Below are 57,671 nucleotides of genomic sequence, written 5' to 3' on the forward strand. Positions count from 1 at the left end.
CTGAACCTTGCCTATCGGAAGTTGATTCTGTAATAATCGCATATCATTTACCGCAGCATCATCTACAGAATGAAGCGTCGCCTTTTGTAAAAAATCTCGGATTTGATAACGTGCCAAGCCATCCAAAATCAAAGGTTCATTCAATGCTGGCATATCATCTGCGCTTAGATTTTCAACCCCCAAGGTTTTTAAATATAATCGTGCAGGGAAGGTCATATCTTGAATCCACTGCCCTGCATCCAATACTATAATATCGTCTTGAGCTGATGGATAAGCGGTATTCACCCAAGCATCACGTTGAGCCAATGCCTCTGTTTGACGAATCTGTTGTGCGACTTGGAACCATTGGTCCTGATAACGGATGGACTGTTGGGATTCAAAACCAGAAGGCTCAAAGGGCTGTAAAGTGTGGACATGATATAAAGTTTGAATCTGTTCTGGTACTTCAATTCCATCTAAGGACACGGTTTGTGCTACAGCAGTCAAGTTCTCAGGGCTTGTATTTGATGTGGATGTTGATTGCAAATGATCGGCTTGACTAATAAAGGCAATATGATTGATCAACTCTTGTAATACACTTGATGGGTCTCGAACCTCACCATCACTGACATCAAAGCCATTGTAAAATAACCATAGATTTTCTTGTGCCAACAGTAAAGCATCTAAAAATGCACCTTGATCATCATCCAAACGTGAACGATCACCCAACTGTGGTTTAAGGATTTGCATTAAGTCGAAAGGGACATGAACATCACGATCTGGGAATTTACCACCATCCAAATTTAACAGTACGATCAGCTTATAAGGCAGCGGGCGAATTTGTCCGATCTGACTAAACGTAATCTGCCCTGTCGGTAAAGCCTGATCAATTTGCCCCTCTAATAAGTTTTGAATTTCATTGAGTAAATATACCAAAGGCAAATCAATATCTTGGAGAATAGACTGTTCTTGCTCGTCATAGAAACTCGCCAAAGTCAGCATACGTTCTTGTTTTTTTACGATCTCACGTACCGTTTTTAAAGATTCGACACCTGCTTGTTCAAATTCAACAATATCCTGCATCAGCAATTTTAACCACGCTTCCACATTACATTTTAATGTGGTTTGTTTGCCGAGCTCATGTGCAATCATCCAATCTCTACGATGATCAAAATCTTGGTAAATCTGTACCAAGGTCGTGATCAGCTCAAAATCAGCTGTAAAGACTTGTGCATAACTCAATACATTTTCAAATAATCGGTGTTCTGGAATTGCAATGCCCAATACCAAACGATCCAATGCAAATTTAAAACTAAAACGAAAATCATCGTCATCATGACTCAACGAACGCTTTAAGTGTTGCGCATCTAAACCACGTTTAAATCCAGCATTGATCAGCAATTCAATCATGCGTTCTGTATTGGCAATATCTAAATCATAACGTAATTGAGTCGCAGTTAAACTTAACCAATCTGCAAAATCCTCAATGCTAAAACGACTTTCAATCAATTGAATACGTCCTAACACAGCGCGCCAAGCATTATGAGCATCCAATGCCGTCACTCCTGCAATTTTCACAGGCAAATAAACACTGTCCTGATTCGGTGTATGTGGGAATACACTGCGAATCAGTGGCTCAATCTGTTTTAAGTCTGGCACTAAAACTAAAATATCATTTGGACGACGAGGCTGATCTAACGAACTTTTGGCTAACCAAGCAATCAATTGATCTCTCAGTACTTCAAGTTGTCTTAATGCAGAATGACATACATGAATCTGAATCGAATCATCCTCTTTTGCGATTGGATAAGCATGTGCCTCTGGCTCAACTAAATAAAGAATATCGGACTGGAGTTTAGTCAATAAATTAATCGGTTGTTCATCGACAAAAGCATCTACCCACTGTCCTTCTTCTCCAGAAGATAGATTGGAAAGAATCGAAAAATGATCACGCGCTTGTTTGCCAAAACGTGTCAATAAAGGATGACGAGATTCTCGAATTTCAGCATTAAAATTTAAGGTAAATTCATCGAAAAATTTTTGAATATCCGCATCTGTTGCATTGGGATTTTTGCCAATAAAGCGTTCTTTAACCCTTAAATCGTATTGTTTTTTCCAATTGGGATCGACACTGTCTGCCCAGTACTCTTGTGATGGATTGTAATGTAAAATCACCACATCCAGATATTGTCCAAGTCGTCTCAAAAACTGTAATTGACTGGGTGGCAAATCCAACAAGGTAAAGACAATCAGTTGACTTGGTAATTTTTTTAGAGCCTGTGGTCGTTGTTGAACATCCTCCATCACATGCCAAAAATCAGCATCAATACTCTGCATTTCAATAAAATCATCATGAAATGTATGTTGCCATAACCAACGTTGCCAGTTTTCCAGTTCTTGTGCCTGATTCAGCGTAAATGCTGAAATCTGCTGATTGGTCTTAAAAAATTGCTGTTCTAAATTCAGTGCTTCTCCACGCCCCCATTGCGCCAACCAATTACTTGGGCACTGACAAGCTTGATTCTGCGGACAGCCACGTACACAATCAGCACGGTACAACATATAGTGACTAAACAGTTTTGAAACCTGCTCAGACACCCAATACAACATACTTTGCTTTTTCAGTTGTTTATCTAAACCTTGTTGTAACTGTGAAGCGGCGTCATAGATCCGTTGAATAATAGAATGCAACGGATGGTCTTCAGCCAGACTATTTTCCTCATGTTCAATAAAGCTTTTTAAAGTCTGATAAATCCGCCACTTCATAATCAGACGTGGAATATTGGCTTTACGTACTTTGTCTTTATCATCAAGTACTTGTTGATAAGCAAACCATTGAAATCCACGGATACGCTGATGAAATTGGCTATTGGCGCTAATGCCCTGTTGTTCTGCGATACGTTGACTTAACCACTCCTGCACCGCAGGACTGGGTACAATAAAATGTTGCGTTTGCAAAACTGCAAAAGGATTTTTGGATGGCCGAATGGTATTTTGCAAAAGCCCTTGCACCAAGACATCAATGCGTTGGCTTTGAATCACATGTATTGCCATAATTCCTCGACTTTCAATATTCTATTGTCTATGTTCATGCACAAAACATAAACATTCGCCACTATACAACAACAATATACTATGGCATTTTTAAAACATTATTTGGAAATAACTTCACAATTTCAAGCTCAAACATGAGTTTCCAGAAATATGACAAAAAGCTTGAAACATAGGTATTTGATTTATGAAAATTGATAAAATTCCAGACTCGATTGATCCCACCTTGAATCTAGAACAGATTCGTGAAGAATGCTTAGAACTTGTCAAAAAGCGTTCCTATGTCTCCGCAGGTGCAGCTGTTGTACCAGTGCCATTTTTTGATGTGGTCATTGATGTCGGTATGTTGTCTTTCCTGATTCCTGAAATCAATGCTCGCTTTGGTTTGGCACCAGATCAAATCAGTGTTTATGATCCTGCCACCAAGAAAATCCACTGGAATGAACTGCGCAAACGTGGTTTCGAATTTTCAGGTTTAGTGGTGGCACGTACTGCTGTTAAAGCATCCTTTAACAATATGGCTGCAAAAATCATCACCAAACAAGTGACCAAATTCATTCCGCTTGGTGGTTCAATTATTGCTGCAAGTTTAGGCTATATTGTCATGAAAAAAGTGGCTGAAACGCATGTAGATGAATGTTATAAGCTTGCCAAAGGCATTCAGCAAAAACAACAAGCCAGCGTTGTTAAATATTCATAATCTCTATTTATACACTCATAAAGCGCGACTTAGTCCGCTTTATGAGACAAAATCAACATAAAAAAATGAACATAGAAAAAGAAAATTTGTCATTCAAGCACAAACCGATTTTTGATCCACGCCTCAACTTTTTTACGTTGAATTATATAGGTAAACCGCCTGATTATTCATACAAGTGATTTAGATGATTCATTTATTTCGCCCTTTTGAATCTATAGATGGTCTTGCTATCGTGAAGCGACATGGATGTCGCCATGTTGAGCGGGGGTATATAGGATGTACCCCTCGCTCAACGAAAGATTTTTGTCACTTTTCATCTCTGAAAAGTGAGGCATCGCCTACGCAAAACAATTTAAACTTTAGCACTAAAGCGTGGCAGTGCAAGCTTTAGATCATCAAATTATTGAATGACCTCAGGATTTTTCGAGAAACTTAATACAACCTAGACCGCTCTTAAACTGCCGATATCATGATTGCTTAAATCATAGAGCTCATTGCACAGTTGATATTTAGCAAAACAATTGAGCAAAAAATTATCGACCTCATTCGTAGAAAGCAGGTGCAATTTCTGTGCATTTTTACGATCAGGTAAGTATGAATCATTATCTAGTTTTCGAAGCAACTGCTGAATTAATTTTTCACTCGGCAGAGTTAAATGCTGTTTATGATCAAGCAAAATCTTTTGTAATGTTCTCATACCTACCAACGCCTAAGAATTTTCAATCTGCTTTTAGCTGTTTGAGAATGGCTTTCAACACTTGAATACGCGCTGAATATTTGTCGTTGGTTGCCACTATATGCCAAGGCGCGTATTCAGTATTGGTTCGTTCAAACATATCCGCCGCTGCATTTAAATACTCATCCCAATGTCCACGATTACGCCAATCTTCAGGTGTAATCTTAAAGCGTTTATGCGGTGTTTGTTCACGGGCTTTAAAACGGGCTTCTTGCTCTTCTTTACTGATCGCTAGCCAGAATTTAACCAATACCGTTTGGTTGTCTACCAAGTCCTTTTCAAAACGATTGATTTCATCATAAGCACGTTGCCACTCAGCAGGTTTGGCAAAGCCTTCTATACGTTCAACCAAGACCCGTCCATACCAAGTTCGATCAAAAATACTGATTTTTTCCTCTGGTTGAATCTTGGTCCAAAAACGCCATAAATAAGGTCGACGCAACTCATACTGTTCAGGTGCTGCGATGGTATAAATTTCGTATTCGCGAGGATCAAGATTTTTGACAATACGTTTGATTGCTCCACCTTTGCCTGCCGCATCCATACCTTCAAATGTCACCACAACATTTCGAGAATCGTTTCGCAACGCTTCTGAAACTTTTTTAGTGAGTTTTTTTAATTCATCCTTATACTGATCTTTATCTAATTCATCCGTCGCTGGTTGTAATAATGCTTCTGGAACAGCCGTTTGTTTCCATTTAGTTCTGACCGTGGTTTTATGCTTGGGTAACTTTTTCAATGCTTGTAAAATATACTGGGCAAATTGCTGATCTCTTGAAATACAATCATCACAGTCAATCACATACCAATCATCAGTAAAACGTTGTCGCAACTTTTGTACGGTGTCGTATTGTTTCTTATTGCGCCAATCCAGCCCCATGAGCTTATGCCAACGTTGTTCAGATGAATCCATTGAATCTAAACGTTTTTGCAAACTTTTCCATGGTAAGTCAAACCACACTTTAATTACATCGACATGGTTATTTTTAAGGTCTTGTTCAAAAGCACGCATGTTTTCGATATAAGCATCGAACATGGTTTCATCTAAGGGCTTAGAAACATGCATGGCGGTTGACAACAAATCACTGTACCAATTCCCAAAAAAAATCTGAATTTGACCTTCAGATGGAATATGCCGTGCATAAGGCTGCCAAAAACTTTGTTTGTTGCTAAATAAGCTCGGTGGATCTGCTTTGACACGTAAATAACGTGGATCAACCCATTCACGTAACTGTTTAACGGCTTCCCCTTTACCTGCCAGCTCAATTCCACTGACTAAAATGACTAAACTTTTGGCATTGTTTTTGTCTTTGGAATTCTTTAACGCATATTGCGCCTCAATCAAATCAACGGATAATTCTTCTTCATCACGCAACGCAAACGGTAATTGTTCTTCAATCATCTGCTTCTCTACTTATCTGAAGGTTTTATCGAGTATACCCATTCGCAAAAAACAGAGTTATATATTTTCTGTACAAAACATTGCATTTTTGCCGATTTAAAAATCCACTGACCATATTTCTCTATTGTTTTTTCACTTTTGTCATAGTGCTATCCCTAAACTAGCTTTATCCTGTAAATAAACGAAATTTAGAGTTTTTGTATGTCAAAACTTGCTGCGCTTGATCAGCTTTTAGAACAATACCAACAATTCAGCTATCACACTGACCCGGTTTTAAAACAACGTCTGCATGAAGCACAGGATTGGTTAAAAGCCCGTATCCAAAACACTCATCATGATTTGTTTAATCAAAAAGAGAATCAATTGATGGCGAAGTATTTCATCAATCGTTTATACGGTGGACCTGAATTTGATGATTTGGCGATACAGATTGAACGTTTGCTGAAATATGCTCATAAGGCTGAAAAAATCATTCCGGAAAATGCCATCAAAACCGGACTAAAATCTGTTGGTTTGGCTGTACTTGCCATGCAGCTGGATGAGCAAGTCGCAGCTCAATTACTCAAAGACTATCCTGCACATCAAATCATTGATGATGAAATGATGCGACTGACTTTGTTAAAACTCGATCAAGCTGAGGCTCGCCAACAACAGTTGAGCTTACTGGATGATTTAGGGAGTGCACTCGATAAGTATATGCGTTCATTTATTATGCATACCGCTTTTAAAATGTGTAAAGGTGCGGCAACAAAATATAAATTTGAATTGATGTATGACTTTATTGGTGAAGGCTTTGTTGCCATGAAGCCCATGAAATCTGCTGCTCAATTTATCCATGAATTTACGCTCAAAGAACGAGAGATTGTTGAAAAAGTCCATCGTGGCGATCCCAATCCTTTCCAAATCTAATCGGATTTGCGCCATTATCAAACCGATCTATTAGATCGGTTTTTGTATATTATTCATAACAATTGCATCATGAGGACTGCAAAATTTTGCAGAATCTGTCATTATGCAGTGCAATATAAAATTTCCTATTTTTGTGTTCAGGAGTGACTCAAATGTCGAATGAAAACCAAAAGCCAACAGCATCAGCTGAAACGGCAACAAATACAGACAAAGTGAGTCCATTTCTAAGTGAACCATTACCGCAAGGTGCGCCTCAGGGGCAACAGCAATCATTACAACAGCAGATGACGGATACACCTGTGTCAGGTCAAGTGCCTAAATATAATCTGCCACGTGGTGCAAATACGGGCAATGTCGGTGCAACAACCCACTTCGGTTATTCCACTGTAAACAGTGAAGAAAAGGCACAAAAAGTTGCCGAAGTATTTCATTCTGTGGCAAGCAAATATGACATCATGAACGACCTGATGTCATTTGGTATTCATCGTTTATGGAAACGCTTTGCGATTAACATGTCTGGCGTGCGCCGTGGGCAACATGTACTTGATATTGCAGGTGGAACGGGTGACTTAGCCAAAGTTTTCAGTCGTGAGGTCGGTCCTACTGGTCATGTAGTCTTATCAGATATTAATGAGTCAATGTTGAATGTTGGTCGTGATCGTTTGATCGATGCTGGCTGTACCAATGTTGACTTTGTTTTGGCAAATGCTGAAACATTGGAACCTTTTGCTGACAACAGTTTTGACTTGCTTACCATCAGCTTTGGCTTACGTAATGTCACCGATAAAGATGCTGCATTACAAGCTATGTATCGTGTTTTAAAACCAGGTGGTCGCTTACTGATCCTTGAGTTTTCTAAACCTGTGTTTGAACCATTTTCAAAACTATACGACCTCTATTCATTTACCGCATTGCCGATCATGGGTAAAATTGTGGCGAATGATTCTGAAAGCTATAAATATTTAGCAGAATCTATCCGTATGCATCCAGATCAACGTACATTAAAAGGTATGATGGAAAATGCAGGCTTCCAAAACTGTGATTATCACAATTTAACGGGTGGTATCGTTGCGGTACACCGTGGTTTCAAACTGTAATTTTCCAAGATAGCACAAGCAAGGTTGGGTTATGTGGTCAATTCTGGCACTCGGTGCAGTTGAACGGTTCATCAATCATGGGATTAATTTGGATGCGATTACTCGCATTCAATTCAATCAGTTACAAGGCAAACTGTTACGTGTCGTGATGGATGCGCCTCAGCTTTCTGTCGATGTTTTTTTTGATGAACATAAAGTTCGTCTTGAACCGACCGTAACGGGCAAAAGTGAAACGCCTTCTGTTTTTGAACAGCGTCCTTTTGATCAAAGCCGTACTATTTCAGAAGCGACGGCGACATTACATGTTAAAAATGTGGTTGAACTGGTCAAGTTATTTATTGCCGATGAGATTGGCAATATTCCTCTACAGGGCGATTATCATCTTTTGCAGGATATTCAAAAGATTATCCAACAGGCTGAACCTGATTTAGCATCACAATTAAGCCCATGGATTGGTCCTGCACTTGCCCATGAAATTGCAAAGATTCAATTTGCGCCTCAACATCTAAAGCGCTCTTTACAAAGCCATTTATTTTTTGCTGAAGATTTTTTAAAAGAAGACAGTGGCATTTTTGCTCCACGTTGGCAAATGGATGATCTGCAACACGATACGCGTCTGCTTAATCAAAATATTGATCGCATTGAAGCAAAAATCCAACAACTCCAAGCTTTACTTAATTCCCACCAAGATCAGGTAATTTAATTTATGATTCCGCACATTGCCCGTTTATTCGAACTTTGGCGTATCGCAGCGCACTATAGACTCGACACACTGGTTCCTGCGGAAGAGTTACCTGAAAAAGCCCGTCATGCATTGTCTTTAATTCGCTTACACCCTGCTGCATGGTCAAGTAAAGAACGTAAAAATCCGCTTAAACTCAAAGAAGCTTTAGAGGAAATGGGACCACTTGCAATTAAATTGGGGCAGTTGTTGTCAACTCGACGGGATTTAATTCCACCTGAAATATTGCAGCAATTGGTTTTACTACAAGATCGGGTAAAACCTTTTGGCTCGGATGTGGCTAAGACACGAATTGAGCAATCGCTGAAAGCCAATATTTCAAGCATTTTTGCACGTTTTGATGAACAGCCTTTAGCTGCGGCTTCAATTGCACAAGTCCATACGGCTGCTTTACATGATGGTCGTGAAGTCGTGGTGAAAGTGACTCGTCCAGATATTCGCAGTCAGATTTTACAAGACTTTGAGATTTTACAATGGCTCGGTGCAAGCTTGGAAAAACGCCTTGAAGCGGCACGGGCAGTACATTTATCTGAAATTATTCAAAATTATCGTCAAGTCATCTTAAACGAGCTCGATCTGACACTCGAAGCAGACAACACTCGCCGTATGCGCCATTACTTCACAGGCTCAAGCATGATGTACGTGCCTGAAGTCTATATGGACAGCAAAGATGTTATGGTGGCTGAACGCATCACTGGTGTTCCGATTTCAGATATAGAAACATTTGAACGCTTGGGTATGGATCGTAAGGATCTTGCCGAAAAAGGTTTAACCATCTTCTTTACTCAGGTGTTCCGAGATAATTTTTTCCATGCAGATATGCACCCTGGAAATGTCTTTGTTGAGACTTTAAACCCAAGTCATCCTCGCTATATCGCGCTGGATTGTGCAATTATGGGCGAGTTGTCCAAGCAAGACCAAATGACTGTTGCCCGCATGCTATTGGCGGTCATGAACAGCGACTTTATGCAATTAATTCAAATTGTGCATCAAGCGGGTTGGATTCCACCAGGCACGGACCAAGATGCGCTGGCTCGTGAAATGCGTCGTACTGTTGGACCGATGGTGTCTAAACCGATGCATGAATTAGACTTTGCTGGGATTTTAATTCAAGTCATGGATATTGCTCGCCGTTTCCATTTAGAAATCCCACCACAATTAATGTTATTGCTAAAGACATTGGTACATGTAGAAGGCTTAGGAACGGACTTATACCCTGAGCTAGATATTTGGAAGTTGGCAAAGCCTATTCTGACTGAATGGGTCAAAGCACAAATGAATCCGCAGAAAAACTTAAAGGAGTTGGGACAAAAAATTCCTGATTTACTTTTAGGTGCTCAGGATTTTCCAACATTAATGGTTGATAGTTTAAATGGTTTAAAAAATCAATCTGCTTGGCACGCCAAACAACTACATGAATTGCAAATGATGCGCTTAGAAGTCGAGCATCAACAAAAACGAAGTTGGATTTTTGGCAGTCTCATGGCGATTTTGCTATCAATAGCCATCATTGCGCCTTGGTATATTTCGATTATTTTAATTATTTTGACCAGTATCTTAGCCATTTGGCGGATTGCCAAATAATATGAGTAAGCCTATTCAATGAATAGGCTTTTTACCGCAAGTTAGGTGTTTAACTTGGAGAACTATATATAAACGCCTAAAGACTTCGCATAATTGAAACCTTAAATATTCTGCTTTTTCCATTGTGAATCATCTAATTGGAATACTGCCTTGTCCCGACCTTCATTTGGATTTTGATTTAAAAAAATTTCATTCCAAGTTTGAACTGTTGTTTTTAATATGGGCGGTGTTTTAAATGATTCAAATAATTGCTTTTCAATAGCTGAAAGTTTACTGCTGATTTTCAGTCGAAATGGTGCCTTATAATTTTTTTTCGTAATCGTGTCTATTTCTTGAAAATCCCAAAAAAATACACCTGTTGTGCTAAAAGGATCATAGAGTGATCTTGTTGTTTTTGCTCGTCTTTCAACCAACTGTAATCCATAAAGATCTCTTAACATTTTAGGGCCTCCTAAACCCTGTGCAAAGACCCATAATGTATTTCCAAAAGTTCCATCTTCTTTTAACCCAATACGAATCGCATTTGCCCACATGAGACGTTTATTATCTCCAAATAAATGTGTTGCAGGTGTACCAATACGAATATGAGCGCCAAGAAAAACTTTATTGCCTAGGGCATCCTCAATAAATCCTTCACTATTAGGGAATCCATCACCATATACCAGTGAAGTAATATCCATATATTTATTAATTCGCTCCACTCGAATCATCAACTCATGACGAACATCTAAATCAGGAACAAAACTTTTACCTGTTGCATCATAAACATCACGAGAAAGGGCAAAAGCATGGTTTTTACCATGATAATGAGAAATAAAGTTAAAACTACGAGGGCTTTCAAATTTTATTTCAGGGACTATCATATTTAATTCACCTGATGGTCTATATTTAATATCGGCATAGTCCTCATCATGACCGAGTATAGGGACTCCCAAAATTCTTAATGGTCCAGATGTATTAGATTGAACTTCTATAGAATTTAATTTTTGCGATTGATTTGTTTTAGATAAATCAATATTTGATTTTGACCAAACACGAGAGCTTACACTTCGAGGAGGAGGAGCTTTAGCCTTCGGTTCAAAAAAACTTCTCTCTAAAGAAAATCCTCGATTATCGCCATGGAAAAAGAAACCTTTGGCTTCAAACTGCGCATTGGGGTGAAAAGAACGTAGATTGATCTGATAATTTGCCAATTTAACTAATTTGATTATTACATCATGGCGTTTTTTATTTGGATCAGCAGGTGTTGTCATTACGGATGCTAAAGTTTTTCCCATTTTTAATCCTTTTTATTGTGTTCTAAATATTCTGCTAAATATTGAAGTCTGAAAGTTTGTACTCCATTTAGTTTTTTTTCTAATTCAGGAAGTGAATAATCCCCCAAAAAATTTTCATAACTTAATTTGTCATCATTAAGTTTGGGGTAAGAAATATTAAATTGCATACAATCCCAATATTCTCCTTTTTCTTTACCTAAACTTTCAAAATCCCCCATATACGATTCATATTCATCTATATTTTTCCAAATATAAGCATCACAAATATTCCAAGCATAGGCTGTTTTTAATTTTACTTGCTCTCGTGTTAAATGATAAACATCTAAGTCATTTGTTTTAGGGTAAAGTTTAGGATCAAATATCATCTGTTTAGCTTGATTATTGCTATCAATATACCAGGACCAATTAACTCTTTGATCGTAATCATACCCCCCTCCACCTTGATAAGGCATATTGATTCGTTGTCCATCTTTGGTCAGTGTAATCCAATAAACATTTCGATAAGTGTAGTTCATACTTTTAGTCAGAACTTCTCTTCGTGAAGCTTTAACTTTGATTAAACCATTTTCAGGAACAGTTAAAGACATGCCTAGCGGGTCCATTTTTAAGTCTTGTCCATCTGCTTGGTCAAATACCACAAACACAGGACCTATGAAGTTTTCAGGAATTAAAAAGACAACAGCTGGTTTCATGGCATCCTTCCCCCAACTTACCAACTTGATGACAACAATCGTCGCAACCAAGAGGCTGATGATGAATATAATGAATTTTGTTTTCGTCAAATTCAGTTTTTTAATCACTCTTCTTTCCATTGGTGATTGATATCATCATCGCCTAAATATTTAAGTTCCAATTTTTCAGCCTCCGTTCCAGTTTGAACAAATTGAGTTTGTTGTTGATCATCTAAATTTGCATTGAACTGATAACTACGTTTTGAATTAAAGAGTTTAAAAGGTAAATTTTTAATATCTTCATCACTGATTAAATTAAAACCGTGATTAAAGCCTTCTAAATTTGAGCTTGGCAAAAAAGGCAATGTTGTAACGACTTTTTGCCCTCCCTCAAACTTATGTTGTCCTGCCTGAAACACAACTTTACCGCCTGTCGAGATAGTAATCCCTTGACCATCAATTTGAATACGAGAACCACCTGCCATTTTTATTACTCAAATATGCATTGTTTAACAAAATAGTATAATATATAGTCAAAATAGTCAAAATTTAAGCAAAACAAATCATGATTTATAAGAATTTCTTAAATCTTAAAATCATCAAGAACCATAGCTACAAAAAGGAAGCATACGCCTAAACAATGGAGAAAAATTTCTGATGACAATGATTATCACTGCCCATTTAGGAGATTGTATCCTGATCGCCGCAGATAAAAGAGCAATGTCATGTAATTTAGAAACTGGACAAATCAAATTGGCAAACGATAATGAGCAAAAAATAAAATTATGGAATCGAGGCGCAATTGCTGGCACAGGCGAAACCATATTTTTAGATCGAGTTGCAGATTATTTTATTCAATTTAAAAAAGATGAGTACCATTTAAAACAATTAGATAGAATTTATGACGAGATAGAAAAACGAATGCTTGAAGGTATTCCACCAAAAGTTTTATACAATAACTGCATTATGTTTTCCATGTTTAATGGCGTTGAGACTTTATTACACTCTATCCCCATTGAGCCTTTTTTTCACGTCATTGAAAAAAATGATCGTAAAATCATTCAGCCTAAAGTACTTACAATTAAAGCTTATGATGTAGATGTCACCTGCTTTAATCTTCCACCAGATATGAGCAACCTACAGGAATTCCAACGAAATTTAAAAGCGCTGTCCGATTTTACAGACGAAAAAGAATTCGTTTTCTATTACATCAGACATTTAAAAAAAATTTTTGCGACACATGCTCAAGTAGACCCAAGTATTACCACATCATTTGATCTCTATTTACAATCTTGTGTGACAGGAAGAAATATAGCAATTCATGTTCCAAGTTTAATTTTACCTTCAGTCATCTCCGATGACTTAAACTATTGGAATAGAATGAACAATATATAGATTAAGATAATATTTAAATCATAAGGTGGACGATTTGCAGGATACACATCCACACTCTAACATTAGACCTCTTGCGAAAGTAGATTTTTTTGTCATTTGGGTTTTATATAATGCCTTATAAATCAAAGGTTACATCTGCTCAAATTTCAACCAAAGCAAGAGACCTATTAACTAAATAAATCATTATATAAAGAGATAAAAAAACATCTATTGTTTGGTTTTCATTTGATTTTAATAAGCTTTATATCAAACTGAAATTATCTTTTATTTGCTAGCCTGTTTACTGCAGCTTGAATAATATCTGGTAATAGTTCTTTTCGAGGCCCTGATGAGTCTCCAATCATTTTTGCGATACTTTCGCTATCCATGATCCAGCAATTACTTGGAATGAATTGGATCTGTGGTTTTCCATCAAAATGACTAATTGTTAAAAACATTCTTTTGAATTGCACCATTCTTGTAATTATTGCTCTTACAATTTCTTCTTCTTTAAACTCAGGATATTCTGGAATCTTACCACCCAGTCGATCAATTTCACTATGCAACCCCCAGTAGTAATCCATAATTTTATTACAAGTTTCTGATTGCAAGAGATCGAATGATATCGGGGGAGTTTCAATATCTTGATTGTGAACATCAGAAAATTTATCAGTCGAATATGCTGTGGGTGCAGCACATTTTGGACATGAAATAGCGAGGTCACTGAATCTTTTACCACATTCTTTGCAATTAATTAGAGCCATTTTGATTTCCTTAACGTGATATGAGGGAGTAATAAATTTATCGCTCAATAGTTACAGGTTTATTTTCTTGGTTGCTTATACTCACAATAACCTACAGTTACGTTATAGTTTAAACACAAGTATGGTCTGGAAAACTTAGACATGAGTCAAAATGTAAGCCAAGAAATTATTGATTTACTTTCTAAAAGTGGAATTATCTTTACCCTAACTGTACCTATCCCTTACGGAACTACACAGATCAATTTAGACAAAAATCTTGTATCGGAATATGTATTGGATAAATATTTAGCATTAGCAAAATATTATGGTGTTTCAAAATCAGAATATGTGTTGTGGTTACAACAAAACATGAGTGTCATATGTTGTGGGACTACAAAGCAGGGGAAAAGATGTAAAAAGACTGTTAAAGACGGAAACCATGTTGATATTCAACAATGGATAAAAATGCAAGGTTTAGTTTGTGAATTACATGAATCAGAACTTAAATAATATTGATAACACTACATTTTGTGTTAGCGATCCTCAAAAACAGGGTTCCAACAAACATGATTGCTTTAACTCATTAAAAACTTAGCAAACCTTTGTTGATCATTGATTTAAGCAATTCAATTTCCATGACTGTAAAGTCATCTACTGACACCTCTCGCCATTGCTGAAAATGCCACTCAACTTAAAATGAAAAATCCGTTTGAGTGAGTGTCGCAATGATTCAGATTTTACAGAAACGCCCTTCTGCTTTAACCCTTCGTGCAGGCTCACTCGCCAAACAACTCATCGCAAAAGAAGGATTGCAGTCACAACACGTGGATATGATCCCCGGTGCAGCAGGAGGTCCAAAAGGCATTGGGCTGATGGGGCTTGATCAAGCGATTTTTGGTGATTTTCTACAACGTGTCAAGCAACGCCGCTTTCTTATCGGCTCATCCGTTGGCGCATGGCGTTTTGCTGGGATTTTAGCACAGGGAGAACTACTCGGACCTGAGCGATTGGCTGAGTTATATATCCATTTACCTTTTCATAAAAAGATGAAGATCGCAGAGATTGAAAAAATATCTCGGGAGATGTTGTACAGTATTTTAGACCACCAAACCCAAAAACTGGTCGAACATCCTGATTATCACCTCACCATTATTTCAGCCAAAGCAGAACATTTATTTCAAAGTGATCAGAAGCTTGCACTTTATGGTTCTTTATTGGGCATTATCGGCAGTAATGCTGTTTCTAGACAACATCTCAGTAAGTTTATGCAACGCGTAATTTGTCAGCCAGCACAATTTCCACAATTTAAAATTCAAGATGACGCTTTTAAAACACATTATTTAAATTTTGACCAAGACAATGTTGCCGATTGGCTCATGGCTTCAGGTTCAATTCCGGCAGTTACGCCAGCAGTCAAAAATATCACCAATGCACCTCATGGTGCATATCGTGATGGTGGTTTGATTGACTATCACATCGACTTGCCTTTTGAAAGTAACGGCATTGTTTTATACCCACATTTTACCGACCGAATTATTCCAGGTTGGTTCGATAAAATGTTTAAATCTCGAACTGCAAATCCTCAAAACCAAGCGAGAACATTACTAATCTCGCCCTCTCAAGCCTATTTAGAATCATTAGCTCTAGGGCGTTTACCTGACCGTAAAGACTTTGTGATGAAAGGTTTAGATGATCAAAAACGGATCACACTATGGAAACAATCCGTCGCAGAAAGCCAACGACTGGGAGATGAGTTTCTAGAATTGATCGAAAAGCAGAACTGGGCTGAACATATACAAGACTTATAGCCTCTGATTTTTATTTAATGCTATTCAAGGGAACTCGCATAGTATAGCCAATTTGTTAAAAACGCATACAGTAAATAAAATCAAGGCGATAGATATATTGTTTGATGATATAAAGCTTGCAATGCCACACTTTTCCTCTAAAGTTTAAATAGATTTGCGTAAGCGACACCTTACTTTTCAGAGATGAAAAAATAACAAAAATCTTGCGTTTAACAGGGATCTTGCGCTGCAAAAAAAAGCAGTGCTTTGTTTTTGCTCATATCGCCCTTGACCGACGGCGGCATCCATGCCGTCAACTTTGATAGCGACATTAGGTAAAATTCGCTGATGAAAAAAGCAAAGACTATTTCATTTTTATTCAGTTAATAATATTGATTGATATAAAGTCAAAACAACAAGGATGTTGCACAAAATAAAGTGTGTTGATCACTGATTTTTTTTGCTAAATTTAAACCATTCAAAATACTTATGCCAATAATGAATCAAAATAACACCCCAAAATTTGCCATCGTTGGGGCAGGAACAGCTGGGCTTGCCGCTGCAATTTTACTTGCACAACAACATATTCATGTCACCATTTTTGAAAAAGCGCATGCACTTGAACCTGTTGGTGCGGGTTTATTACTACAACCCTCTGGTTTGGCTGTTTTTGAGCATCTAGGAGTTTTAGAAGATGCCTTGAAACTGGGTGCATTGGTGACAGGTTTAGAAGGTCAACTCGCCAATGGATTTAAGTTGGTCGACAGTCATTACGTACAAGCCCACCCAGATTTTTATGGTTTAGGAATCCATCGAGCGACCTTATGCCATGTATTAGAAAAAAAATGTCATGAATATGCTGAATTGATCACATGGCACATGAATACTGATATTGAAAGACTTAATGAATCCTCACATGAAATCCGAGTCATCGGTACACAACATCAAGAATATTTTGAAGACGTATTTGATCATGTGATTATTGCCAATGGTGCACGAAGCCGGCTGAGACCTCGTCAATGGGTTAAAGTTGATCAAGCTTACCCATGGGGAGCCAAATGGACCATAGTGCCTGAATGTTTAACACTGGATACGCAGATCCTGCATCAATTTTATGACCGCGCTAAAATAATGATGGGCATTCTACCTACAGGTGCTATTCCAAACCAACCACAACAACGACTTTCTAGTATTTTTTGGAGCCTTCCCACCAACCAACTAGAAAGTTTTTTGCCCGATCAGCACGCACGTTCCGAATGGCTCAAAGAAATTTCCCAACGCTGGAAGCCAGCAGCAGATTGGTTAGAGCAGGTCATCACCAATCCAGAGGAAAAACAACAATGGCTTTCAGCCAATTATCGTGATGTGGTGCTCTCCAAATTTGGTGAAGGGCGTATTGGAATTATAGGTGATGCTGCACATGCAATGAGCCCGCAACTTGGTCAAGGCGCAAATATGGCGTTGTTAGATGCATGGGCTTTAGGTCAAGCTGTTCGGCATGCAAGAGATAATCAAACTATTGATCGTGTAAAGCTTTGGCAACATTACCATCAGCACCGAAAAAGCTCGACTGATTTTTATCAATTTTTAAGTCGCTTGCTTACCCCTCTTTATCAATCTGATCTATGGTGGGCAGGTACTTTGCGAGATTTTAGCTTTTCTTGGATGTATCGAATACCCTATTTTAGAAAGGAGATGGCAATCACCGTGACAGGTTTAAAATCAGGTATGTTCAGCCAAATGAAGTATCAGGACATTGCACACTCGTCACTGAACCGAAAAAAATGATGCTCACTGTAATACAAAACAGTGCGATAGTGCTGTAACTCATCTTGTTTGATAAAATTGTGCTCGATGAAATTATGCTCATTAAAACCACGCTCGTTAAAACTATGCCCTTTAAAATCGTGCATTATGGTCTGATAACTTTCTTCGACGCCCAATCGTTCTTCTGCTCGCCAAAAGCTAAAATTGAGAGTCTTTGTTTTTGCTTCGCTTAATGGCAATCGTTGATTCATCTGCACAAAATAAATGAGCCCCAATAAACCCACACCCTGCTGTTTTAATTTAAATACTTGCTGAATCAATGCCTTCATCTTCGGCTTTAAATGTGCGAGCAAGATTTTTGATCTCAACGAAATCCATGATCAATATTTTCCTAAAATGTTGGAAATAACGTACACTATACAAGCGCTACGCTATCTATCACATGCGTTTAAAGTAATTATCTTATATTGATTAACCTGGTGAAATCCTATGAACAATCTGCAATGGCTCGATGAAGTAAAATTTAACGAACAAGGACTTATTCCTGCTATTGCACAACATCATCAAACTGGGCGTATTTTGATGGTGGCATGGATGAACCGTGAAGCACTGCAACTGACCGCTGAAAAAATGCGTGGTGTTTACTTCTCACGCTCACGTAATAAATTGTGGTTCAAAGGCGAGGAATCAGGGCATTTCCAAACTGTTTATGAAATTCGTTTAGACTGTGATGCTGACGTCATTGTTTTACAAATCGAACAGCATGGTGGTATTGCCTGCCATACAGGTCGTGAGTCTTGTTTCTATCGTAAATTGACAGCACATGGCTGGGAAATTGTTGACGCTCAACTCAAAGATCCACAAGCAATTTATGGTGATAATACTTCAGCGAATGCACATACAATTGCGATGAATGCATCGAATGCTCAAGCTGAACAAGTTGAAGTCTTAGGTTATCTAGGCAAAATGATGGCTGAGCGTAAAGCGACTGATCCTGAATCGTCTTATGTTGCCAAGCTTTATCATAAAGGTTTGAATAAAATCTTAGAAAAAATCGGTGAAGAAAGCATTGAAACCATCATTGCGGCAAAAGACTTTAAAGCCGAAGCCAATGAAAATCATAAAAATGATTTAATCTATGAAGTTGCAGACCTATGGTTCCATACCATTGTGATGCTGGGTTATTTTGATTTGGATGTACAACTGGTCTTAAACGAGCTTGCACGTCGTCAAGGGCTTTCAGGTTTAGTTGAAAAAGCCAACCGTGAGCATTAATTGGCAGATGTAATATCGGCATTTTAATTCAGAAAAACGCGCAATTTTAAGCGCGTTTTTTATGCCTATATAGATCAACTTAGATACAATAAAATCAAGTCAAGGAAATATCTTATTTTTGAGAAATCTTAAATGGATCATCAATATAAAAATCTAACGATTCCAGCCCATACCCAATTTGCAGATATTAATTTTGTGGGTTGTGATTTTAGTCATAGCATTATGGATGATGTAATTTTTAAAAATGTGAATTTTTACCAATGTATTTTTCAGAAAACTTCGTGTTCTAGTGCTCGTTTTTGGGGATGCTTCTTTGATGAGTGTACTTTTAAAAATACAGATTTGAGGCACACTTATCTTGGTGCTTGGGGTGGTGGCTTATCTAATTGTCAGTTTATTAAATGCAAAATCAACCCTCTTTTTGATACCTATTATTTAATTGATTGCATTTTTGATCATTGTAAATTTAAAACTGTTGAGATCCAAAGCCTTTATCTGAACAATGTTAAATTTATGGGTCCACTCGAAGACATCAGTATCCAAAAACTCGATATTGCAGAACTAACTCAATATCAGACACCAGAACAAGCAGCGCTGATCAAAAAGAAAATTCAAGAAAAGACGGCAAATGCTTTTTATCACCCAGATATTGTCATTGATGGGCTTGATTTTTCAGAGGCTCGTTTAAAATTCATACAAATTAAGTCCTCTACACTAAAGGGAGTCCAAGTCGCGAATGATCCCTATCATCTTTTACTTTTAAAGAATGCAAAAAATATTACTCAACAAGTTTATCAAGATATTCAGTTGAATTGGGACGAGCCTGAAACGCAAAGTTGGGCACTTCAATGTATACAACGTTTTTTAAAGTCAGATTTTGCGATCATCTGCTTTGATGAATTTAAACATTTTGAAAATTCCGACTTTGCTAAAAAATTAATGACATTATTCAATAAATATCAGCCATAAAAAAGCAGCGAGTATTCGCTGCTTTTTTATTCAAATCTTAAATTAAGAAGATTTCTTCTCAACAGAAGGCGCGATTGGATCAGCAGTCAAATAACCCACTGCAGCCGCGTAACGATCTTTATAGTTACTACGAATCAATGGATCTAAAGTTGCTTGAACTTTACTGTGCAAAGAGCCCCAGTCTCCAGCATGCTGGAAGTTGCTCATGATGTAGGTCCAGCCATTAATTGAGTCTACGGCATGCAAACCTGTCGACTCTGCGCCTGCTGGGCATGAAAGAATGCGGTCTAATTTCTTTGTATCCACATTATATGCCCATAAGTAGTTATTCACATGGTTACCACTGTCTTCACCGATGAATAATGTACGTAACGCTTCAGAGAATTTTAAGTTATCTGCACTTGCAATCGTATTTGGATCAGAAGTATTGCCGATATTTAACGGATCAGCAGAAGCATCAATATCTTTTCCAATTAAAAGCATGTGTGATTGGTAAGGTACCCAGTCACTTTGAATAGCTTTTCCAGATTTATCGCTCTTAGAGCCTGCCATATCATGTGCAACAATACCACCAGCAGAAATCTTTTTCGCAAATGCTACATTATGTGACTCTAACCAAGCAGCATTGCCTTTAATCATTGAATCTTGAATATTGGCAAGGGCTGAATAAGCAACTTTGTCTTTAGCATTGACTGTTGTTCCTTCCATTTTGGTAAACGCCATACTACCGCCCATCAACGCTGCGTAGCGATGCGTTTCCAAGAATGCAGCTGCTTTTTCCATACCTGGTTTAACTTTTACCCAAACTGTTTTCTTTTGCAGAATGATCTTGGTATAGCTTGCATCTTGTGGATCTTTATCTAAACTTTCCATGATTTGACTTGGTTGAATATTTTGAACATTCACCAAATCTTCAATTTCTTGACTGGTTGCATGACCCAAGTTAATCCACTGGATTTGTGCAGTTGAGGTTTCATTCAACTCATTTAAATACTTCGCCACATATAATGTTCCAGCAGATAAATCTTTCTCTTTATCCGCAACGAACATAAACAAACCGCCATTGGTATAATCATCACCCATCAATGCAGTGCGATTATCAGGCATCACTTGAATCAACTCATGTGAGATACGACCCAAGCAATAGTGTTTTTTCACTGTGCCTGTACCATCTTTATTTACAGTGACTTCAGGTAAGTGACCGTAGTTATAAGGTTTTGCAGAGGTTTCATCACCATAGACATTTTTACTATAAGCTTTCATGGTGGTCATATCTGTACCTAAGCCTTGACCAAATGCATCTGGCTCATACTCTTCACTTGAAAGATGTGTGCCCCACGGTGACAGGCTTGCACCACAAGTAATCCATAAACCATGTGCTTTTGACATATCTACATTGTGATATTTCACAAAAGATAAATGACCCGTTTTCGGATCTTGGTCAAGTGAAATCACCCCAATTGGCGATGGCAACTTGCCATACATGTCATTACCCGCCAAATCACGTGTGGTATATTCAAATTGCACCACAGCAAATACCGGATTGCCTTTTACACCATCAATTTTGGCATCTTTAACAGTGAGCAAAGATGTTCCATCTGGACAATCTGAGAAGAATTGACGTGGTGAACCTGTAGAGTTATCCATGATTGGCTTATTATTAATATCATAATAGCCACCTGCCAAGATTTTGCTACCCTTTCCATCACTGACCAAATCACCTGTTTGGAAGAAGGTTTTATAAGCAAGTTTGTAGTCAGTTTTAGTATTGTCATCCCATGTTACGGCTAGGCTAGAAGCAACTGTTGTTGTCGCCATCGCTGCTGGGTTTGCCAACGTTGGTGCATCCATTGGTGTAAATGTTGCAGTTTTTAATTTAGCTGGGTTGATGGGTTGAACTGTATCTTTGTCATCATCATTACAACCTGCAAGAGTAGCAGAAGTTGCCATTGCCCCAAGTGGAAGAAACGGAATGCTGGCTAACCATGTAAGCACTTCACGACGTGTGTGTTGGTTGGCTGAATTTGTCATAACTTTATCCGAATATGTTATAGAATTTTCCCGAGCCCAGTTTAAGAATCAGTTATGACAATCTAGTTTCACTTTTAAGTCATTTTAAAGACAAACATATATAAAAATTCGTATGATGATAAAAATGATCAGGTTTGTTGTTTTGAGTTTTTTTATATCTATCTTCATTCTTCTGTTCATCCTCATTGAACAACAAGACAATAGATTTCACCCTAGCCCGGATTATTCTTTGCTATACTCAATGCATACTGAATTTCAACCCAATAAGATTTCATAACGACTGTGCCTTATTCTTTTAGCCCAACCTCCGAGCAAAGTTTTGCAATTGCAGAAGCAAAAAAAGGACAATCCTTTAAAGTGATTGCCTATGCTGGCACAGGTAAAACCACGACTTTACAGTTAATCAGCGATGCGATGACTGATCGACGTGGGATGTATTTGGCGTTTAATAAAGCCATCGCAACTGAAGCACAAAATAAATTTCATCAAAATGTAGACTGCAGAACCTTCCATTCACTTGCATTTCGTAGTGTGCCTCGTGGAATAACCGATAAATTACGTCTACCTCGCCTAAGTCCAAGTTTTATTGCAAAAGAATATCGACTTGAGCCGATTACATTGAGACGCTTGATGGGCGGTCGTTATGAAAAATATGTGTTGATGCCGAGCCGTTTAGCCAGCCTGGTTGCCAACGCAGTCAGTTATTTCTGCTCAACAAGTTCTCAATATCCTGCACCACGTCATATACAAGCACCCAGCTGGTTACATCCTGATGATGTTGAATCTTTACAAACCCACCTCTATAAAGCCGTAGAGCGTCGTTGGTTAGAGTCTATTGATTCAAACCATCAAGCAGGGATTGGTCATGATATTTATCTCAAACTCTGGGCACTGTCAGATCCATTTATTCCCGCAGATTATGTGCTATTTGATGAGGCACAAGATGCTGACCCCTTGATGCTGGGTATCCTGTTGCGCCAACGCAACACCCAAGTTATATATGTGGGTGATGCACATCAACAAATTTACGCTTGGCGTGGTGCCGTTAATGCCATGCAACAAATGCCACTTCCTGAATCACGTTTAACCACTTCATTTCGTTTTGGTGATGCAATCGCAGATGTCGCAAATCATCTGCTTGGTGCCTTGGACGAAACGGTTCCTCTCTTGGGGAATTCAGAAATGAAATCCGCTGTGGTCAATAAACCACATACCAAAATGCGTGATGCAATTTTATGTCGTACTAACGCGCGTGCAATGGAATTACTACTTTCAGGCTTGGTTCAGGGAGATAAAGTCAGCTTACAAGCCGATCATGCCAAACTAAACCGTTTTGTCGATGCAGCAAGTTTATTAAAACAAGGCAAACGTGTGATCGATGTTCCTGAATTGGCATGGTTTAATTCTTGGCATGATGTACATGAATATTGTGAAACCAATGATGGCAGCGATATCAAGCCTTTAGTTAAATTGGTTGATGATCATGGTACAGATCCACTCAAAAAAGCACTTGCTAAAATTACCCCAATAGAGCAAGCTGATTATGTGATTTCTACCGCACATAAAGCCAAGGGACTTGAGTGGAATCGCGTTCATATCGAAGATGATTACCAATTTAAAATAAACGGTTTGGAACATAAAATCAGTGATGAAGAACTGAGACTTTTATATGTCGCTTGTACCCGAGCAAAAGTCAGTTTAAATATTCATCACATTTATGATCTGGTTCAACAACTGAAAGTAAAAACTCCATTTAAAAATAAGGCGACAGCATAAGGTTTTGGTCCTTTCATCAAGATGTAAAATCATATAGTCAAAAGATGAATCGTCATAGATTTTCACGCTGCCCGTTAAATGTCAGGTATCTTATGAAACTAGAATCAATTCATTTTCGGCATACATACCATTTTGCTGATTTAAAAATAAATTTTAATGATAAAAATAATAAATCGACTACGCTCATTGTAGGCGATCAAGCCAGCGGTAAAACCGCCATTATTAAGAATATTTATCAAGCGCTGAGCTGGTTTCCCGCTCGCCTGAAAGATTTAAGAACACCTGGTATCGTGATGCTTGATCAGGATATTATGCAAGATCGTGTTCAATCTAAAATCGATGTGAATATCCACTTTCCAGCCGAAATGGGACAATTGGCAGAAAGTAGTGCAACGACTGAAAATGATCCTCAAAGCTGTCGTTGGCAAGTTTATAAAACTATAAATAGCGCAGGGATAGGCATTAGCAAAGTTGATTTACAGCAACTCGAACAGTTGGTAGAACGTTATAACCAAGTCATTAAAAATGATCCTGTACAAGGATTACCCATGCTTGCGTATTACCCTGCTGAACGTTTTGTCAATGAAGTTAATATTCTCAATAAAAACAATCCAATCGTTTTACAGCCACATAACGCCTATGAACTGGTGCCAATTCCTTACACCACATTTGCACGTTTTTTCGAATGGTTCAGGGAAATGAGCGATATTGAAAATGCTCAACTCGCACAATTATTTCAAAATATTTTAGAAAAAAAACAGCCTGCTGATCACTCTGATCAAGACTTTCAACATCTTTTATTTCAAGCGCATTCACAGTTACACGCGCCTAGCTTACAGGCATTAAAAAAGAGCCTAAATACGATTATTCCTGAGATCACCGATATCTATCTTGAGTACCAACCAAAACTACAACTTATGGTCACCTATAAAGACCAGAATTTTAGTTATCAGCAATTATCCAATACCGTTAAAAATTGGCTGGCGTTGGTGGGTGATATTGTACGTCGACTGTGTTTACTTAACCCACTGAGCCTTTATCCATGTGAAGAAGGCGAAGGAATCTTGCTGATCGATCAAATTGATGTTGACTTAGATCAACTCGGATTACAGTTCATTCTGGATCGCTTAAATATGGCATTTCCACGCCTCCAAATTATTGCAACCGCAAGTCATGAAGCCTTGTTAGAGCAAGCGGATGAATATCAGTGCTTTAAGCTTGAAAACAAACAACTTCATGAAATTAAAAGCAATGATGTATGGGATGAATATCAACACATCTATGAAAATTTATTAAAAGAAATTCCCAAAGATACCGAACAACCTTTACTTGAACCCAGTATGCAGAGCCTAAATGCTCAACAATTGTTTCAACAATTTCAACAACTCAATGAACAACAACAAGCTGAATTGAAACGTTTAATCCAATCAGGTGATGATCAATCTTCACATAAATCATTGCTCTAAACTGGGTTTGATCTGAGCGTTAACTTACAGACATGAATGAATGTTGAGAAATTTTCAATCTCTATTTTTTTCATCATTCTCAAATCATGATGTTCTTTGCTTTTACCTGATTTTTTAGCAAGGACGATAAAACCTATAGATTGTGACGCATGGCTTAAAGATTAGACAGCCAAATGCGATCATAAGCGTATAATTACAAATGTTTGCGCAAAAACTGACAAAATAAATTGATGTTATTCTGCGCATGTAATACTATGAAAAAATCAATTCAAATTAGATTTTTCAATCTTAATTGATTTTCTAATCGTTTTCTCATGTTGCGCAACACAACTGATTTTTACTCATTAATTTAACTCGGCTTTCAAGATTTAAGTTATTGGACTGTTCCTTGCATTCCTCAAATCCTTGAAAGATAAGATTCACATAGGTTTCACGACCTATTCACGATAATGGATACGCGTGTGCTTCCGATTATTATTCTATTACCGTTAATACTTGGCACTACCCTTGTCCTGTGGCTGAAGCAATTCTCTCGAGGGGTAACAGCTTTAGGGGCAATCGGGGTCAGTTTAAGCAGTTTCGTACTGCTACTGACTCAGGCAAAAACAGTATTGAGCGGCAATGCCATTTTAGAACAATGGCAATGGTTACCCCAAATTGGGATTGATTTTAGCTTTCGTTTAGATGCATTAAGTTTAATTTTTTCATTGCTGATCACGGGTATTGGCACCCTGATTTATATCTATGCTTACTATTATTTAAATCCTAAAAACTCTCTCAGCAAACTTTATTCATTATTGATGCTATTCATGGCAGCGATGCTGGGTATTTCTCTATCAAACAACCTCATCATATTATTGGTGTTCTGGGAGCTGACCAGTATTTCATCATTCTTGCTTGTGGGTTATTGGAGTAATTACGAAGCAGCGCAACGTGGCGCACGTATGGCAATGACCATCACCGGGATGGGTGGCTTAGCCATGCTGGGGGGTTTTATTTTAATTGGTCATATTGCAGGAACCTATCAAATTGACCAACTCACCACAATGACAACAACAATTCAAAATAGTGGTTTATTTGTTCCTGCCTTATTATTGATTTTATTGGGTGCATTTACCAAAAGTGCACAATTTCCGTTTCACTTTTGGCTTCCAAATGCAATGGCAGCCCCAACGCCTGTATCGGCGTATTTACATTCAGCAACTATGGTCAAAGCAGGGATTTTCCTTGTTGCTCGCTTGCTTCCGATTTTTGTGGGTTCAGCGTTGTTTCATAACCTCGTGACCACTATTGGATTATTTACCTTATGTATGGCAGCATTCTTTGCCATTTTTAAAGAAGATTTAAAAGGGTTACTGGCCTACTCAACGATTAGTCATTTAGGTCTGATCATGTGCCTATTGGGCATTGGCTCACCATTAGCTGTTGCAGCTGCAATTTTCCATATTATTAACCATGCAACGTTTAAAGCTGCTTTGTTCATGATTGCAGGCATCATTGATCATGAATCAGGTACACGTGACTTAAGAAAGCTCAGTGGATTGTGGCAACTGCTTCCTTTTACTGCAACATTGACCATGATTACTGCTGCCAGTATGGCAGGTGTACCACTCACCAATGGTTTTATTTCTAAAGAAATGTTCTTTACAGAATTATTGGCGAACTTATCTGGTGGCTATGTTGTTTTAGCTGCAATCCTTGCAACATTGGCAGGTCTCTTTGCAGTAGCTTATTCGGTACGTCTTGTACATGGTGTATTTTTTGATGGTGATGTAGGACGTGATGTGCCCAACAAAAATGCGCATGAACCTCCGCTTGGCATGCGCTTACCGGCAATTATCTTGGCAACGTTATGTATTCTAGTGGGTATTCTTCCTGCACTTTTGGTGGAAAATATCGTCAATGCAGGAACACGTGCCTCTACACAGCTGTCAAACTTTGAAGGTGTTCATTTAGCCATTTGGCATGGTTTTAATCTGCCTTTACTGATGAGTGCGATTGCCCTCATCGGTGGTGTGATTTTCTACTTTGCTTTAGCCAAAGGTGGGCGAATTCGTGAAATTGACCTTGACCCAAGTTTAGGGCGTTTACAAGGGAAATTATTATTTGAAGACTTCCTGAAAAATCTGTTATCGCTATCCCGCAAAGTAAAGAAAAATACTGAAACAGGTTCATTACAAAATTATCTGTTGTTGATTCTAGCCTTAAGTATTGCTTTAGTTGCTGCCCCGCTACTCAACCAAAACCTCACTACAGGAACACGGGAACTGACACATGCACCATTCACAGCAATCGTCCTTTGGTTGTTGCTGTTCTCTGCATGTTGGATGATGTTGTGGTTCCATCATGAACGGATCAAGGCAGTTTTAATTAGTGGTGCAATTGGTCTGGTCGTCACCATGATTTTTGTGACGCTCTCAGCACCTGATCTTGCACTGACACAAATTACTGTAGATGTGGTCACCACCGTACTGTTGTTGATGAGTTTGTCCCTTCTTCCTCAATTGACACCTTATGAATCAAGCCGTACACGACGTTGGCGTGATGCTGTGCTTGCCATTGGTGGAGGTATTGGAATCGGTTGGATCGCATGGTTGATCATGACACGTGATCACAATTCAATTTCATGGTTCTTTGTACAACAGTCGCTTCCATTGGGTGGTGGTTCAAATATCGTCAATGTCATTTTGGTCGATTTCCGTGGTTTCGATACCTTTGGAGAAATTGCCGTATTAGGTATCGCAGCGATTGGTGCACTCTGCATGATGGATGGGATGCGTACACACGGTACAACCATGACAAAAGGATTAAGCTATCGTTTTAACCCGTCGCCTTTAATGTTCCGTATGACCGCTTCATGGGTACTTCCTGTTGCATTGGTGGTCAGTTTGTATATTTTTCTACGTGGACATAATTATCCAGGGGGTGGCTTTATTGCGGGTTTAATTACCTCAATGGCACTGGTGATTCAATACATTGCACTCGGACAAGACCAAGCGGAGAAAATGCTGCGAGCAAAATCTGGTCGACTTTATGAAGTCTGGATTGGATTAGGATTATTGATTGCAGGGCTGTCAGGCATTGCTTCATGGTTATGGGCTCGTCCTTTCCTCACCAGCGCACATGTCTATGTGGAATCAAGCCTATTTGGTACATTCCACCTTGCTTCTGCCGCCGCATTCGATCTTGGTGTATATGGCACTGTGGTTGGTGCAACAATGTTACTCATTTCTGTTTTAGGCGACTCTAGACATTCCAGTATGTCTGGTCCAGTACCCAAGGAGTAATGCATGATCAGTTTAGAATTTTTAATTGCATCTGCGATTGGATTATTGGTTGCCTCTGGTATTTACCTTATTCTTCGAGCTCGTACCTTTCCTGTTGTACTTGGATTGGCAATGATTGGTTATGCCGTGAATATTTTTCTATTCGCAATGGGAAGAATACAAATCAGCTCACCTGCCATTCTCATTCAGGCAACAAAAGTCACTGATCCTTTACCACAAGCATTGGTACTCACAGCAATTGTGATTGGCTTTGCAACCACAGCTTTTATCGTGCAATTGGCATTGCGTAGCCGATATGAATCGGGTACTGACCATGTCGATGCAAAAGAGGAACCAAGTAGTTTTGACCCACGTGAGGATGAGCCGTAATGAGCAGCTTTTTAGATTTTTGGTATGCTCACTCTCCGATTATGAGTGTGTTGATTCCAGCATTTACTGGTTTCTTACTCATTTTACTGGGCAATCCTGGTTCTGGGGCTTTAAAACATGATTGGCGGCAGCCTTGGCGTCGTGGTCTGAGTTTAGTTTCTATTGTTCTCGGACTTGCGACTGCTATTGCTTATCTGCTTCAAGCCAATACTGGAAAAATATTTGTTTATCAATTGGCTGAATGGTCCGCACCATTTGGTATTGTCTTGGTGCTTGATCGTTTATCCGCATTAATGTTGGTGCTTACCTACGCGCTTGCAACCCCAATTTTATGGTTTGCCAGTAAGGAATGGGATGAGCGTGGTCGCTACTTCCATGCCATGTTCCATCTATTGCTGATGGGATTAAGTGGTGCATTTTTAACAGGCGATTTATTCAACCTCTTCGTGTTCTTTGAAATATTGTTAATGGCATCTTATGTATTGCTATTACATGGTCAAGGCAAAGCACGTTTTCAACTTGGTATACATTACGTCACGATTAACCTACTTGCTTCTGCCCTGTTCTTGATTGGATTAGGAATGATTTATGGCAGTGTGGGTAGTTTAAATATGGCAGATGTAGGACGATTGTTACCGACTTTAGACAACGATCAACATCGACTTGCCGTAGCGGGTGGTTTACTACTGTTCGTGGTCTTTGGAATTAAGGCAGCCATGTTACCTGTCGGTTTTTGGCTACCAAAAACTTATGCTGTCGCAACAACACCTGTTGCTGCCATTTTTACGATTATGACCAAAGTCGGTGTGTATGCGATTTTACGCGTTAATGGCACAGTGTTTAATGATGCTTTAGCTGCGCATTTTCTTCAAACATGGTTACTGCCGATTGGTTTGCTGACTTCACTTTATGGGGTCATTGGAGCGCTGGCTGCAGAGCGTTTGCGTCGTTTCGTCGGCTTTATGATACTGTCTTCGATTGGCACAATCTTAGTTGCTATTGCAATGCTGAATACACAAGCATGGTCGGCAGGTTTATATTATCTTGTGCATAGTACTGTGATTGCAGCATCGTTCTACTTAGTGTGTGGCTGGATTACTTCACAACGTGGTGCAATGAAAGATCACCTCAAAGTTGCACCTAAAATGAAGCAAGACAAAGTATTGGCAATGACATTCTTTGTGATTGCATTGATGATGGCTGGCTTACCGCCATTTAGTGGCTTTTTAGGCAAGGTTTTGATTTTGCAAGCCACTGCAAATATGGCAGCGCAAGGCTGGATTATTGCGGTGATTTTAATCGTCAGCCTATTGAGTATTATTGCTTTTACCCGCGTCGGATTCATTCTGTTTTGGCGTGCAACTGCACCTGAAAATAATCCTAAAGAAGAGGCTTATGCTGCTTATCAAGCTTTGCCAAATCAAGCACCGCCACGCAACGATAAAACGATTTATCTGCTATTGGCAGGTTTAATTGCCTATGTCGTCTGTGCCGCACCGATTTTAAATTATGTTGAAAAAACAGCAGCACAAATTACTGATGCCTCTTTGTATCAACATGGTATTTTAAAAACTGATGAACAAGGACAAACCATTAGTGTCCAACCGTTCGATCCAAACTATGTTCCTGAAACCAAATACAATGGTGAAATGGTCGATCCAAACGCGCATTATATTCCTTATATTATTAGCCCAGATACGCTACAAGGTGAACATATCTCCGAGTATAAGCAACGTCAAATCAAAGGACAGGAACAGCAGCATACGGAAAATAATCAACTGAAGCCAATGGAGCAATAAATGCAAAATCAATCATTATTGACCCGTATAGTGCCACATCCCTTTGTATCGGTGATTGTGGCAATGAGTTGGCTGATGCTGAATCATAGCGCTGAAAGTTTTGACATTGTGGTTGCAATCGCTCTAGGCTTGATTATTCCCAAATTGATCCAACCCTTTATTGTTTGCACCCCGAATATTCATTGGAAAAGTGCAATTCAATTATTCTTTGTAGTGCTATGGGACATTATCATCAGTAATATTAAAGTCGCAAAACAGGTTTTGGGACCCACAAAAAATCTCCAACCGAAGTGGTTTCGGATTCCTTTAGACACTGATCATGAACACGTCAATACCCTGTTGGCAATGATTATTACCACCACCCCCGGAACTGTCAGTGCGGGGATAGATCAAGAGCGTGGTGACATTTTGGTTCATGCCTTAAGTTGTGATGATGTGGATGCTGAAATCCAAGCGATTAAAGCACGCTATGAAGTCCCGTTAATCGAGATATTTGACCTTCAACAAGGAGAACGCTCATGAGTATCCTGCCTTATGCGTTAGGCATCTGCCTCGTTGCTGTCACGCTCTCTATGTTGCTGTGTTTAATCCGTTTGGTGATGGGACCTTCGATTGTAGATCGCTTATTGGCACTAGATACCTTGTTTTTAAATGCGACCTGCTTAATCGTTATTTTGGGGATTTACTGGGCCAGCACCTCGATGTTTGAAGGTGCACTTTTGGTCGCCATGCTTGGCTTTGTTTCAACTGCAGCGCTGGCTCGTTATTTTACAACGGGTCATGTTATTGATTAAGGAGGACGATCATGGAAAATAATATGCAACTCATCATGGAAATTATCGTTTCATTCTTCCTCATCATTGGTGCATTTTTTACTTTGGTGGGTGGTATCGGGATGGTCAAACTGCCTGACTTATTTATGCGACTTCATGCGCCCACAAAATCCAGTACTTTAGGTTTAGGCAGCTTTCTGCTTGCAGGTATGATTTATGCCGCATTCAATAGTCGCTTAGGTTTTGCAGAACTGCTCATCACCTTATTGGCTTTTATTACAGCACCTGTATCTGCAAACTTAATTGCGCAAGCCGCAATCCATTTACGACTCCGTTCTACCTCTGGCGATGTTCCTGAAGCAATCAATCGCCCTTTACCTTGGCAACGTCAGAAAATCATCAAACAATTTAAGGAGGATATTTAATCCACCTTGAGCTTAAAAGCAGTGTTAAAGATTCAGTTTTAACACTGCCTCATACCGCGCCTTAACACAAGAACTCCCAGTAAATGAAGTCACATTTCAAGATAATTGACTTAATATTAATAAGGCAATACTAAGCCTTCTAAAATAAGAAATTAGAACACTACTCCACATAAATTTAAAATTCAACGCTATGCCAATGCACTGAAACATGTACAATAAAATCAGCTTAATAAATGAGATTGAGTATGTATACTGGCATTGTTCAAGGCTTAGAAAAAGTGGTCAATATCCGACATAGCGATCACTTTACAACCCTTTATATTTCCAATGAAAATCACTTTTTCGACGATATATTTATTGGAGCAAGTGTTGCAATTGATGGAACATGCTTAACCGCAACAGGTTATGATACCGTGTTACATACGGTGTCATTTGATGTCTCAGCACTCACCACATCGCTGACCACACTACAATTTTTAAACATTGGCGATCAAGTCAATATCGAAAGGTCGATTAAAGCTGGAATGGAAAATGGTGGACACAATCTTTATGGACATATTGAAGGTATGGCAACCATTAAAGATGTTATCCATACAGGTGAGACTGTACATATTGATCTTGTCATCCCTGATGAAAATATCAAATACTTCTTTAAAAAAGGTTTTATTGGGCTGCAAGGTTGTAGCCTAACAGTCAATCGAGTTGATCGACAAAGCAATGAAATATCCGTGGATTTAATTCCAGAAACCTTAAGATTGACCACCTTTAAACATGTCCAAATCGGTGGAAAACTCAATTATGAAATCGACCAAATGACCCGTACTATGGTGGATACTTTAGAAAGTATCCATCAACGTCTCAATGAAAAATAAAAAAAGCCAATATAAATCATTGGCTTTTCAAGTGCGAATCAATCCTTAACTATACAGCGGTGGATGAACTTCTTCTTGGAAACTTTCCATTCCATAATCATCCGCCAACTTTTCCTTCCAATAAGCAACAATCTTTGAATAATCAATTTCATCTGGATGAAAATCAGCTTTGTAATAAGACAAATATTCTGGAATCAATGAAATCAGCATCTTAGAAATCATATAAATTCCAAAAATATTTTGTGGTACTTTCGGCAAACTTTTTTTCCAGTCTTGCATAAACAAACGTGTTGCAGAATAGAACGTTAAACTTGCAAAACCTGTGGTTACATTGCGCATGACTGTACGACGAGTACGATCATCCTTATAAATCGCCTGATATACATCAAAAGCCACTGAACGATGCTCGATTTCCTCAATGGCATGCCATACCCAAAGTTTGACAGCATCATCATCCAATGTACTTAAAACTTCAGGATGTCGCAAAATATAGCCTCCCAACAAGGCAGTAAAGTGTTCAAAAGCAGCGGTGACTGCAAGCTGTAATTTTGGATGTACACTTTTTATAAATGCATCGCGGCGCGCTAACCATGCTTGAAAACTATCGAGGTTATAATCATCACGACGCCATGCATCATTGAATTCTGTATGTGCTTTGGAATGCATCGCTTCTTGCCCAATGAATGCAGCGATTTGTGCCTGTAATTTTTCATCTGTAATTTTGTCACGCACATTGCGGACACTATGCACAAAGAATTGCTCACCAATTGGAAAAGTCGAAGATAATGCCGTGAGTAAGTGTGACATCACGGGTGAATTCGCAAAAAAATGTCTACGAATGGCTTTAGGGTTAAAGCTTGGTTTACGGACTTTAATACCAATAGCTTTAGGACGATTTAGATATGATTTTTCTGCCGTCACTTGAACTGTTGACATCGATCTAATCCTACATTTGTCTGAATTTAACCTATATTGGCACAATCTCAATATTTGTATATTGCAGAATCATTCATCAAGTAGCAAAAATGCTCACTATGTCAAAAAAGCCAGATAAACATTGATAAAAACCTTTTTGAAATATGGGATAAAAATTTAAAAATCAATAAATTAGGATAAAAATAAAGCTTTTATAATGATTTATATTTTGTCACTAAAACCTACAAAGTTCCGACAAAAACAAAGCCTGCGATGACGCAGGCTTTGGAAATGGGTCTTTGAATGTTGAGCGTTTAAAAATCAAACATCAAGGTAATCCAAAATACCTTCCGCTGCTTCACGACCTTCCCAGATTGCGGTCACAACCAAGTCAGAACCACGAACCATATCACCACCTGCAAAGATTTTTGGGTTAGAGGTTTGGAATTTAAATTCTTGCTTTTCAGCAGCAAGTACTCGACCAGAACCATCTAAATCTATGTTTGCGCCTGCAAACCAATCCGCTGGAGAAGTACGGAAACCAAAAGCAAGCAATACAGCATCTGCTGGTAAAACTTCTTCAGAACCCGGAATCGGTTCAGGGCTACGACGACCACGGCTATCTGGCTGGCTGAGTTGAGTCGTTACAAATTTAACACCTGTCACTTTACCATTTTCGCCTACGATTTCAATCGGTTGACGATTGAATTGGAATTCCACACCTTCCTCACGCGCATTCTTCACTTCACGGCGAGAACCTGGCATGTTTTCTTCATCACGACGGTAAGCACAAGTGACCGTTTCAGCACCTTGACGGATTGAAGTACGGTTACAGTCCATCGCAGTATCACCACCGCCAAGAACGATGACTTTTTTGCCCTGAACGCTGATGTATTCAGATGGATCTTTTTCCCAGCCTTGTGTACGATTTACATTGGCGATCAAGAAATCCAGCGCATCATAAACGCCATCAAAATCTTCACCTGCAAAGCCGCCTTTCATGTAGGTATATGTTCCCATACCCATGAATACAGCGTCATAGTCTACGAGTAATTGGTCAATGGTGATGTCTGTACCAATTTCAGTATTCAAGCGGAATTCAACGCCCATACCGGTGAAGATCTCACGGCGGCGTTTCATTACATCCTTTTCCATTTTGAATTCTGGAATACCAAATGTAAGTAAACCACCGATTTCAGGACGTTTATCAAAAACAACAGGTTTTACCCCATTACGTACCAAAATATCTGCACAACCTAAACCGGCTGGACCTGCACCAATAATTGCAACTTTTTTGTCGGTCCATTTTACTGAGGACATATCTGGACGCCAGCCTAAAGCAAAGGCAGTATCGTTGATATATTTTTCCGCATTACCAATGGTTACAGCACCAAAACCATCGTTTAAGGTACAAGCACCCTCACATAAACGATCTTGTGGGCAAACACGACCACAGACTTCAGGCAATGTATTGGTTTGATGGCAAAGCTCTGCAGCTTGGAAAATACGCCCTTCTGCAATCAGCTTTAACCAGTTTGGAATATAGTTATGTACAGGACATTTCCATTCACAATACGGGTTACCACAGCCTAAACAACGGTGGGTTTGGTTTGCTGCCACTTCCGCTGTAAAAGGTTTATAAATTTCCACAAACTCTGCTTTGCGGACATTAATATCTTTTTTCTCTGGATCTTGGCGTGCTACATCCAGAAATTGAAAGTCATTATTTAGGCGCTCTGCCATGTCTCTCTCCGTGGGTGAGCGTGGATAACTTTTTCACTTGTGTATATCTGTGAAGTTATCCACACCTACCTAAAATATGAGTAGTGGAATTATTGTGGATCTGCTTGAGTTGTCTTCAAAAGCGTTTGCAAATTAGCAGCTTTTGGTTTCACTAACCAGAATTTACGGCTATAGAAATCAAACTCGTTGCGGATCTTGTACGCCCAAGCACTACCTGTTTCAGCAATATGTTCATCTAAGATGCGAAGTAAGAATTCTTGATGTTCTTCCATCGCTTCTGTAGAAATACGGTTTAACTCAATTAATTCGTGGTTGTAGTAATCGACGAAGTCATTGTCCAAGTCAAGTACATAAGCAAAACCACCAGTCATACCTGCGCCAAAGTTGTGACCAACTTTGCCGAGCACAGTCACGATACCGCCAGTCATATATTCACAGCAATGGTCGCCAGCGCCTTCAATAACAGCAAATGCGCCAGAGTTACGTACAGCGAAACGCTCACCTGCTGTACCTGCTGCAAATAATTTACCGCCTGTCGCACCATACAAACATGTATTACCAATAATCGCTGTTTCTTGGGTTTGGAATGGTGAACCTTTTGGTGGGAAGATCGAAACTCGACCACCTGCCATACCTTTACCAACATAATCGTTTGCATCACCTTCAAGGCTAATATGCAAACCACCCGCATTCCAAACACCCAATGATTGTCCTGCTGTACCGGTTAAATTCACTTTAACTGGGTGTGCTTCCATACCCAAGTTGCCATAACGTTTTGCGATTTCACCAGACAAACGCGCACCAATCGAACGGTCACAGTTACCCACAGTGAAATGGAACGCACCACCAGTACTTGCTTCAATTGCAGGTAACATTTCAGCCACCATTTTCTCAGCAAGGATACCTTTATCAAACGGCTCGTTGCCTTGCACTTGGCAATATTGTGCTTTCCCTTCCGCAGATGGATGCGATTCTAACAATGCACTCAGGTCTAAGTGCGCATGTTTTTCTGTTTCACCTGGCAACATTTCCAACAGATCAGTACGACCAATCAAGTCTTTTAATGATGCTACACCGAGTGCTGCCAACCATTCACGAGTTTCTTCCGCAATAAAGTGGAAGAAATTAATCAGCATTTCTGGCTCGCCAATATAATGCTCTTGACGTAAATGATCTTGTTGCGTTGCAACACCTGTTGCACAGTTGTTCAAATGACAAATACGCAGGTATTTACAACCTAAAGCGATCATTGGTGTTGAACCGAAACCGAAGCTTTCCGCACCTAAAATTGCTGCTTTTACAACATCTAGACCCGTTTTCAAACCGCCATCTGTTTGTACACGAACTTTGCCACGTAAATCATTGACACGAAGTGCTTGATGCGCTTCAGAAAGACCCAATTCCCATGGTGAACCTGCATGATGAATTGAAGATAATGGCGAAGCAGCTGTACCACCGTCATAGCCCGAAATAGTAATGAAGTCAGCGTATGCCTTAGCCACACCAGCAGCAATCGTACCTACGCCAGGCTCTGAAACCAGTTTCACCGAAACCATCGCTTGAGGGTTGACTTGTTTTAAGTCAAAAATCAATTGTGATAAATCTTCGATTGAATAAATATCATGATGTGGTGGTGGAGAAATCAAGGTCACACCAGGCACTGAGTAACGTAAACGGGCAATTAGACCATTCACTTTACCGCCAGGTAACTGACCACCTTCGCCCGGTTTCGCACCTTGGGCTACTTTAATCTGTAAAACTTCAGCCGATGTTAAATATGCAGGTGTTACACCAAAACGACCAGAAGCAATCTGCTTAATTTTAGAGTTACGGATCGTGCCATAACGTGCAGGATCTTCACCGCCCTCACCAGAGTTTGAACGACCGCCAATAGTGTTCATTGCAATTGCAATCGCTTCATGCGCTTCAGGCGATAAAGCACCTAAAGACATACCTGCTGAGTCAAATCGCGGTAAAATTTCTTCAACCGATTCAACAGCTTCTAATGGAATAGAATGCTCAGTTTTCAGTTTTAATAAGTCGCGAATTGTAGCAATTGGACGTGTATTCACTAACTCAGCATATTCTTTAAAGTCAGCATAGTTTCCAGAACGTACTGCTTTATGCAAAGCATTGATTACGTCTGGATTGAATGCGTGATATTCCTTATCAAATACAAATTTGAGTAAGCCACCTTGGTCAATCGGTTTACGAGATTTCCAAGCTGTTTCCGCTAATTTTTTCTGATCATTTTCAAGATCAGTGAATGTTGCACCTTTAATACGGCTTGGTACACCCGTGAAACACTTATTCACGACTTCATCAGACAAACCAACGGCTTCAAACAGCTGACCACCACGGTAAGATGCAACTGTAGAAATTCCCATCTTAGACAAAACTTTGAGTAAGCCTTTCTCAATGCCTTTACGGAAATTTGCCTGTGCATGGATTGGATCGCCCAATAACTCACCTTTTGCAATCAAGTCATTGATTACATCATATGCAAGATATGGGTAGATCGCCGTAGCACCAAAACCAAGAATAACTGCAAATTGATGTGGATCGCGTGCTAAAGCAGTTTCAACAATAATGTTGGCATCGGTACGCAAACCTGCATTAATCAGGAAATGATGGATTGCACCTGTTACCATAGCAGAATTGGCAGGCAGATAACCCTGACGGATTTTCTTGTCTGAAATTACCAATAAAGTTTTGCCATCACGAATCGCCTGTGCAGATTCTTCACAGATTCTGCTGATCGCAGCTTCAAGACCTTCCGTTTCAGGATAGTTCAAATCAATATCTGCAATTTCATAACCTTTACGACCCAAGGTACGAATCTGATGCATTTTAGAGTTTGACAAGACAGGGCTTGAAATAATCAAGCGATCTGCATGTTCAGGACCTTGTTCAAATACATTTTGCTCACGCCCCATACATGTTTCTAACGACATCACGATAGATTCACGCAGTGGGTCAATAGGTGGATTGGTGACTTGGGCAAATTGCTGACGGAAGTAATCCGTGACATGGCGAATCTGACGTGACAACACAGCCATAGGAGTGTCATCTCCCATAGAACCCACAGCTTCCTGACCGCTTTCCGCAATTGGACGTAATAGTTGGTCACGCTCTTCAAAGGTCACCATAAACATTTTTTGCGCTGCTTTTAGGTCATCGCCTTTTAAGCCTTGATCGCATAAATATTCTTCAAGTTCTGGGCTACCTTGCACACGAACTGAGTTTTCACGCAACCATTCACGATATGGACGCATTTTTTTCAGATGATTACTGACGTCTTTAGTATCCAGCATTTTGCCTGTGAATGTATCAATCACAAGAATTTGCCCCGGACCTACACGACCTTTCGATACCACATCTTCAGGTTCATAGCCCCATACACCAATTTCTGATGCCAATGTAATATAGCCATTTTTAGTGATCACCCAACGCGCAGGACGTAAGCCATTACGGTCAAGCATACAAATCGCATGGCGACCATCTTGAATCACTAGACCTGCAGGACCATCCCATGCTTCCATATGCTTTGAGTTGAACTCATAAAATGCACGTAGATCTGCATCTAAAGTTTCAACGTTTTGCCAAGCAGGTGGTACCAACATGCGCAATGCACGGAATAAGTCCATACCACCGCCAACAAGAAGCTCAAGCATGTTGTCCATACTTGACGAATCTGAGCCTGTCCGATTTACAATCGGATTAAGCTCTGTGATCCCTGGCAATAAAGGGTTTTCGAACTTTGGTGTACGTGCTACAGCCCAGTTACGGTTTGCTGTAATGGTATTGATTTCACCATTATGTGCCAAATAACGGAAAGGCTGTGCCAATGGCCAACGAGGCAAAGTATTGGTAGAGAAACGTTGATGGAAAACAACGATATGTGAATCCAAACGTTCATCAGCAAGATCTTTGTAGAATTCTGCAATATATGCAGGCATCATCAAACCTTTATAGCTGATTACAGTAGAGCACAATGTAGTGACATAGAAATACGGGTCAGCAGTCAGCTGTTGTTCAGCACGACGACGTGCCATAAGTAACTTACGGTTAAACTCAACCTCAGTTACGCCCATTGGGCAGTTGACAAAAATTTGTTCGAACGCAGGCAAAGACTGCATTGCAATTGAACCCAATGCATCATTATTGGTGGGAATAACACGCCAGCCAATCACACGACAACCTTCATCCTCAATTTCTTTAGTGAGAATCTTTTTCGCATGCGCTGCAAGAGCAGGATCTAAGTTTAAGAATACTGTACCGACTGCAAATACTTCACTCAGTGTAATGTCACTAATTTTCTTTGCTTCTTCACGAAAAAATGCTTTCGGCATAGCCAAGAGTAAACCACAACCATCACCGGTCTTACCATCTGCGGCAATACCACCTCGGTGTGTCATACAACTTAGACTATGAATCGCGGTCTTGACTAAATCATGACTCGCATCACCCTGCATATGGGCAATCAAGCCGAAACCACAGTTATCTTTAAACTCATCCGGTTGGTATAAACCTTGAGCGGGAGCTACAGTATTAGGCGATGGCATGTGCATAGCGTACCCTTCTTTCTACATAGGCCCATGAGGGCGAAAAACATTCAAACACTCAATTACGATTTTTAAGTATTTTCGTATACCAAGTAAACACTTAGTCTAAATCGAATACCAGTCCGTTTTTTACTTTAATTGCAAAATTGTTTTACAGCTTTCGCACTGAAATAAAGCACCAATCATGACTTAAAATCGCACACCAACTAAATCATTTCGCTCCAAAATAGGGACAATCAACTCAATTAGCGCAACAATAAAGCAAAAAATATGCCAGTTTTTATTTTTGTTCACCAAATCGCTAAAATACAGTGAAATAAAGATATTGATTAAAATTAGCTGTTTCTTTTAAATACATTTTTAGCACCATTTTTGTGCAAATCATAAATCTCACGATCTATTTTGCTTCATTTTAGCGCTCATTTAATTAAATGGATCACTCACTTCATGCTCTACAGGTTTCTTTTCAGTTGCAACGCCACTCGATTCTTTTGTCCCAGAGGATGTTTGAGTGGTTGAATTTGATTTTTGCACATCAACAACCTTGCCCGAGGCATCACGACGAGTAATTGTCGTCTTGGTGGTTTCATTGTTTGCACCAGAAGAATTGGTCAATGATGATAAAGCTGATTTGGCTTGAGCCAATACAGTTTCATCGACCACTGGCAACGGGGCTGACTTCAATTTAACTTCATAAAGTTTATTGGCGCTTGCCATTTCATCTGCGCCTAAATCATTCACCAAAGCGCTATACTTCTCAAATTGAATTGATTGAGGATGTATCGATGCAGGCAATTTGAGGTTTAACTGTTGTAATTGCGCTTTCGCCTGATCATCCGTTTTAAATAATCCATAAGCTAAAACATACTGTTCTGTTTGATTTTCGCCACTTAAACGGAAATAGATAAAATTTTTACGATCGGCTTGTTTTTGTAAAAAACTTTGAATGACATCTTCATTTGAAGCTTTGAACAATTCGATTGTCCATGCCTTTTTATTCTCTTGAAAAAACTTTGTTCCACGAAATTCAGCATCGTGATTACCTGCAGTCACCACACGAGTGGTCATTTCAAGTGGACGCACCTCATCCATTAAAGCGCCCAAATGTGCAGTAGCCGCCACTTTTTCTGGTTGAATCTGGACTTGGGTCTCTTCAATCGGATTTTCTACAGTGACCAATTCTTTAGTATCTGTGACTGCCCAAAAAATCACGGCAATCACCAGACACAGCAATCCACCAACCAACCAAATATATTGTCGAATATTTTGCCAATTTGTACGAATTGCTGCCATTTGAACACGAACCTTTTTCTATATTTGATTTGCTAAAATCGCTTGTTTCATCAACTCAACGTCAAAATCATTGGTAATGACAGCTTGCCCGAGTTGTTTCATCAATATTAAACGAAGTTGACCATTTAATACTTTCTTATCATGCGACATATAAGCCAAAAATTCATCTAATGGAATTTGTGGACATGCTACAGGTAATTGCGCACGTTGTATGATTTTTTTTGTACGCACTAAATCATTAAATGAAATCCAGCCCATACGATGAGATAAATCAGCAGCCATCACCATGCCCGTTGCAACCGCTTCTCCATGCAACCACACCCCATAACCGAGATAAGACTCAATGGCATGACCAAAAGTATGCCCTAAATTTAACAGCGCACGCTCACCTTGTTCTTTTTCATCATTGGCCACAATGCGAGCTTTATGTGCACAAGAACGATAGACGGCTTCTGCCAATAACTCGGGATCTTGAGCAACTAAACCATCCATATGTGCTTCTAGCCAAGTGAGAAATTCCACATCTCCCAACAGCGCATACTTAATGACTTCAGCCAAACCTGCTGAAAGTTCCCGTGCAGGTAGGGTTTTCAATTGTGCCATATCAGCCAGAACCACTTGAGGCTGCTGAAATGCACCAATCATATTTTTACCGAGTGGGTGGTTAATTCCTGTTTTTCCACCGACACTTGAATCCACTTGGGACAACAGTGTGGTTGGCACTTGAATAAAATAAACACCGCGTTGAAAACAGGCTGAGGCAAAACCAGCCATATCCCCAATCACACCGCCACCCAAAGCCAAAACCGTACAATCACGGTTAAAACCAGCCTCAAGTAAAGCATCAAAAATCAAGTTGAGATGTTCAATATTCTTGTATTTTTCACCATCTGGTAGGACACATGTTGCAACTTGCTTACCCAATTGTTGAATCGCTTCAACATAATGCGATAAATATAAAGGCTGAACAGTACTATTGGTCACTACCATCACTTGACGACCTTTAATATAAGGTTCAAGTAACTCTTGAGGATTTAAATGACTTCCAATAAAAATTGGATAGCGACGTTCACCCAGTTCAACATGTAAAGTTTGCATGATCCTGCCAAATAACAATGAATAAGAATTTACCGATTAAACAATTTCTTTTGAAACAATCAACTGCAATATTTTCAGCGCCAAGTCTCGTGCAGCCCCCTGATTGGTTTCAATAATATAATGTGCAACATCTCGATACAATGGATCACGAATTTTAAGCAGATCTCTTAATTTTTTTTCAGGATTTTCCACTTGCAACAAGGGACGATTTTTATCTCGATGTGTACGCAATAATTGAATTTCTACAGGTGTATATAAATAAATCACAATACCCCGATGCTTGAGATATTCACGATTCATGGCTTGCGTTACAGCCCCGCCTCCTGTCGCAACAACTAAATTCTTTTTGGAGGTTAAATCATCAATGACGATGGTTTCTCTAGTACGGAAACCTTGTTCACCCTCTTTTTCAAAAATCCAAGGAATGGATGCACCTGTTTTTCTTTCTATTTCATGATCGCTATCTAAAAAATCACGACCTAACAGTTCCGCAAGATGCCGACCGACTGTTGTTTTTCCCGCTCCCATGGGCCCTACCAAATAAATATTTGGCAGGGTTTCAAACTCTTTGCTTGGCAAGGAGTCACCTATCGAATTGCTTTCATTGAAACTATATTAATGATTTCTCGTACGACTGTCATTAACAATTCTTGGTGTCACAAAGATTAGCAGTTCACGTTTGTTCTCTGTTTTGGCATCTTTTCGGAATAAACGCCCTAAATAAGGAATATCTCCTAAGAATGGCACTTTAGTTTGGCTCGTGGTATTTTCTTGCTCAAAAATCCCACCCAAAACTACAGTTTCACCATTATCCACCAAGACATTGGTATTGATTTCATTCTTATTCAGAATGACCTCACCATTCGGGGCAATACCACCTCGAGAATCACTGGTAATATTAAGCTGCATTTGTACTTTACCATCAGGGGTAATACTTGGCGTCACGTCCAGACTTAATAACGCATCTTTAAATGATGTGGTTGCTGTTGCTGTACCACCAGCTGTTGATACTGTTTGATAAGGAATTTGTTGACCAGATGCGACTTTAGCCTTCTGTTTATCCGCCGTCATGACTTTTGGTGTTGAAATCACCTCACCATACCCATCAGATTGCAAAGCAGATAACTCCAAGTCCAACATAAAATCAGACAAACTGATTAAACCAAAAGCAATTTTACTTGCTCCAGCTGTTGTAACCCCAAGGTCTACATTCAGGTTATCAGGTCGTGTAATGGTATATTTTCCTTCATCATCAGGTGTTTTTAAATCCCAAAGCGTTTGGTCGCTCCCCCCCACCAAAAGGTCATTATTTTTGGTGATGCCTTGAGATAAAATACCCCATTTCACCCCCATCTCTTTGGTGAAATCCGTTGTAGCACGTACAATTCGTGCTTCAACCATTACTTGTTTTACTGAAACATCAAGGAGATCAACCATTTTACGAACTTTATCAATATTATTCGCAGTATCATTAATAATAAGTGTATTTGTTCGTATATCAGCTACTGCACTGCCTCTTGAACTCAATAAACTTTCCAAGGCCAAAGAATCTGTATTGCTTGTCCCATTCGCTTGAGCACCTTTAGGATTTCGAGAGTCCTCTAATAATTTCAAGACATCAGCAACTTTTGCATAATTTAGATTTATATATTCTGTTTGAATAGGTGCTAATTTTACACTTTGCGCTAATGCTTTTGCTTCATCCTCTTCCGCTTTAATTAACTCAGTTACAGGCGCAATCCAAATCACACTCCCATTACGGCGTTTATCCAAATTCTTTGTTTTTAGGATAATGTCTAAAGCTTGATCCCAAGGCACATCTTTCAGACGCAAGGTAATATTGCCTTGTACCGAATCAGCAGCCACCATATTGATTCCGGTAAAGTCAGCCAACAACTGTAATACTCGACGGACTTCAATATCTTGGAAATCTAAAGAAATTTTCTTACCTGTATAAGATTGGCTTGCACTTGGGCGAGCCACCTTATTTTCTGCAGGTCGTTTCAAGCTGACAGTTAATTTATTTTCAGCTTGGAAAGCCATATATTCATAGCTACCCGATGATTGAATGGTGATGACACCATTGGAACCCTCGTTATAAGCGTCTACGCTAGAAACTGGTGTTGCAAAATCATTGACATTTAAACGACGCAATAAATGTGTAGGAATTTTATTTCCCAATGTTCGAATAACGACCTTACTGCCTTGCTGCTGAACATCCACTGGGGTATTTGCACCCGAAAGGCTCACAATTACTTGCCCTTCGCCAGCATTTCCACGTTGGAAGCCAATATCAGCAATCCCTTGATTTTGCTTATTGACCGTCGGAGATACATAACTCGGTAAGCTCGGTGCTTGATTGGCATTATTAATTTTTAAAATAAAAGTATTACCTTCTACACGTGTTGTAAAAGCGCCACTATTTTTTAAATTTACTGTTAACCGAGAACGTTGATCATCTGCAGCGACATCGACTGTGGAAGCTTCCTCACTCGCTACGGGAATAGATGCTTGGCTAATATTTTGTTTAGCATTGTCAAAGTCCAATACTAAACGAGATGGATTATCCAATTGATAGGCTTGTGGCTGCGGAGGAAGACCATTAAACATGACACGAATTTCTGTACCCTGCCCCGGTATTTTCATCGGAACAATGTTGGTCATCGTGGTTTGTGCTGCTGCAACTTGTGTAATTGCAATTGCGACCGTCGCCATAGTAAATTGACGAAGTTGACTATTCATAAACTTACCATCCCCAATCAAGATATTTTTCAAACTCTTTTTCATTTTTATTCCTTTATTCCGTTTTAATCCACTGGACCAATTAGAACTAGACTGCGTGGTCTTTCGATATAACCGTCTCGACCATCTGGAACAATTTCCAATAAATCAATACGGGTCGGTGTAATTTCAATAATTCGACCCTGATTCATCCCCATGTAATTGCCCAGTTGAACACGTTCAATTTCACCATCTGGTGTTTGGATTAATCCTACCGTTTGTCCTGCATTGCCCTTCATACTTCCTTTCAGTGTCAACGACTCTAAAGGATAACTTTCAAGTGGCTGCGGTTGTCTAGAGAAATTCGGATACACTCGTTTTCCTGACATCACCTTTAATTCATTTGCCAACGAACTTGGTAAGAATGGACTACGCAATTGTTGTGCAGAATAATTAAAACTTGGCACAGGATTAAATACAGGTGCTGGTTCAATCGGCAAAGGTGTTTGACTACGAATATTTGCCATTTCCTGATTGACGGCATCAATCCTAGAGTCACAACCAACCAACAACAAAGTGAATGAGATTCCACAGATTATTTTATTGTGTTTTTTCATTGTGGTGTCCCTCCTTGCTGTGGTGTCGATGGTGCAGCTGGATTTGTCTGATTCACAGTTTTTTGAGCTTTCTGTTCATCAGCACCAATATAGCGATAGGTTTTTGCCTTAATGGTATAGTCAATCACAGGAACATCAGATTTTTTATCCTGACTGGCAGTTCCTGTAATGGTGAAATCATGCAAAGTAACAATACGTGGTAAAGCAGCGACGCTACTGACGAAAGTACCAAATGAGTGATAATCCCCTGTCGCATCAATGGAAATAGGTTGTTCAATAAAGAACTCTTGCTTCACTTCAGGTTCAAGTCTGATATTTTTAAATTTTAGCCCTGAACTCACCCCAGTCACGTTAATATCTTCAACCAAACTCGGAATTTCAGTTTCTTTTGGCAACTGTTCCAATTGTTGATTGAAATTGGCTTCCATTTGTTGTAACTGGGCTTGATATTGTTGCAAATTTCGTAACTTAGAGTCTTTTTCTTTAAATTCATTCAGTAGATTCTGTTCAACTGTGCGTGCCTGATCAATTGCATCCAGCTTCGGTCTCACCGCAAGAAAATAGCCAATTGCACAAACCACAAAGAACAAAAATATCCAACAAGTAATTTTTACCGATAGCGGCCAACTACCATAGTTGTTCATATCCAAAGTATTGAACTGTTGAAAAAATTTCTCAACTGTCATTTTATTCTTTTTTGGAGCATCGTTTACTGATGAATCTAATTGCTCAAAATCTTCACGACTCATTTCGCACCCCCAGCAGCTGGAACTTGTTCAGCCTTTGTTGCACTATCATCTGCTACAGAAGCGATTTCCCCTAAATCTACAGTGACCACAAAGCTTCCATAAGACTCTTCTACTCGAGGAATCACGGATGTTTGTGCTTGATTTTTATTTTCTTCTGCGGCTAGGAATGAATTCATAAAGGCATTTCTATACCACTCAGAAGCTTCCAAACCACGCAATAATTCAGCAACGGTATTCGGACTTTCAGCTTTACCTTCGATGGTAAATTTATCCCCAACACGACTGAATTTCGTGATGTACATTTGTGCTGGAACGACACGAACCAATTCATCAACCAAGCGAACAATCACAGGACGTTGTCCTTGTAAACCTTGAATCAACTTCATTCGCTCAATAATGGCATTACGACGCTCTTGCAATCCATCTAAAGTTTTTAATTGCATATCTAAGTTTTGATTGGTACTGGTTACCAACTGATTGGCCTGCTCTTGATCTTCAAGCTTATGATCAAAATAAAACCATGCCAATAACACAGTTGCCAATCCAATCAATGCAACACCCACACAGATTGCCACAAATTGTTTCTTTTTCTGTTCTCTTAGCTCGTCACGCCAAGGGAGTAAGTTAATCTTTGCCATTAATCAAAACTCCTCAACGCTAAGCCACATGCAACCATAAGTGATGGTGCATCATTTTCTATTTTTCTTAAGTCAATTTGCGGTGAAAAACCCATTTGTAAAAATGGATTTGCAACAGTGACTCGATAGCCTAATTTTTGTTGTAATAATTTTGCCAAACCTGGGATATTTGCATTTCCACCTGCCAGCAAAATATGATCAATCTCATTAAATTGTGAGGAGGAGAAGAAGAATTGCAATGAACGCGCTGCTTGCTGAACCACCGCTTCTAAAAACGGCATTAACACTTCAGTTTCAAAATCATCGGGTAAGGTGCGGTCTTTCTTGGCACGACCTGCTTCCTCATAAGATAAACCATAACGATTTTGCACATCTTGTGTCAGTTGTTTGCCCCCAAACACCTGCTCACGCGTGTAAATAATCTTACCTTTTTGCATCACAGACAATGTGGTCATGGTGTGACCAATATCTAAGATCCCAACAAGATTCACCCCGATGGGTAAAGTATCTGAAAAGACATCGAATGCACGTTCTATGGCATAGCTTTCTACATCTGCAATTTTAGGAGATAAGCCTGCAATTTCCAGAACTTCAACACGAGACTCAATATTTTCAGCACGTGTCGCCACCAAAAGTACATTCACTCGATTCGGATTGGCTAACTTATCATTCAATACTTCAAAATCTAAGCTCACTTCATCCAAAGGAAAAGGAATATATTGTTCAGCATCCATTCGAATCTGAACTTCTCTTTCCTCATCGGACATATCTGCATCCATTTCTATGATTTTATGAATCACCATAGAAGTAGGTACAGCAACAGCCACATTTTGCGATTGAGGGTTAGCAAGATTGACTGCTCGCTCTAATGCATCTGCAACTGCTTCTGGATTGAGAATGTTTTTTTCAACCACACTCCCATCAATCAGCGGACTTAATCCATAACTTTCAACCCAGTAACGACCGTTCTTAACAGAGAGCTCTAAAATTTTTACAGTAGTAGAACTAATATCTACTCCTACCAACCCCTTATTTTGCTTACGATATAGTCTAAGCACGATACATTTCCTATTATTTTTTTATCCCCAACAAATAACACAAACTAGCTGTATTTGGTCTTAATTTTTTACAGATACAATATCCCATCTAACAATCCATCACATGAGAAGCTATACTGACCACAATTAGTTTGCCATTAGCTATTATTAAAACTTACTTGTTATGAAAAAGCTATCTTGTTCAGGTCATATTCATCCCTTTTTTTTGCTGATTATTATTATCTTAGTCGCAATTCCGATGGGCTTTTATGGAATGTACCTATATATTGCCCCATCTCTGCCAGAAATGAGCTCTTTAAAAAAAGCGCCATTATTAAAACCTTTACAAGTTTACTCGGCAGATAATCAATTAATTGCTGAATATGGTGGCAAGCTTTCTGTGCCTGTGGAATACGATCAGATTCCGCCGCATTTCATTCATGCTTTCCTTGCTGCTGAAGATTCATCTTTCTTTGAACATAGCGGAATCAGCTTTAAGGGCTTAGGTCGTGCATTGAGTGAAAGTGTGACTGGATCAAATGTACAGACAGGTGGTTCGACCATCACCATGCAGGTTGCCAAGAACTATTATCTATCACCTGAACGTACTTTGAAGCGTAAATTGACTGAAGTATTTTTAGCCCGAAAAATAGAACAAAACTTATCCAAAGAAGAAATCTTATCTTTATATGTCAATAAAATTTTCTTAGGTAAAAATGCCTATGGTATTGCTGCTGCAGCAAAAATTTACTATGACAGAAGCTTAGATCAGCTCAGTATTGCACAAATGGCGATGATTGCTGGTTTGCCTAAAGCGCCTTCTAAATATAATCCTGTTGTAAACCCTGAACGTGCACTTGAGCGTCGTAACTGGATTTTGGGACGTATGCTTCAGCTAGGCTATTTGAAACAGGCTGAATATGAAAAAGCGGTTGCTGAACCGATAAACTTAAGCATGCCAGATCGCGGTTTAAGCAATAAATTTCCTTATGTCGGTGAAATGGTTCGCGCTGAATTGGTAGAAAAGTTTGGTGAACAAGCGATTGACTCAGGTTATAAAGTTTATACAACTGTCAATAGCCAGCGTCAGCAATATGCTGAAGATGCTGTACAAAAAGGTTTAGAAGATTACGACCGCCGTCATGGTTGGCGTGGTGCTGAGGCACATGACAAGCCACTCAAAGATTTTATTCCTTATGCCAATACATACCCTGCCGAAGTGATTAAAGTGGGCAGCAATACCTTTGAAGCCAAAATGCAAGATGGTTCAACGGTAACCGTCCCTTGGTCAGGAATGTCTTGGGCAAGAAAATACATCAATGCCAACGCTGTGGGTGGTGCACCCAGTCGTGCCTCACAAATTGTTTCAGTGAAAGATATCATCCGTTTACGTCCCAATGACAATAAAACGGCTTGGTCATTGGTGCAAACCCCGAAAGTCCAAGGTCAACTTATTGCCATCAATCCAAATGATGGTTCGATTGAAGCAGTGGTCGGGGGGTACAACTTCTATCAATCGAAATTTAACCGTGCATTACAAGGTTGGCGCCAACCAGGCTCCACCATTAAACCCTTTGTTTACGCACTTGCCCTTGAACGTGGTATGACACCTTATACTATGGTCAATGACAGCCCAATTACGATTGGTCGTTGGTCACCAAGAAACTCCGATGGTCGTTATTTGGGCATGATCCCATTACGTCGTGCCTTATATTTGTCTCGTAATACAGTATCTGTACGCTTACTACAAAGTGTTGGTGTTGAACGTGCACGACAATTACTGATGGACTTTGGTTTACAAGAAGATCAAATTCCGCGAAACTTCACCATTGCCTTAGGTACACCACAAGTACTTCCTGTACAAATGGCAACAGGCTATGCAGCTATTGCCAATGGGGGATATCGCATTCAACCGCATTTTATCAGTCGTATTGAAGACGCTTTTGGTAAAACCATCTATGAAGCAAGTCCTGAATATGCGTGTATTCCATGTATTAACCAAAAAAATCAGACAGTTGATGCCGAAGTCACCCCAGATGATGAAGTGATTGAAGGTGCCAATATCAGTGTTGATGATGCAGCAACACCTTTAAGTAAAGAAGAGCAAAGTAAATATCGTCAAGCCCAACGTATTTTAAAATCACAGTCAGCCTTCGACATGGCAAATATTCTTCGTGATGTAATTGTACATGGTACAGGTCGTGCTGCACTTAAAATTGGTCGTGATGATATTGGTGGTAAAACAGGAACAACGAATGATGCTAAAGACGCTTGGTTTGCAGGCTTCAATGGTAAATTGGTTGCCATTGCTTGGGTAGGCTTTGACCAACCATCTACATTAGGTCGACGCGAATTTGGTGGTATTGCTGCACTTCCAGTTTGGACCAGCTTTATGGATAAAGCTTTAAAAGGCACGCCATCGGCTTGGGTACACTTTGATAAAGATGCTAAAGCACCAATTTCGCGTGAACAACGTCATCAAACTCAAATTGATGACCAAACTCAAAACGAAAGCTATGGTTCATCTCCACCTTTAGCCCGTCCAATCTTTAGACCAGCTCCAGTTGCTCCAACACGTAACGCGTCCAATGATTTTGATGATTTACCTGATGAGGGTAATGATCAGCCGTTAAAGCCGAATAAAGCAACACCGCCTGCGATGAATCAAGGTGCTGCAAAACGGGAACAAGACTCGCTTGAAAATTTGATTAACGAAGTTCAATAGTCAAATTTCATCATAAAAAATGCCATCAATAGATGGCATTTTTTATGTCTATTAATTGGCTATTTTTTCTGGAAAATATACATCTGAAATGCGGCTTTTAATTCAGTTTGCGCTTGTTGTTCTAAAACCATACGCTTTTCAGGTTTTGCTTTATATGCATAAGGTGTCATAGCAATCAGATTTTTTAATTGTGCTTGATTTAACTCAAAAGTCGTTTCCACAATCGGTTGCTCAATCAAATCAAAATGCGCTTGTAATTGCTCAACAAACTTATGCGGATCATGCATTTTTACTTCATCAAACAAACCTTCACGCATTGCATACAAATGCTCAGGTGCAGGCGTAACCACGATGAGATAAGCCTGAGGCTTAAGGACTCGCAGGATTTCCTCAATAGGGATTGGACTAAACAAACTGGTACATAGATCTATGGATTGATCTAAAACTGGTAATGTCGCCCCTGTTCCCACAATCCAAGTCACTTTTTTATTGAGCTTTGCAGCCACCTGAACTGCATTTTTCGCAATATCCACCCCAACACATTGCATCACCTCATGTTGCATTGCATCAGTATAGTAGCCTTCACCGCAACCGATATCCAACAGATTTTCAATACGTAAATCTCGAATTTTTTTTACGATTGCTTGTTGTAAAGGTGCATAAAATCCATCACTGAGAAAAGCCCGTCGCGCTTGTACAGATTCAACAGTATCCCCTGGATTTTTACTGTGTTTGTGTTGTACCACATGTAAATTGACATAACCTTGCTTTGCGACATCATAACTATGATGATTTACACAGCGCCAAGTTCGACCTGATAGGCTTAACCCCTCACGGCATACAGGGCACATCAATAAATTCATCGTATTCTCCACAAAATATAGTAAAAGCCAATAAAAAAGCCGGCAAATGCCGACTTCTTCAACTGACTTTGGCTTATCGTAATTTTAATGTCATTAGACCTAAAACTACCAGCATAATTGTAATAATCCAGAAACGGATCACCACTTGAGTCTCACGCCAGCCTTTCTTTTCATAATGATGATGTAAGGGTGCCATCAGAAAAACACGTTTATTACGCATACGTAGCGATCCAATTTGCAAAAACACGGAAATCGCTTCAACAACAAATACCCCACCCATGATCGCGAATACTATTTCTTGACGAACCATCACTGCGATTGTACCCAACATCGCGCCTAAGGATAATGCTCCCACATCGCCCATAAAGACTTGTGCAGGATGTGCGTTATACCATAAGAATGCTAAACCGGCACCAATCATCGCAGCACAGATAATCACCAATTCAGATGTATATTTCACATAAGGAATATGTAAATAATTGGCAAAGCGAACATCACCTGCCAAATATGCAAAAACACCTAAACCAGCCGCAACCAAGACAATTGGCATGATCGCCAAACCATCCAAGCCATCAGTTAAGTTCACCGCATTTGAACCGCCATTAATGACCAAATAGGTGAAAATAATAAACCCAATCCCCAATGGAATTGCAGACAATGGAATACTCAAATTCTTAAAGAATGGAATCAACAAATCCAACATATTGGCTGTATGTATAGGGTTATCCTGCTGAGTTGCAATTACATACAATGCAATACCCGCTCCCAGTGAACCGATAGATGTCCAAAAGAATTTTTTCTTGGCAGGCAAACCAGCATTGTCTTTATAACGAACTTTAATCCAGTCATCTGCCCAGCCTACCGCACCAAAGATCACCATAACCATTAAAACAATCCACACATAGGGATTGGATAAGTCTGCCCAAAGCAAAGTACTAATCCCAATGGAGAGTAGGATTAAAATCCCGCCCATGGTTGGTGTACCCATTTTCTTGGCATGATTTTCAGGTGCAAACGAACTGACTGCTTGACCATATTTGAGTGCTTGTAGTTTACGAATCATCACTGGACCCAAAGCCCAACCAATCGCAAGTGCAGTCAATACACTGAGCAATGCGCGTAACGATAAGTATCGAACAACTTGGAACGCATTTTCATAACCCGCCAAGTGTTGAAATAACCAAAACAGCATTAAACTTTCTCCATCAAATCAGCCATCAACGTTTCCATATGGGTATAACGAGAACCTTTAAATAAGAAACTCATGGACTGGGGTTGATGTGTTTTTATTAAACTTAATAATAAAGGCAAAGCTTGTTCTTGATTCAGAAAAGCTTGTAATTTTTTACCATATTGAGTGCTTCGAGCACCTTCTTGTGTTGCAGGAGCAAACTCGCCTACAGCGACAACAAAATCAATACCACTCACTGAAACGAGATCACGACCTAGCATGTAATGCTGTTGAGCCGCAGTATCTCCCAGCTCTCCAATATCTCCGATGACCATGACTTTAATTCCTTGCTGTTGTGCAAGCACCTCAGCTGCGGCACGCATGGACGTTGGATTGGCGTTGTAGGTATCATCAATCAATAAATGATTATTTTTTTGAATAAAGTTTAGACGCCCTTTAGCCCCTTGTGCTGACTCTAAACCAGCAACAATATCCTCTAAAGCGATACCGATTGCTAAGGCGAATGCTGTTGCAGCCTCTGCATTATGTACATTGTGTGCACCTGCAAAAGGCAAATTAACCAATTTGGAGCCTTGCGGTGTATTGATGGTAAATATTGCTGATTGTGCCAACAACTGGATATCTGTTGCAAAAACCTCACCACCATTCCCAAAACTCAAACAATGTTCTGTCTGTATAGCTTGGCGAATCGTATCAGTGAAATCATCAGCCGCAGGAATAATAGATGTTCCTGTTTGATCAATATGGCGATAAATTTCAGATTTAGCACGACAAATTCCATCACGACCACCAAACTCACCTAAATGTGCAGTGCCGATATTGAGAATGCCCGCCACCTGAGGTTGTACCAAGTTTGAGGTATAGTCAATTTCACCTTGATGGCTTGCACCCAGCTCCATGACTGCATATTGATGTTCTGAACGTAGTTCCAAGAGCATCATTGGCACACCAAGATCATTATTTAAATTACCACGAGTAATCAAAGTCGGAGCTAAACGTGTAAGGATACTACCCAACATTTCTTTGGTGGTGGTTTTACCACTACTGCCAGTCAGTGCAATCACTTTTAATTGAGGATGCTGAGCGCGACGATACGCACCTAAATGTCCCAATGCCAAACGGGTATCTTCAACAACCAACTGACAAATATTGGCTTCAACAGGATGACTGACAATCGCAATTTGGCAGCCATTTTCAGCCACTTGCACAACAAAATCGTGTGCATCAAAACGTTCACCTTTAAGTGCTAAAAACACATCACCCAATTCAGCATGGCGTGAATCAGTTAAAATACGTTTAATTTCACCTTGTGGTGCTTGATCTAAATACCAATATCCTTGAGTTGCTTCAGCAAGTTCTGTTGCTGACCATGGCTCTAAAGGTACAGTACTCGTCGTCGAGGTATGCATCGTTTATTCCTACTGAGCTGGATAGGCTGAATTGGTTTTATGGTGTTGCGCATCTATAGCAGATTGCACTTCAACAACATCATCAAACCAATGACGCACCCCATCTATTTCTTGATAGTTTTCATGTCCTTTGCCAGCAATCACCACAATATCGCCTGCTTGTGCATGTTTGACTGCATATTTAATCGCTTCACGACGATCACGAATCTCATGCACCTCGTGCTGGCTAAAATCGATATCTTGTTTCATGTCGGCAAAAATTTGTTCTGGATTTTCAGTGCGCGGATTATCTGATGTCATCACCACAGGGGTGGCTTGTTCCAATGCTGCTTTGGTCATCAAAGGACGTTTACCACGATCACGATCACCCCCACAACCAAATACCGCCCAAAGTTGATTTTCAACATGGCGCTTTAAAGTTTTTAATACTTGGGTTAATGCATCTGGCGTGTGGGCATAGTCGACAACAAATAATCGATCCTGATCACGAATGACTTGCATTCGTCCTGGTGCGCCTTTTAACTTTGGTACTTGTGCAATCAACTGTTGTAAATCAAAGCCTGCTTGCTCAGCGACAATTAAACTTGCCACAAGGTTTTCAATATTAAAATGCCCGAGCAATGGGCTATGTACAGTAAATTCGCCTTTGGCTGTTTTTAAGTGAAAAACTGCACCATCCAAGCTATATTTAATTCCAAAGACCTGATAATCAGCAGCTTTAGAGGTCGAATAAGTCAATACTTTAGGGTGCGACAAATTACTGCTCGCAGCATTCATCATCAAATCAGCATGCGCATCATCAATATTAATAACTGCGACTTTTAACGAAGACCATTTAAACAATAAAGATTTTGCTTCAGCATAGGCTTCAAGTGTTCCATGATAATCCAAATGATCACGGCTTAAATTGCTATAGGCAGCAATTTCGATATCACAACCATTCAAGCGCCCTTGCTCCAAGCCATGAGAACTCGCTTCGATTGAAGCAAATTCAGCGCCTTGTAAGGCAAAATCATGCATTAGATTTTGTAAATGTAAAGCATCTAAAGTGGTATGAGAGGACGCTTCCAAGTGCGGTAAAATACCATTACCTGTTGTCCCCATAACCGCACATTTTTTATTTAGCAATGTCAACAACTCAGCAACCAAACGTGAAATCGTTGTTTTACCATTGGTTCCAGTGACAGCCAAAACGCGTACCGCTTGTACAGGTGTTGTTGCTTGTAAATATTGTTTTTGCCATTGTCCCATCAATCTGCGAACTTGAGGACAAACCAAAGCTGATGCAATGCCTAAATCCGTTTCACTAATCACTGCCAATGCACCTTTATCCAAAGCCGCCTGAGCAAACTGCCGTGTTTTTTCAGGTTGAGAATAACTGGTTAATGCAATAAAAATCTGTCCATGCTGAACATAGCGACTATCTAGAGAGAAACCCTTAAATGGCTCAGACATCCAACTCTGTGTATGGTCTTGATCACGACCATTGTGATAAATGTCTAGAAAATTAATCATCATGATTTACCTATCGCGTCGCCTTTGCCGTTTCAAGCGGCTTGTCCAAAGGCACATTCATTAAACGTAAAGACTCTTGCATAATTCGAGCAAAAACTGGTGCTGCAACCAGACCACCATAATATTGACCACGAGGATTTTCCACCACCACAATAATCGCTAATCGAGGATCACTAATCGGCGCGACACCTGCAAATAATGCACGATATTCTGTATTTGAATAACCACGATGATCAGGACGCAGCTTATGTGCCGTTCCTGTTTTACCACCAACACGATAACCTGGAATATTGGCTTGTTTTGCGGTTCCGCCTGGCATAGTCACTTGCTCTAACATCAATAAAACTGAATCAGCAATTTTAGGATCTAAGACCTGCTTCCCTTTGGGCTGGTCATTGAGTTTATAGAGACTTAATGGATATTCCACACCATGATTGGCTAACATGGCATAGCCTTGTGCCAACTGCAAAATCGTCGCATTTAGACCATAACCATAAGCCATTGTGCCGATTTGCGATGAATTCAATTTCTCAGGAGGAAGCACCAAACCACTACTTTCACCTGGGAATTTCACCGCTGAACGCTGACCAAAACCGACCTTTCTAAAGAAGCTAGGTAATGTTTCTTTCGGCAAAGACAAGGCAATTTTTGCAGAGCCCACGTTAGATGACTTGATAATCACACCAGTAACAGTCAGTGAACCATAGTTATGCGTATCACGAATGGTATGAGAACCTAAACGCATTGAACCCGGGCTGGTATTAACTACAGTATTTGGCGTATATTGACCACTTTCCAACCCAGCAGCAATCGTAAAAGGCTTCATGGTCGAACCAGGTTCAAACATGTCGATTGCCCCTCGGTTACGCATAGCATCTTTATTATTTAAACCATTCTTATCGTTGGGGTTATAAGATGGCCAACTTGCCATTGCCAAAATTTCGCCCGTTTTAACATCTACAGCGATTGAAGATGCAGAGCGCGCATTGTTTGCCACACCTACAGCAGTCAACTCACGATACATAATATATTGCAAACGTGAATCTATACTTAAAGTGATATTTTCGCCTGCTTTAACCTCTTTGACCACTTCTGGCGTGCTAATACGGTTACCGTGCTTATCCCGTGAGATTTTTTGCTCACCATCCTCACCTGCAAGACGTGAGTTTAATTGCATCTCCAAGCCTTCAATCCCGGTTCCCTCACTATTGGTTAAACCAATAATCTGAGCATTGGGTTGAGGTTGTGGATAATAACGTTTATAGGTTTTCTCAGCATACACCCCTGCAAATTTATGCTGGGTAATGAAATCTGCCTGAGGCGGTGGAACTTCTTTTTTTAACACCAAATAGCGTGAGCGAGGACGTTCATTCAAACGTTTCTTTAAATCTGCACGATCAATGCCTACCGCATCTGCCAATTCATCTAAATTTAAATTTTCATCCGGTAACTGACGTTTCAATTTTCGACTATTTGGCGTTTTTTGTAATTCAGCTGTGATGGTGTCAAATTGCTTTTTGGTCTCAAAATACTCTCGTGGATCAATCACCACTTTCATGATCGGAGAGCTAATCGCCAAAGGCACACCATGGCGATCACTAATCACACCACGCATGGCTTTCAACGTTTCTGTACGCAAAATATTGGCATTGGCTTTATTTTGCAAAAAGTCTTTATTAATCACTTGCACATAAAATGCACGACCAACCAGACCTACAAAGCATAAAAGA

46 protein-coding genes (2 of these 46 only partly in view) are annotated in these 57,671 nt (G+C 39.6%); 21 read left to right on the forward strand and 25 right to left on the reverse strand.

What is annotated here, in order from left to right:
• Window positions 1-3,033, reverse strand: the 5' portion of a protein-coding gene (locus tag F938_RS18775; RefSeq protein ID WP_005034276.1) for an exodeoxyribonuclease V subunit gamma. Its footprint begins 693 nt before the window's first position; 3,033 of the gene's 3,726 nt are visible here — the first part of the coding sequence; it begins with the start codon at window positions 3,031-3,033; the stop codon falls past the left edge of the window.
• Window positions 3,034-3,217: 184 nt separating this feature from the next.
• Here F938_RS18775 and F938_RS18780 point away from each other — a divergent pair, with 184 nt between their 5' ends.
• Window positions 3,218-3,730: a hypothetical protein gene (locus tag F938_RS18780; RefSeq protein WP_004825336.1), complete on the forward strand. Its 513-nt coding sequence runs from the start codon at window positions 3,218-3,220 to the stop codon at window positions 3,728-3,730.
• 442 nt (window positions 3,731-4,172) lie between these two features.
• Here F938_RS18780 and F938_RS18785 read toward each other — a convergent pair whose 3' ends face one another.
• Together F938_RS18785 and pap are read right to left on the reverse strand one after the other, a co-directional pair.
• Complete coding sequence (locus F938_RS18785) at window positions 4,173-4,427, reverse strand: hypothetical protein (RefSeq protein WP_005034277.1); 255 nt, start codon at window positions 4,425-4,427, stop codon at window positions 4,173-4,175.
• Window positions 4,428-4,449: 22 nt separating this feature from the next.
• Window positions 4,450-5,868 (reverse strand): polyphosphate:AMP phosphotransferase, encoded by a 1,419-nt coding sequence (gene pap, locus F938_RS18790; RefSeq protein WP_005034278.1) that lies wholly within the window; start codon window positions 5,866-5,868, stop codon window positions 4,450-4,452.
• A gap of 201 nt (window positions 5,869-6,069) precedes the next feature.
• Between pap and F938_RS18795 the strand changes: the two genes are divergently transcribed.
• From F938_RS18795 to F938_RS18810, 4 genes are all read left to right on the forward strand, one after another.
• Window positions 6,070-6,777, forward strand: coding sequence for a DUF8198 family protein (locus F938_RS18795; RefSeq protein ID WP_004825341.1), 708 nt, complete (start codon window positions 6,070-6,072; stop codon window positions 6,775-6,777).
• A 152-nt stretch (window positions 6,778-6,929) separates the two neighbouring features.
• The gene (gene ubiE / locus F938_RS18800; RefSeq protein ID WP_005034279.1) at window positions 6,930-7,874 is read left to right on the forward strand and encodes a bifunctional demethylmenaquinone methyltransferase/2-methoxy-6-polyprenyl-1,4-benzoquinol methylase UbiE; all 945 of its coding nucleotides are present in this window, start codon (window positions 6,930-6,932) and stop codon (window positions 7,872-7,874) included.
• A gap of 31 nt (window positions 7,875-7,905) precedes the next feature.
• Window positions 7,906-8,577: a ubiquinone biosynthesis accessory factor UbiJ gene (locus F938_RS18805; RefSeq protein ID WP_005034282.1), complete on the forward strand. Its 672-nt coding sequence runs from the start codon at window positions 7,906-7,908 to the stop codon at window positions 8,575-8,577.
• A gap of 3 nt (window positions 8,578-8,580) precedes the next feature.
• On the forward strand, window positions 8,581-10,200 hold the full coding sequence (locus F938_RS18810) for an ABC1 kinase family protein (protein WP_005034285.1): 1,620 nt from the start codon (window positions 8,581-8,583) through the stop codon (window positions 10,198-10,200).
• 101 nt (window positions 10,201-10,301) lie between these two features.
• On the opposite strand, the gene F938_RS18815 is transcribed toward F938_RS18810, so the two are convergent.
• From F938_RS18815 to F938_RS18825, 3 genes are all read right to left on the reverse strand, one after another.
• The gene (locus F938_RS18815) at window positions 10,302-11,477 is read right to left on the reverse strand and encodes a hypothetical protein (protein ID WP_005034287.1); all 1,176 of its coding nucleotides are present in this window, start codon (window positions 11,475-11,477) and stop codon (window positions 10,302-10,304) included.
• Between the two features lie 2 nt (window positions 11,478-11,479).
• Complete coding sequence (locus F938_RS18820; RefSeq protein WP_005034289.1) at window positions 11,480-12,169, reverse strand: hypothetical protein; 690 nt, start codon at window positions 12,167-12,169, stop codon at window positions 11,480-11,482.
• 104 nt (window positions 12,170-12,273) lie between these two features.
• Complete coding sequence (locus F938_RS18825; RefSeq protein ID WP_005034291.1) at window positions 12,274-12,633, reverse strand: hypothetical protein; 360 nt, start codon at window positions 12,631-12,633, stop codon at window positions 12,274-12,276.
• Window positions 12,634-12,805: 172 nt separating this feature from the next.
• Between F938_RS18825 and F938_RS18830 the strand changes: the two genes are divergently transcribed.
• Window positions 12,806-13,543, forward strand: coding sequence for a hypothetical protein (locus F938_RS18830; RefSeq protein ID WP_005034294.1), 738 nt, complete (start codon window positions 12,806-12,808; stop codon window positions 13,541-13,543).
• Window positions 13,544-13,800: 257 nt separating this feature from the next.
• Here F938_RS18830 and F938_RS18835 read toward each other — a convergent pair whose 3' ends face one another.
• Window positions 13,801-14,286 (reverse strand): hypothetical protein, encoded by a 486-nt coding sequence (locus F938_RS18835; RefSeq protein WP_005034299.1) that lies wholly within the window; start codon window positions 14,284-14,286, stop codon window positions 13,801-13,803.
• A gap of 141 nt (window positions 14,287-14,427) precedes the next feature.
• Here F938_RS18835 and F938_RS18840 point away from each other — a divergent pair, with 141 nt between their 5' ends.
• From F938_RS18840 to F938_RS18850, 3 genes are all read left to right on the forward strand, one after another.
• Window positions 14,428-14,775, forward strand: a complete 348-nt coding sequence (locus tag F938_RS18840; RefSeq protein ID WP_005034302.1) for a hypothetical protein — start codon at window positions 14,428-14,430, stop codon at window positions 14,773-14,775.
• A 215-nt stretch (window positions 14,776-14,990) separates the two neighbouring features.
• On the forward strand, window positions 14,991-16,073 hold the full coding sequence (locus tag F938_RS18845) for a patatin-like phospholipase domain-containing protein (RefSeq protein ID WP_005034304.1): 1,083 nt from the start codon (window positions 14,991-14,993) through the stop codon (window positions 16,071-16,073).
• Window positions 16,074-16,550: 477 nt separating this feature from the next.
• Window positions 16,551-17,840: an FAD-dependent oxidoreductase gene (locus F938_RS18850; RefSeq protein WP_005034306.1), complete on the forward strand. Its 1,290-nt coding sequence runs from the start codon at window positions 16,551-16,553 to the stop codon at window positions 17,838-17,840.
• On the opposite strand, the gene F938_RS18855 is transcribed toward F938_RS18850, so the two are convergent.
• Window positions 17,801-18,187: a hypothetical protein gene (locus tag F938_RS18855; RefSeq protein WP_227567158.1), complete on the reverse strand. Its 387-nt coding sequence runs from the start codon at window positions 18,185-18,187 to the stop codon at window positions 17,801-17,803. The two genes, F938_RS18850 and F938_RS18855, sit on opposite strands and share 40 nt — an antisense overlap.
• A 121-nt stretch (window positions 18,188-18,308) precedes the next feature.
• Between F938_RS18855 and hisIE the strand changes: the two genes are divergently transcribed.
• Both hisIE and F938_RS18865 read left to right on the forward strand, forming a co-directional pair.
• Window positions 18,309-19,094, forward strand: a complete 786-nt coding sequence (hisIE, locus tag F938_RS18860; protein WP_005034311.1) for a bifunctional phosphoribosyl-AMP cyclohydrolase/phosphoribosyl-ATP diphosphatase HisIE — start codon at window positions 18,309-18,311, stop codon at window positions 19,092-19,094.
• Window positions 19,095-19,226: 132 nt separating this feature from the next.
• On the forward strand, window positions 19,227-20,063 hold the full coding sequence (locus F938_RS18865; protein WP_005034314.1) for a pentapeptide repeat-containing protein: 837 nt from the start codon (window positions 19,227-19,229) through the stop codon (window positions 20,061-20,063).
• 42 nt (window positions 20,064-20,105) lie between these two features.
• Here F938_RS18865 and F938_RS18870 read toward each other — a convergent pair whose 3' ends face one another.
• Window positions 20,106-22,094 (reverse strand): PhoX family protein, encoded by a 1,989-nt coding sequence (locus tag F938_RS18870; RefSeq protein WP_005034316.1) that lies wholly within the window; start codon window positions 22,092-22,094, stop codon window positions 20,106-20,108.
• 282 nt (window positions 22,095-22,376) lie between these two features.
• On the opposite strand from F938_RS18870, the gene F938_RS18875 reads away from it, so the two are divergent.
• From F938_RS18875 to F938_RS18915, 9 genes are all read left to right on the forward strand, one after another.
• Complete coding sequence (locus F938_RS18875) at window positions 22,377-23,870, forward strand: UvrD-helicase domain-containing protein (RefSeq protein ID WP_005034319.1); 1,494 nt, start codon at window positions 22,377-22,379, stop codon at window positions 23,868-23,870.
• A gap of 92 nt (window positions 23,871-23,962) precedes the next feature.
• Window positions 23,963-25,336 carry an AAA family ATPase gene (locus F938_RS18880; RefSeq protein ID WP_005034322.1) on the forward strand — a complete coding sequence of 458 codons (1,374 nt, stop codon included), beginning with the start codon at window positions 23,963-23,965 and terminating at the stop codon, window positions 25,334-25,336.
• Window positions 25,337-25,785: 449 nt separating this feature from the next.
• Window positions 25,786-28,623, forward strand: a complete 2,838-nt coding sequence (locus tag F938_RS18885; RefSeq protein WP_005034325.1) for a monovalent cation/H+ antiporter subunit A — start codon at window positions 25,786-25,788, stop codon at window positions 28,621-28,623.
• A gap of 3 nt (window positions 28,624-28,626) precedes the next feature.
• Window positions 28,627-28,992: a Na+/H+ antiporter subunit C gene (locus F938_RS18890; protein WP_004825361.1), complete on the forward strand. Its 366-nt coding sequence runs from the start codon at window positions 28,627-28,629 to the stop codon at window positions 28,990-28,992.
• Window positions 28,992-30,791, forward strand: coding sequence for a monovalent cation/H+ antiporter subunit D (locus F938_RS18895; protein WP_004825363.1), 1,800 nt, complete (start codon window positions 28,992-28,994; stop codon window positions 30,789-30,791). Before F938_RS18890 ends, F938_RS18895 begins: the two co-directional genes overlap by 1 nt.
• Complete coding sequence (locus F938_RS18900) at window positions 30,792-31,313, forward strand: Na+/H+ antiporter subunit E (protein WP_005034327.1); 522 nt, start codon at window positions 30,792-30,794, stop codon at window positions 31,311-31,313.
• Window positions 31,310-31,585, forward strand: coding sequence for a monovalent cation/H+ antiporter subunit F (locus F938_RS18905; RefSeq protein ID WP_004825367.1), 276 nt, complete (start codon window positions 31,310-31,312; stop codon window positions 31,583-31,585). Before F938_RS18900 ends, F938_RS18905 begins: the two co-directional genes overlap by 4 nt.
• Window positions 31,586-31,608: 23 nt before the next feature.
• On the forward strand, window positions 31,609-31,989 hold the full coding sequence (locus tag F938_RS18910; protein WP_026040315.1) for a Na+/H+ antiporter subunit G: 381 nt from the start codon (window positions 31,609-31,611) through the stop codon (window positions 31,987-31,989).
• A 245-nt stretch (window positions 31,990-32,234) separates the two neighbouring features.
• A complete protein-coding gene (locus F938_RS18915) occupies window positions 32,235-32,861 on the forward strand; it encodes a riboflavin synthase (protein ID WP_004825370.1) in 627 nt (208 codons plus the stop codon).
• A gap of 45 nt (window positions 32,862-32,906) precedes the next feature.
• Here F938_RS18915 and F938_RS18920 read toward each other — a convergent pair whose 3' ends face one another.
• The 11 genes from F938_RS18920 to F938_RS18970 form a co-directional block, all read right to left on the reverse strand.
• A complete protein-coding gene (locus F938_RS18920) occupies window positions 32,907-33,797 on the reverse strand; it encodes a metal-dependent hydrolase (RefSeq protein ID WP_004825372.1) in 891 nt (296 codons plus the stop codon).
• Window positions 33,798-34,097: 300 nt separating this feature from the next.
• The gene (locus F938_RS18925; protein ID WP_005034332.1) at window positions 34,098-35,519 is read right to left on the reverse strand and encodes an FAD-dependent oxidoreductase; all 1,422 of its coding nucleotides are present in this window, start codon (window positions 35,517-35,519) and stop codon (window positions 34,098-34,100) included.
• An 89-nt stretch (window positions 35,520-35,608) separates the two neighbouring features.
• Window positions 35,609-40,084, reverse strand: coding sequence for a glutamate synthase large subunit (gltB, locus tag F938_RS18930; RefSeq protein ID WP_171067102.1), 4,476 nt, complete (start codon window positions 40,082-40,084; stop codon window positions 35,609-35,611).
• Between the two features lie 423 nt (window positions 40,085-40,507).
• Window positions 40,508-41,377, reverse strand: coding sequence for a hypothetical protein (locus F938_RS18935; RefSeq protein WP_005034336.1), 870 nt, complete (start codon window positions 41,375-41,377; stop codon window positions 40,508-40,510).
• Between the two features lie 18 nt (window positions 41,378-41,395).
• Complete coding sequence (aroB, locus tag F938_RS18940) at window positions 41,396-42,475, reverse strand: 3-dehydroquinate synthase (protein ID WP_005034338.1); 1,080 nt, start codon at window positions 42,473-42,475, stop codon at window positions 41,396-41,398.
• A gap of 36 nt (window positions 42,476-42,511) precedes the next feature.
• The gene (aroK, locus tag F938_RS24810; protein ID WP_004825383.1) at window positions 42,512-43,054 is read right to left on the reverse strand and encodes a shikimate kinase AroK; all 543 of its coding nucleotides are present in this window, start codon (window positions 43,052-43,054) and stop codon (window positions 42,512-42,514) included.
• Between the two features lie 36 nt (window positions 43,055-43,090).
• Window positions 43,091-45,262, reverse strand: coding sequence for a type IV pilus secretin PilQ (gene pilQ, locus F938_RS18950; RefSeq protein ID WP_005034341.1), 2,172 nt, complete (start codon window positions 45,260-45,262; stop codon window positions 43,091-43,093).
• 20 nt (window positions 45,263-45,282) lie between these two features.
• Window positions 45,283-45,813, reverse strand: a complete 531-nt coding sequence (locus F938_RS18955; protein WP_005034344.1) for a pilus assembly protein PilP — start codon at window positions 45,811-45,813, stop codon at window positions 45,283-45,285.
• Entirely contained in the window at window positions 45,810-46,562 is a 753-nt protein-coding gene (locus tag F938_RS18960; protein ID WP_004825387.1) for a type IV pilus inner membrane component PilO, read from the reverse strand. Before F938_RS18960 ends, F938_RS18955 begins: the two co-directional genes overlap by 4 nt.
• Window positions 46,559-47,200: a PilN domain-containing protein gene (locus F938_RS18965; RefSeq protein ID WP_004825390.1), complete on the reverse strand. Its 642-nt coding sequence runs from the start codon at window positions 47,198-47,200 to the stop codon at window positions 46,559-46,561. The genes F938_RS18960 and F938_RS18965 overlap by 4 nt, the downstream gene beginning before the upstream one ends.
• Window positions 47,200-48,258 (reverse strand): pilus assembly protein PilM, encoded by a 1,059-nt coding sequence (locus F938_RS18970; protein WP_005034346.1) that lies wholly within the window; start codon window positions 48,256-48,258, stop codon window positions 47,200-47,202. The genes F938_RS18965 and F938_RS18970 overlap by 1 nt, the downstream gene beginning before the upstream one ends.
• 163 nt (window positions 48,259-48,421) lie before the next feature.
• Between F938_RS18970 and ponA the strand changes: the two genes are divergently transcribed.
• Window positions 48,422-50,962 (forward strand): penicillin-binding protein PBP1a, encoded by a 2,541-nt coding sequence (gene ponA, locus F938_RS18975; RefSeq protein WP_005034348.1) that lies wholly within the window; start codon window positions 48,422-48,424, stop codon window positions 50,960-50,962.
• 59 nt (window positions 50,963-51,021) lie between these two features.
• Here the strand turns inward: ponA and F938_RS18980 are convergent, their stop codons facing one another.
• From F938_RS18980 to ftsI, 5 genes are all read right to left on the reverse strand, one after another.
• Entirely contained in the window at window positions 51,022-51,825 is an 804-nt protein-coding gene (locus F938_RS18980; RefSeq protein WP_005034349.1) for a putative RNA methyltransferase, read from the reverse strand.
• A gap of 73 nt (window positions 51,826-51,898) precedes the next feature.
• On the reverse strand, window positions 51,899-53,017 hold the full coding sequence (mraY, locus tag F938_RS18985; RefSeq protein ID WP_004825397.1) for a phospho-N-acetylmuramoyl-pentapeptide-transferase: 1,119 nt from the start codon (window positions 53,015-53,017) through the stop codon (window positions 51,899-51,901).
• Window positions 53,017-54,426: a UDP-N-acetylmuramoyl-tripeptide--D-alanyl-D-alanine ligase gene (locus tag F938_RS18990; RefSeq protein ID WP_005034353.1), complete on the reverse strand. Its 1,410-nt coding sequence runs from the start codon at window positions 54,424-54,426 to the stop codon at window positions 53,017-53,019. The genes mraY and F938_RS18990 overlap by 1 nt, the downstream gene beginning before the upstream one ends.
• A 9-nt stretch (window positions 54,427-54,435) precedes the next feature.
• Window positions 54,436-55,944 (reverse strand): UDP-N-acetylmuramoyl-L-alanyl-D-glutamate--2,6-diaminopimelate ligase, encoded by a 1,509-nt coding sequence (locus F938_RS18995; protein ID WP_005034356.1) that lies wholly within the window; start codon window positions 55,942-55,944, stop codon window positions 54,436-54,438.
• Between the two features lie 7 nt (window positions 55,945-55,951).
• A protein-coding gene (gene ftsI, locus F938_RS19000) for a penicillin-binding protein PBP3 (protein ID WP_005034358.1) crosses the window boundary here: on the reverse strand, window positions 55,952-57,671 show its 3' portion. 116 nt of this gene lie beyond the right edge of the window; only the last 1,720 of its 1,836 coding nucleotides appear in the window; its start codon lies off the right edge, out of view; it ends in the stop codon at window positions 55,952-55,954.

The sequence above is a fragment of the Acinetobacter bereziniae LMG 1003 = CIP 70.12 genome (assembly GCF_000368925.1).
Taxonomy (GTDB): domain Bacteria; phylum Pseudomonadota; class Gammaproteobacteria; order Pseudomonadales; family Moraxellaceae; genus Acinetobacter; species Acinetobacter bereziniae.

Coding starts and splice junctions, on each gene's coding strand:
- F938_RS18780 (WP_004825336.1), top strand. CDS start 3,218: ATGAAAATTGATAAAATTCCAGACTCGATTGATCCCACCTTGAATCTA.
- F938_RS18785 (WP_005034277.1), bottom strand. CDS start 4,427: ATGAGAACATTACAAAAGATTTTGCTTGATCATAAACAGCATTTAACT.
- pap (WP_005034278.1), bottom strand. CDS start 5,868: ATGATTGAAGAACAATTACCGTTTGCGTTGCGTGATGAAGAAGAATTA.
- F938_RS18795 (WP_004825341.1), top strand. CDS start 6,070: ATGTCAAAACTTGCTGCGCTTGATCAGCTTTTAGAACAATACCAACAA.
- ubiE (WP_005034279.1), top strand. CDS start 6,930: ATGTCGAATGAAAACCAAAAGCCAACAGCATCAGCTGAAACGGCAACA.
- F938_RS18805 (WP_005034282.1), top strand. CDS start 7,906: ATGTGGTCAATTCTGGCACTCGGTGCAGTTGAACGGTTCATCAATCAT.
- F938_RS18810 (WP_005034285.1), top strand. CDS start 8,581: ATGATTCCGCACATTGCCCGTTTATTCGAACTTTGGCGTATCGCAGCG.
- F938_RS18815 (WP_005034287.1), bottom strand. CDS start 11,477: ATGGGAAAAACTTTAGCATCCGTAATGACAACACCTGCTGATCCAAAT.
- F938_RS18820 (WP_005034289.1), bottom strand. CDS start 12,169: ATGAAACCAGCTGTTGTCTTTTTAATTCCTGAAAACTTCATAGGTCCT.
- F938_RS18825 (WP_005034291.1), bottom strand. CDS start 12,633: ATGGCAGGTGGTTCTCGTATTCAAATTGATGGTCAAGGGATTACTATC.
- F938_RS18830 (WP_005034294.1), top strand. CDS start 12,806: ATGACAATGATTATCACTGCCCATTTAGGAGATTGTATCCTGATCGCC.
- F938_RS18835 (WP_005034299.1), bottom strand. CDS start 14,286: ATGGCTCTAATTAATTGCAAAGAATGTGGTAAAAGATTCAGTGACCTC.
- F938_RS18840 (WP_005034302.1), top strand. CDS start 14,428: ATGAGTCAAAATGTAAGCCAAGAAATTATTGATTTACTTTCTAAAAGT.
- F938_RS18845 (WP_005034304.1), top strand. CDS start 14,991: ATGATTCAGATTTTACAGAAACGCCCTTCTGCTTTAACCCTTCGTGCA.
- F938_RS18850 (WP_005034306.1), top strand. CDS start 16,551: ATGAATCAAAATAACACCCCAAAATTTGCCATCGTTGGGGCAGGAACA.
- hisIE (WP_005034311.1), top strand. CDS start 18,309: ATGAACAATCTGCAATGGCTCGATGAAGTAAAATTTAACGAACAAGGA.
- F938_RS18865 (WP_005034314.1), top strand. CDS start 19,227: ATGGATCATCAATATAAAAATCTAACGATTCCAGCCCATACCCAATTT.
- F938_RS18870 (WP_005034316.1), bottom strand. CDS start 22,094: ATGACAAATTCAGCCAACCAACACACACGTCGTGAAGTGCTTACATGG.
- F938_RS18880 (WP_005034322.1), top strand. CDS start 23,963: ATGAAACTAGAATCAATTCATTTTCGGCATACATACCATTTTGCTGAT.
- F938_RS18885 (WP_005034325.1), top strand. CDS start 25,786: ATGGATACGCGTGTGCTTCCGATTATTATTCTATTACCGTTAATACTT.
- F938_RS18890 (WP_004825361.1), top strand. CDS start 28,627: ATGATCAGTTTAGAATTTTTAATTGCATCTGCGATTGGATTATTGGTT.
- F938_RS18895 (WP_004825363.1), top strand. CDS start 28,992: ATGAGCAGCTTTTTAGATTTTTGGTATGCTCACTCTCCGATTATGAGT.
- F938_RS18900 (WP_005034327.1), top strand. CDS start 30,792: ATGCAAAATCAATCATTATTGACCCGTATAGTGCCACATCCCTTTGTA.
- F938_RS18905 (WP_004825367.1), top strand. CDS start 31,310: ATGAGTATCCTGCCTTATGCGTTAGGCATCTGCCTCGTTGCTGTCACG.
- F938_RS18910 (WP_026040315.1), top strand. CDS start 31,609: ATGCAACTCATCATGGAAATTATCGTTTCATTCTTCCTCATCATTGGT.
- F938_RS18915 (WP_004825370.1), top strand. CDS start 32,235: ATGTATACTGGCATTGTTCAAGGCTTAGAAAAAGTGGTCAATATCCGA.
- F938_RS18920 (WP_004825372.1), bottom strand. CDS start 33,797: ATGTCAACAGTTCAAGTGACGGCAGAAAAATCATATCTAAATCGTCCT.
- F938_RS18925 (WP_005034332.1), bottom strand. CDS start 35,519: ATGGCAGAGCGCCTAAATAATGACTTTCAATTTCTGGATGTAGCACGC.
- gltB (WP_171067102.1), bottom strand. CDS start 40,084: ATGCCATCGCCTAATACTGTAGCTCCCGCTCAAGGTTTATACCAACCG.
- F938_RS18935 (WP_005034336.1), bottom strand. CDS start 41,377: ATGGCAGCAATTCGTACAAATTGGCAAAATATTCGACAATATATTTGG.
- aroB (WP_005034338.1), bottom strand. CDS start 42,475: ATGCAAACTTTACATGTTGAACTGGGTGAACGTCGCTATCCAATTTTT.
- pilQ (WP_005034341.1), bottom strand. CDS start 45,262: ATGAAAAAGAGTTTGAAAAATATCTTGATTGGGGATGGTAAGTTTATG.
- F938_RS18955 (WP_005034344.1), bottom strand. CDS start 45,813: ATGAAAAAACACAATAAAATAATCTGTGGAATCTCATTCACTTTGTTG.
- F938_RS18960 (WP_004825387.1), bottom strand. CDS start 46,562: ATGAGTCGTGAAGATTTTGAGCAATTAGATTCATCAGTAAACGATGCT.
- F938_RS18965 (WP_004825390.1), bottom strand. CDS start 47,200: ATGGCAAAGATTAACTTACTCCCTTGGCGTGACGAGCTAAGAGAACAG.
- ponA (WP_005034348.1), top strand. CDS start 48,422: ATGAAAAAGCTATCTTGTTCAGGTCATATTCATCCCTTTTTTTTGCTG.
- F938_RS18980 (WP_005034349.1), bottom strand. CDS start 51,825: ATGAATTTATTGATGTGCCCTGTATGCCGTGAGGGGTTAAGCCTATCA.
- mraY (WP_004825397.1), bottom strand. CDS start 53,017: ATGCTGTTTTGGTTATTTCAACACTTGGCGGGTTATGAAAATGCGTTC.
- F938_RS18990 (WP_005034353.1), bottom strand. CDS start 54,426: ATGCATACCTCGACGACGAGTACTGTACCTTTAGAGCCATGGTCAGCA.
- F938_RS18995 (WP_005034356.1), bottom strand. CDS start 55,944: ATGATGATTAATTTTCTAGACATTTATCACAATGGTCGTGATCAAGAC.